Here is a 57671-nt window from a genome sequence, read left to right as displayed (position 1 = left end):
CCTCTCCGGATCTGGTCCTGATTCGAGGTTTGACCAGCCATGCGCTGCTCTTGCACCCCGTCTCGTATACTGGTCTGTATACATCACCTATACTGCCCTGTGTGGATACAGGTGTGCAAGCAAAATCTTTGACACCGGCGGCACGTGCGATCCTCGACTCCGCATCGCGCCTGTTCTACGAGCAGGGCATCAACTCAGTCGGTGTGGACACGATCTCCGCCGACGCTGGAGTCACCAAGAAGACCCTCTACGACCGGTTCGGGTCCAAGGCCGCGCTGGTGGTCGCCTATCTCGCCGAGCGCGACGCGGACTACCGGAACTGGGTGGCCGGCATGCTCGCCGCCGTCGAACGGAGCACGAGCGACGGGGTCGGCGATGCGAAGGTCCTCGCGGTGTTCGACGCGCTGCAGTCGTGGATGGACGAGCACAGCCCCCTCGGTTGCGCGTTCGTCCATGCGCACAGCGAGCTCGTCGGCACTGCGGATCACCCGGCCCACGAGGTCATCCGGAACGGGAAACTGTGGATCAAGGACCTGTTCGCGGATCTGACGCGCGAGGCGGGTCACGCCGACTCGGACAGCCTGTCGGTCCAGTTGCTGACGTTGATCGAGGGCGCGACCGTGCTGCGTTCGATCTCCGAATTCCCGGAGGCACTGCCCGAGGCTCGACGGGCGGCTGCGGTGCTGTTGCGCGCAGAGTGACTGCGACCGACCGCCTCGGGCGTCAGTCGAGCGGCTCCTTCTCGGCCTGCTCCACGACATCGTCGTCGACGACGAGTTCCGGGAAGACCCACTTGCGGAACGCCCACCAGCGGAACGCCATTGCCACGAGCGTGCCGATGATCGAACCGCTGACGAAGTCGGCAAGATGCTCGGCGAACGGCGATATCGCCGGAGCCTGGAAGTCGAACACGTAGCGGGACATCGCGAGAGGTATCTGGCTGATTCCAAGAGCGATGGCACTCACGACGAAGAAGAGTGACGCCTCGTGGCGAGCCGAGCGCCCGCCGCGTTCCGCGAACGACCATTCGCGGTTGAGGACGTACGACACGATCGTCGCTACGAGCGTCGCGATGGAGAACGCCGTCACTGGCTTCTCATCGAGAACACTGACTTTCAACCCGAAGAACAGCACCGTCGTCAGAACGAACGTGAACAGCCCTACGAGAGCGAAGCGGATGAATCCGGCATAAGCGATCACGACCGGGAGTATTCGCCCGGGGATCACACTCACGAGCCATTTCGACGGGTTCACCGTACGCAGCCTACCTGCGCGGTAGCCGCGCGGCGCGGACGAGGAGCGCAGGTTCCGCTCCTCGTTCGCGCCGAGAGCGCAGCCGGATCGGCGAAGCAGTTCCGCTCGGCACACCCCTCGATCGTCGAGCGAGTTCTTCGTCGTTCAGCACGCGTACGCACGTAGCGCCGGTTCGCGACCGACTGGCGCCGCCTGCACGATGTGCTCGACTCCTCTCGAATAGGCGTGGGAGACACCGATGGTCGCGTCACCGGTGTCGATTCGGTCTGCACACCGCCGTGCGCAGGCTTGAGGTCGGGCGAAGCGCCCGAGGAATTGCCTCCGGGTTCCGATTCCACCACCGGCAACCGCGATCACGGACAGTCTTGCTACTGCTGCCGTCATCCGGATCCGCACGAAGTGGAACCTCCTCTCGAGACACCTCGAACGTAGTTCGTATGAATGACGAGGGGAGCAGTTTCCAGTGAATTCGCACTGAACACGCAGGCTGCCCGGCCCTCGCACCCATGTCGGGAGCGTGGCCGGGTCAGCCGGCGTCGAGGAGCCGGGACAGCATGGCCTCGATCGTCGAACCCGCGCCGCGGGGCGGGCCGTGCGGGAGGAGGTCGGGGTCTTGCCCGACGTGGTGGAGCGGGTTCACTTGCCACCGGCGGTCGCTTCCCGCGGGCCGCCAGCCGACTCGACCTGCATCGGCCCCGTCGGCCAGAACGATCGTCTCCCACTTGCCGGGTCCGGAGCCCTCGGCCCGGTTGTGCTTGCCGCACGCGGCTCCCAGATTGGTGATGTCAGTGCAGCCGCCGTCCTCCCACCGCGCCACGTGATGAGCCTCGGTCCGGGCGAACGGCACATCGCAGCCCGGGCCGGTGCACCCGCGGTCGCGGGCGAACATGGCCAGCCGCTGCGCCTTGCTCGCAAACCGCTTGCCCCGTCCGAGGTACAGGACCTCGGACGTGTTGTTCTTGAACACCGCAAGGTGCGGGGAGGCGTGAGCCGCGAGCTCGACCAGCTCGGAGACCGGAATTCGCGCACCGGTCGCGGTGAGCGCGACGCCGGCTTCGGCGGCCAGCTCCTGGTCGGTGACCGTCACGACCAGTTCGGCGGGGAGCCGGTCCGGGCGCCCCAGCCCACCGTGGCCGAGAACGAAGTCGGCCATCGCTGCGAGGGCGTCGTGATTGCGCTGGGCCGTGGACCGCGTGTCCCGCTCCCGCGCTGCGGCGAGCGCATCGGCGTCGAGACCGTCCTGGTCGACCGCGCCGAACGGAGATTCGGCGTCGTCCGGATTGTTCATCCCGGGCGCGGCCCATGCAGTCAACAGCACGTCGAGCTTGGCGCGCAGCGCCGGGGTGATCGACCCCTGCAGCTTCGACATCAGCCGCTGATCCTGCGGGGCCAGGGTGAACCCGCGGGTGCGACGACGGTCCGTGTCGTCAGTCAGTTCCCCGTCGGGGTCGAGGTGACCCAACAGCCGGGCGCCTGCCTGCCGGACCGCTTCGGGCGACAGGCCGCGGGCGACGTCCGCCAGCTGCGCCTCGGCAGCGGCGACCGTCTCGGCGTCGACCCGAGCTGGGACCTTGTCCATCACCGCATCGATCTCGGCGACGTGCCCGCGGTTGATCGCGCCCTCGCGCAGCGCCTGCGCCGTCTCCGGATTGCGGGCAGGCAGCCGGTCGCCACCGATCGCCCGGAACTCGCCCGTCGCGAACATGAGCTTCATTCGCGTGTTGGCTTCACGCACTCCCAGGCGCAGGCCGTTCGTCAGGTACTTCTGGACGGTCATGTAACCCTGGGCCTGGAACGCGAACTGGTCCGACAGTTCGATCATCAGACTCGTCGTCGCCGCTTCGGTGCGCGCCCGCATCCGCTCGTTGGTCTCGGCCGCAGCGAGCAGGTCCGCACCGGACAGCGCTGCGAACGACACCTCGTTGAGCTTCGCCACCGCCGCGTCGGCGAGGGCAATCAGGTCGGCGGGCGACTCCGGGAGCCCGGCGCCGTCGTAGCTGGAACCGTTCACCGGAATCACCTCCTTGCCGCTGGTCAGGGCTTGTTCTCAACTTCTGACCAGACACTAGCAAGAGGGTCCGACAATTCTGGTTAGTCGGTATTGGACGATTCCGAAACGGGCCGGGTCAGCCGCCGAAACTCACCCCGGTCAGCTCCTCCGACAGGTCCCACAGCTTGGCGCACATCGTCAGGTCGCTGGCGCGTGCCGTCCGACCGGCCAGCGCCGGGTACCCGCGCGTCTCGTTGAGCTTGTCGGGACCGACATAAGAACCGCCGGGCAGATCCTGACTCGCCGCGAAGAGCATCGGCCACGCGCCGGCCTCTGCCGACTGCGCGATCACCTTGTTGCCGATACGTCCGCCCAAGTCGAAGACCGGATTGCCGGTCCGGGTCTGCAAGTTGGTCGATGCGTATCCGGGGTGTGCCGCCAACGACCGCACCGTCGACCCGGCAGCCGCCAGGCGACGTTGCAGTTCGAGCGAGAACATCAGGTTGGCGAGCTTCGACTGCCCGTACGCGGCGACCCGGTTGTAACTGCGGTGCTCCCAGTTGAGGTCGGCGAGATCGATGCGACCGCCGCGGTGCATCATCGACGACATCGTGACGACTCGGTCCGTGATATGCGGCAACAACAGGGTTGTCAGCGCGAAATGGCCGAGGTGGTTGGTGCCGATCTGCATCTCGAAGCCGTCAGCAGTCCGTGCCTCCGGGACGTTCATCACGCCCGCGTTGTTGGCGAGCACCGCGATGTCGCCCGTCCACTCCTCGGCGAACGTGCGGATCGACGCCAGGTCGGCGAGATCGAGCCGTCGTACCTCAGTGTCGCCGTCGATCGACGCGGCAGCCTTCTCACCTTTCGCTGTGTCTCGCACGGCGAGAACGACTTTCGCGCCCACTCGCGCCAGCTGGGTGGCTTCCGCCAGACCCAACCCGCTGTTGGCCCCGGTCACCACGACCGTTCGGCCGGTGAAGGACGGGAGGTCGCTCGAGGTCCATGCCATTGCGTCGTTTGTCATGTCACCGTTCGTACCACTTATCGGTCCTCAGGGTCGGACGCTACGGGGTCATCCGATCCACACCGTCTTCACATTGCAGAACTCGCGGATTCCGTGTGCGGCAAGTTCACGCCCGACGCCCGACCGCCGAGTGCCGCCGAACGGCAGTTCCGGATACGACACGGTCATGCCGTTGATGAACACCTGGCCGGCGTCGAGGTCGGCGATGAATCGATCGATCTCGGCGTCGTCGGTGGTCCATGCGTTGGAGCCGAGTCCGAAGGTGGTGGCATTCGCGATCTCGAGGGCTTCGTCGATGTCGACCGCTCGGTAGAGCGCGGCGACGGGCCCGAACACCTCGTCGGTGTACATCTGCGCGTCCGGAGTCACTCCGGCGACGACTGTCGGCGGGTAGTACCACCCCGGACGATCGGGACGCGTACCACCGCAGAGGATCTCGGCACCGTGAGCGACAGCGTCGACGACGAGGTCTTCGACGCCGACCCGCCCCTGCTCGGTGGCGAGCGGTCCGACGTCGGTGTCCGGATCAGTCGGGTCGCCGACTGTCAGCGCCTTCATCTGTTCGACGAACTTCGCCGCGAAATCGTCGTACACGTCGGTGTGCACGATGAACCGCTTCGCGGCGATGCACGACTGTCCGTTGTTCTGCACGCGTGCCGTCACTGCGGTCTTCACCGCGGCGTCGATGTCGGCCGACGGCATCACGACGTACGGGTCGCTTCCGCCGAGTTCGAGGACCGTGTGCTTGACCTCGTCGCCTGCGATCGCTGCGACGGACCGGCCTGCGGGTTCACTTCCAGTCAGTGTGACGGCTGCGACGCGCGGGTCCCGTAGCACGGCTTCGACCGCGCCCGAACCGATCAGGAGTGTCTGGAAGCAGCCTTCGGGAAAGCCGCCGCGTCGAATCACGTCGGCGAGGTAGAGCGCCGACTGCGGGACGTTCGACGCATGCTTGAGCAACCCGACGTTGCCTGCCATGAGCGCCGGCGCGGCGAAACGCACTGCCTGCCAGAGGGGGAAGTTCCACGGCATGACCGCCAGGACCGCCCCGAGTGGCTGGTAGCGCGCATACGCCGTTCTGGCGTTGACCGCCTCGGCATCGGCGAGCTCGTCGGCGAGCATCGCCTCGGCGTTGTCTGCGTAATAGCGGAAACCTTTGGCGCACTTGAGAGCCTCGGCTTTGGCCGACGCCAGAGTCTTGCCCATTTCGAGGGTCATCATCGCGGCCACGTCGTCGGCTTCGGCCTCGAGCAGGTCCGCGGTGGCGCGCATCCATTCGGCGCGTTGGGCGAAGGTCGTCGAACGGTACGTCTTCGCCGTATCGGCGGCGAGGTCGATAGCGCGCTCGACGTCGTCGAACGAGGTGTCGTCGAACGTCTTGACCGTCTCACCGGTTGCGGGATTGATGGTTGCGATCACTCTGGAACACCTCTTACTCGCGTGCGGTCTGGACTCTGCCGAGTCTGCCACGCGAACCAGACGCGCGTCAGGGACCGCTCAGACCTCGACCGGCTGCCACAGGGCCGGAAGATGCAGCGAGACACCGTCTGTCTCGGCCAGTCGAGCGAGGGTCGTCATCGACACATCGAGGTCGTCACCTGCATACGGCAACGCGCGCAACGGCCGGTCGAGGGTTCGGAAGAAGTCGTCCCAGTGGGTGCACACGACGCGGCGTGCGCCGACGGCCCGGACCGTCTCCTGCCAGAACGTCTCGATGTAGCTCTCCGACTGCAGCCCGAGCTGTCCGATCCCCAGGTAGACGACGTCGGCCTGCTGCCCGGCGAGCGCACCTTCCACATACCCGGCGCTCCCGACGATCAGCGCACGCCGACCCGATTGTCGATGCGCCGCAACGATCGACCACGCCTCCCCGCAGCGATAGGCGGAGACCCGAGCGGGCTGCACCACCGGCGCGGTGATGTCGCCCGGGTAGCGGTCCGGCGGGCAGTGGTGGCCGCGGATCATGGTCACGTCGAAGGCTCCGACCGCGACCGTCGACCCCGGGTCGACGACACGGACGCGATCATCCGGGATCCCGTGTCCGAGGTGCGCTACGGACGTCCCGCCTACCAGTTCCGCGCCGGTCCGGGCGGCGACAGCGGCGGAGTCGAGCGCGTGATCGAAATGCGTGTGCACCGGGATCACCGCGTCGAGTCGGTCGACGCCCAGGCGCGTGAGTGCGGCGTCGATCCGGTCGTCCGACGAGGCAAGTCTGCGGACGCCGACCGACACGAGCGGCGGCCGGGTGAAGAATCCGTCGGTCATGATCGACGACGTCCCGTCGGTTACGAACAGGGTGGTGACGCCCGCCCAGGTGATGGTCAACGGTGCGTCGTCGGGAGCGGCCGGCAGATCGAAATACCGTGCGTAGTCGTCGAGACGAGGCCTGCCGGGTCGGATGCGCATGTGCTCGATCGTAAGGCGTGAACGGGCGGCTGCGGGTGCGTTCATTCCGTCGCCGACTCTCCGGAGGGTCAAGCGTCCTTTCCGTGACTCCTCACGCACTCTCGTGTCGCGTTTCGCGAACTTATTCGTGTTTCGGATTTCTTGATGAACCCGGGGCAACGGGCAAGCCCGATCCAATATCACTATCGGTGCGGCTTGCCCTGAATCAGAGACGCGCGGAAGACTCTGAGGCACCGTGATCAACTGGCCCGGTCGCCACCGACATAGGCTTGCAAGTGCAGACCTATGGCCGCGGCGTACGGTTCAATAGTGAAGGCTCCTCGTGGCAGACGACTCTCTCCTGACGCGCGGCGTGCACAGATCCTTGAGGTTGCGTGCAGGCTGTTCGGCGAGCGGCAGTTCGGTGACGTGTGGATCGACGATCTCGCGCGTGAATCAGGAATCTCGCGCGGTCTGCTCTATCACTACTTCGGCGGCAAGCAAGAGTTGCTCCGTGTCGTTTTCGCGCGCGAGTCGGAGACCTTCAACGAGTCGACCCGTGCAGATCCGACTCTGCCGCTGCTCGAGCAACTGCTCGACGGGCTCGACAAGTACCTGACTTACGTGAAGCAGCACCCGGCCGGCTACCGCACACTGCAACAGCAAGCAACCATGTCCGACCCTGCGATCCAAGAGATCAGGCGCACCAACGCCTTACTCCAGATCGAACGGATCCTGGAAGGACTGCACACGGCTGACCTTATCGACGCTGGCGACCGTGCTGCGGTCGAGGCCGCGCTCACCGGCTGGATTTCACTGGTGACCGCAAGCTGCCTCTCGTGGATGGATTCGGGTCAGCTGTCGGAAGAGGTCCTCAAACGGATCTGGGTCAACGCGGGCATCGGCGCAGTCGAAGGCGCGACTGGGCGACCACTGCCAGTCCGCTCTCCTATCTCCGAGCGTTTGACAACTCCCGACGCAGACTGTTGAATCGGAGTTCAACAACGGCTGGGTGCGATTCTCGAGAACGTAGCCATGGGAAGGTGCAGCGATGGCGGTGTTCGAGTACGACGGCGAGACGATCTGCTATTCCCGACACGGAACCGGCTCGCGTGTGGTGATCTTCCTCCACAATTTGGGGTCCAGTAGGTTGATCTGGGAGCCGACCATCACGGCCCTCGACCCGACTTACAGCGCATACGCATTGGACTTTCCCGGCTACGGAGATTCAGAGCTCACCGCAGTGCGAAGTGTCGAGTGGCTCGTGGACATGGTCGAGGCGTTCGTCGCCGAGATCGGCGCCACCCGCCTTGACCTGGTAGGAAACTGTGTTGGTAGCGCAGTCTCACTGCTCCTGGCCGAACGTCGGCCTGAGCTGATCGATTCGATGGTGGTGTTCAATCCAGCAACCGCAGCGACCTTGAGGCCCACGCCGCTCGGATTGCTCAGCCGCCTGGCGGCACGGAGTCTCTTTCCCCGAGCGATACTCGGCTCAGTCTCGCTGCCCAAGACCGTTGCGAAAGCGATCATCTGGTTCCAGACAGGCTCAGGAAGCGTGACACCCGGTAACACGAGACTTAAGAATCGACTTCAGGAGCTCTGGACCGACAAGGGGCGAATGTTCCCAATGGCGTCGGTTGCGCCGACCCTCTCGAGGCCATTCACCCATATCGATCGGATGGTTTCGGACACCTTCGCCGGGATAGATGTCCAGATGGTGTGGGGCGAGAAGAATCGGATTCTGTCCGCAAAGGAAGGCCGCAAGCTTGCCGAGCGCCTTGGGGTTCCCTATCTCGGTCTGTCCGCTGCTGGGCACCTGGCAATGCTAGAGGTATCTCCCGATCTGGTCCCGCAGATGCTCGAACGGGCGCACACCGCTCGATGAGGACGACCATCGGTCTCGTTTCCCATCGCCGTCCGCGCTGATCGGCGACATCGTAAATATATAGACAGCTGCTCGACGGGCAGATCCCGCCGCGAGCCACCTCGCACGGAACTGATCGGAGCCGCAGCGTGTCCGGGCACCCGCCGCGCAGGTGTCGTCAGGTGCCGCTCTCAAGAAGTACCCACGCCGTTGCTTCACCTACGGATATGGAAACATCCCGATCTACATGGCGTGCGCGGCGGTCGGCGCGGGCCTGCATGTTGTGACGCTGTCACTCGAACGTGAGTCGATCCTGCCGGAGACAGCGACGCTCGTGACCTTCACGGTGCCTGACGGTATTCACCTACGGACTCACGTTTATGAACGCATCGGTGGCGGGACGGATCGTCGTGCAATCGTCCTCGGTGCCGTCACGGCCGTCGCCGGAACTCTGAGGTCGATCGCTGGAGCGCCCCTGGTGGCCCGCGTGTGCGTCGTTGGACTGATGCCGGTCGCGGCAGTGGTCACGCTCGAGGTCGGTTACGGACTATGCACATCGGTCGATTAGCAAGACCTGCCGCCTCAGAGCCAGGAAGATCCCGAGGGCTCGAGCGGTATGCCTGTCTGATCTCCAGAACTCCAAGCCGGCCGACCACCGGTCAGGCTCGGACCGCCTGAATGTCGAGCGTGAGAGTCGCCGTGTTGCCAATCTGGGCGACCCCGCCGACCAGCGTGTCGTCGAAATCGATTCCCAACTCTTTGCGCCGGATCGTGCCGGTGGCCCGGAAGCCCGCACGGTGATTTCCCCACGGGTCGTCGACCTCGCCCAGGTACGTCAGCTGGAGCGAGACCGGAACCGTGGACGTCAGCATGGTCAGTTCACCGTCCAACGTCCATGTCTCATCCGTCGCCGGGATCACTCGACTCGAGCGGAATCGGGCCACGGGGTGTTGCTCGGTGTCGAAGAACGCCTTGGAGCGCAGGATGTCATCGCGCATCGAGTTGCCGGTGTCGATGCTGGCAGTCGTGATGTCCGCGACGACCGAGGACGCCTGGGGATCGTCGGCCACCGTGATGGTCCCCGAGAACTCGGTGAAACGTCCGCGAACCGACGCGATGCCGAGGTGGCGAACACTGATCTCGATCACCGAGTGTCCGCCGTCGATCTCCCACTGTCCCGCCGACGGCGTGGGGGCGGCCCCGTCCCGCACCAAGGCGATCTCACCGAGGCTCATGGTGCCTGCACCCGATCCCACAGCGACGCGGGCGGCCGGCTGATATCCGGGAGCCGTCGCGACGACGGTGTACATCCCCGGAGCGAGATCAGAGACGCTGACCTTGCCCTCGGAGTCGCTGTGCGCGATCGCGCACTGCTCACCGGTCTGCGACATCACCGTCACCACTGCGGATTCCACCGCTGCGCTGTTCGATCCGGTCACTCGAGTCTTGATAGTCGTCAACTCGTACTCCTCTCGTGTCGTGTGTCGTTGATTCTTCGACGGTTGGTGGTGTTCCGCCGTGCAGCTGGCAAGGCGGAGGAGGGAGGGATACCGGTAGGTATCGCGACCGACGACGACGCCGCCAGGTGTGCGGCGGGGCGTCGCCAACCATTAATGAATCGGCGACACGCGGCACTAGTCGACTGCGCCGAGGACGAAGTCGTGGGTGGCTACTCGGCCGGCCGCGACTGCGATCGTCTCTGCGACCGGCGCGTAGCCGTTCGCGATGACCGTGTGGTCACCGTCGCCGAGATTGGGGAACAGGTATCGGCCGTTCTGGTCGGTCGTCGTGCTCGACACGATCTGGCCTGCCGCATCGAGAAGCACTACTTGGCTCTGCACCACCGGCCGCGCGTCTGTGCCTTGACCGGAGTCCACGACGACGCCGCTCAGGTCGGCGACCGTGTGCACTTCGAGGTTCAGGACCTGACCGTTGTCGCCCGCCACGTCGATGGTCTCGGCGATCGGATCGCAACCGGCGGCGGTGATGATCACGGTGTGGACGCCGTCCACCAGCCCGCCGACGTCCCAACTGCCGTCTGCGCCGGTAGACGTGGTGGCGACCACCTGGCCTGCGCGGTCGGCGATCGCGACTGTCGCCTGGACCACCGGCTCGCCCGTCGCGGACGTGCGCACACGCCCGCTCAGGACCGCCATGGATCCGAGGATCACCTCGACTTCAGCGGGCGAGGCGCCCAACGTCACCGGTACGGCGCGCGGCTCATGGTGCGGCGCGGACACCACGAGCACGAGGCTTCCGGTCGCCGTCACGTCGGTGCTGAACCGCCCGTGATCGTCGCTGACGGTCCGGCCGACCTGGCTTCCCGCCGGATCGATGACCATCACCGTCGCACCGCTCACCACAGCGCCGTCGCCGCGAAGCACGCTCCCGGAGATCACTTCGACTCCGCAGACAGATTCTGGGCAGACAGATTCTGGGCAGACACGTTCTGGGCAGACAGGTTCTCAGCCGCTGCACCCAGTTCGATGTCGAGCGTGTTCCGCTGTCCCGCAGCGACACTCACCTGAACGGCCTTCGGTTCGTACATGTTCGCCACGAGCGTGTACTTGGCGTCGTCGAGGCCTTCGATCCGGTACCAGCCGTCGGCGTCGGAGGTCATCGACGCGACGATCGTCTGATCCGGTCCGATCGCGGAGACCGTGGCGCCCGCGAGAGGACGGCCGTCGACGGTGCGCACATAGCCCTGGACGCCACCGACCGCCGTGAGCACGAACTCGATCGCCGCGGCACTGCGGCCTTCGACGGTCACCAGTCGGCTGCTCGGCTGATATCCCGGAACCGACGCGGTGACGGCAACCGTGTCTCCGTCCGACAGTCCGTCGAGCACGAACTCGCCGTCGGATCCCGCATGGGTCTGCGTGATCACGCGTCCGCTCCGGTCGGTGACCACGAGGTTCGCCTGCAGACGCCGCACGCCGTCACCGACAGTGCCGCGCAGCATTCCGCCGCCCGTCAACGCGAAGTCGCGCCGCAGCGCCATGCCTTCGACGACCGACACCGAGATGGCCTTCGGCGCCCGATCCGGCGCCGTCGCGATCACCGTGTAGGTGCCTGCTGCGAGGTGCGCGACGGCGTACGTGCCGTCGGCGCTCACCTCGGCGCGGCCGGCCTGACGACCGCGGACATCGGTGACGGTGATGGCTGCATCTCGCAGCGGCTCGTTCGCCGGGGTGCCGATGGTGCCGACCAGCGACATGTCGTCACCGGACACCGGGCCGTCCGCCACGGGTGCAGTGACGGCCGCCGCACGAGGCGCTTCCGCCGGAACAGCGACGGGCAGAGGCACGTCGCTCCCCGCGTTCGCCGCCTCGACGCCCGGCTTCGGACGCGGAATGAGTGCGACGACGATCAGGGCCACGATCGCGGCAGCTGCCGCGATGCCCATGATCCACTGGAACGCCTCTTCCTTCGGAATCACTGCCGACCCGAGCGTCATCGTCATCTGCGCGACGATCACACCCGAGATCGCGCTGGCGAACGACGTGCCGAGCGATCGCATCAACGTGTTGAAGCTGTTCGCAGCGCCCGTCTGCGAAATCGGAACGGCGCCCATGATCAGGGCAGGCATCGCGCCGTACGCCAGGCCGGTACCAAAGCCGATGACCACGCCGACCACGATCAGCTGCCAGATCGAATGCAACGTGAATACGCCGAGGATGTATCCGGCAGCCACGACCACCGCACCGGTCATCAGCGTGAGCTTGGGACCGAAGTTGTTGGTGATCGCCGACGACAACGGTGCGGCGATCAGGAGCATGAGACCGAACGGCGCCATCACCAGGCCGGCGACGAGCATCGATTCGCCCATGCCGTAACCCGTGGCCTCCGGCATCTGAACGATCTGCGGGAAGACCATGCTCGCCGCGAACATCGCGAAGCCGAACACGATCGAGGCGATGTTGGTGAACAGCACCTGCGGCCGGACTGCGACGCGGAGGTCGACGAGCGGATGCGAGACGCGGAGTTCGAGGATCGCCCACACGATGAACAGCACGACAGCGACACCGAAGCACACCAGGGTCGTGGTCTCGCCCCATCCCCAGTCGGAGCCCTTGGAGACGCCGAGCAACAACGCGACGAGGCCACCCGACAACAGCAGGGAGCCACCGAAATCGAAGCTTCCCTCGGCCCGGTCCTTCGACTCCGGCACAACGATGACGACCGCGACCGCACTGATCGCGCCCATGATCGCCGAGACCCAGAAGAGCATGTGCCAGTCGGCGTACTCCGCGAGCGCAGCAGCGATCGGGAGTCCGAGGGCGCCGCCGACGCCGAGGGAGGCGCTCATCGTCGCCACCGCTCCGGCCAGCTTCTCCTTCGGGAGGACGTCGCGCATGACGCTGATCCCGAGTGGGATCACACCGGATGCCAACCCTTGCAGGGTTCGGCCGATGACCACCGGGATGAGTGTGGAACTGAGCGCACCGATCACCGATCCGACGATCATGATCGCGATACTGATCAGCAGCATGCGTCGCTTACCGAACATGTCACCGAGCCGACCCATCGTCGGGGTCGCGACTGCGGCTGCCAGCAGAGTCGCCGTGATCACCCAAGCGGTGTCGCCGGCGTCCGCGTCCAAGTATTCGGGCAGGTGCGGGATGATCGGGATCACCAGCGTCTGCATCAGCGCGACGACGATGCCCGCCAGGGCCAGAACCGCGACGACCGCGCCGGTCACCGGCTCCTTCTCGTCTGAGACGGGCCTCCCTAGGACGGCGTCGTCCACTGTCTTGTCAAGCATCAACTACACCTCATATGCGACGTCGCTACGTTCGGCTCGATGGACGTCTGCCACCGCTGACCGAATTCCACACTCCCCCGACTCGCCTCGCATCCCGAGACCGTCAAGCACAAGAGCACGATCGGTACCCTATGTGGAGGATCCTCCGGATTGCAACGGGCGTGTCCGTATTAGGGTGGTATAGCGACACATATGGAGGTGCACGTCACAATGGGTTCGACACCCGAGCCGGAAGCCAGGCTCCGGTCCGACGCGCAGGCCAACTACGCCCGGATCCTCTCCGCCGCGACACGGGTCATCGATCGCGAAGGACCCGACGCTCCGCTGACGACGATCGCCACCGAGGCATCAGTCGGGATCGCCACGCTGTACCGGCGATTCCCGACCCGCGGCCATTTGATCGAAGCGGTGTATCGACATCGGATCACGACGCTGTGCGACAGCACTGCGGAGATTCTCGCCGTCGAACCGACACCACAGGCCGCGCTGCACACCTGGATGGCTCGCTACATCGACCTCCTGATCACGAACCAGGCCGTTCCCGATGCCATCAGACATGTTCTCCTGGCCGATCAGAGGTTTCGGAACGAGAGCAAGGAGAACCTGACCCGCGCTCTCGAGACACTCCTAGATGCGGGACGACGCACCCACGAGATTCGCCGCGACATCGAGCCCGGCGCTGTACTCCGCACTCTCACCGGAATCGGATTCGTCAGCCAGACAGCCGAGCACGCCACGCAACCTCTCGAGTTGATCATGAGCGGCCTACGCGCGTAGTTCTGCGGTGCCAATGGCCCGCCGTTCGATTCCGGGCCGTAGTATTTGTCGCTCGATCACCGCGACGACGTCGCGGGAGGCTGCCCGTCTGCGGCTCTGCTCGACGAGATCGCTCGGCAAGGCGCAGAGGTGGCGACGGCTTACCAGAGCGGCGTCGCCGTCATCATCGACGAGATCGCACTCAGACTGACCAGCGACTGGTCCTTCGATTCCTCGGTGTCGACGACTCGTGCAGTAGGGCTGATGACGGTCCTCATGTCTAGCCTCCAACTGGCTCGAGCCGTCGCAGACGAGAAGGTGGTTCAGCAGGTTCTCACCGCAGGCATCGAGAACGCTCGGGTGCTGATGACTAACGTTGGCCACCGCGATGTCGTGCGCGGAGGCCTTCGGCCAGTCCCGAAGCCGACGACGTGACCGACGATTTCGCCCAGCTCGGAACCACCTTGACTACCACCTTCCCCTTATCCTCACCAGCTAGGAGGTGGCGATGGTGGAACTACCGGCGGCCAAGGTGGTGGCGATGGTGGACAGACTGCGGACCCTGTTCTGCTTCCGGCGATTATCGGTGGGGCCATCCGGATTCTGCCCAGAGTGATCCCGAAACTGATTCCGAAGAAGATCCCCGTCCCGCCACTGGATCTACCCGGTCCGGACAAGTCCAATCCAGACTCAGACACCGAAAACGATGCCGAGCTCGAGAAGGACCTCCGCGAACTGCAAGATCTCCTCGATCGCATCGAGCAGCAGATGCGGGAGGGACAACCCTGGTGGCCCAACCACCTGAGCCCCCGCGACCTGGAAGACGAGATCGGTCGCCAACACGGCTACGCGACCGACCTGGAAGACAGACTCGATTCCATTGACGACGAGAACCTCAAACAGTGGGGCAAAAAAGAGGTACTCGACCGGTACCGGCAGTACCTCGAAGAACTATGGGACCACGAGCACCAGCAACCAGGAGACCGCGGCTCACCCGGCGGCCAGCATTGCCACCGTCACCGTACTACCGGCCGTCCGGGCGACTAACCGTCACAGTGACGTTAACTTTGTGGTCGTTTTGGTCGGTCGGGGATATTCTAAGGGCTAATGGAATTCGATATGGCATTCGAATTACTGCCACGATTCGCCGGAGTCTGTCACTGCCACGGGTTGGAAAACCACTGGTAGAGCGTTTGGATACTGCCAAGCCCCAGCGGAACCTACATGTCAGTGGATTCGGCAGTAAATGGGGTGTTTTCCGGGGTGGATGTCAGTAGAACTGGGCGGTTTCCGGCTACCCCCTGAGTTTCCGGGCTATTTGTCAGTTCACATTCCCTGCGGGGCAGGGCGTGGGCCTCTGAGTCCTTTTGCCTTTCAGATAACGCTCCAACCTGGCCTAACGACGGGCGTCCCATCCTCTCTCAATTGACGTGAATATATCGCAATCTCAGGGTCCCGGTCGACCATCAGGTCGTACACTCTCTGAGAAGCAATTAGATCACCGTTCTTTTCCGCAAAATCGTCCTCCATGAACAGACCTTCTACTACGATTCGACGTAGTTCGGGAAGGACTATTTCCATCTCGGGATCAGCGTAGCTCGAAATTGGCGAAACTGCCCCTCGAAACGGCAGCCAGAAAATCCGTGCTCAACGACTGACTCTGCAAGCGGTTCAGTGAGCGCATATATTCCGTGCCTCCCGATTACCTCCCGGTGAGGCGTGTAATCGAGCTAGAATTCAGTAATAGAACCATCGACGATCCCTGGCCCGTCTAAATATTCGACATGAGTATTTGCGGCGTAGGCTAATCTATAGAAAGTCACTTCATATCCTTCTATAGTTCTGTGGACTATAGATACTGAATAGCCTGTACTTCGCTCATCCAACTGTCGATTATGGATTTCAGAAATTCCAGAATATCTTCTGGGGCGACACCTTGTGCAATCTGTTCAATAGTCGATTCAGGAACTCCTAGTGACCTAAGAATATCATCACCGAGGCTACTTCCTGACATAGGCGGAGGAGGCACCATCCACTCCCCAGCGAGGATGTCTAATAATAGCACCCCGATTCGATCCCCCGAATCACTTCAGGGAGACGCTCAGCTGGAATAGATCCACCGTCTTTCCCGGGTGTAATACCAAGTCTCTTATATATGTAGTCCCAGGCTTGCCGAAACAAGGAAAGATGAATCCTTGGATTGTCCCTCATCCGGAATGCACGAAGATTCCCCGGGGAGTCTCGAATATTGCTGTCGAATATCTCAGGAAAGTAGTCGAATACGGCTTGTTCGATGGCGTGATGGAGGACTTTTCCAATTGGGCTGTGACCCGTCGATTCCCAGTATATTCGACGGTATATCGCGAGCATCTGTACGAGATAGTATCGCGGGTCGTCGGGGCCGGGGATAGGAACTTCGCCTGTTGGCAGCTTTTCTGGATAGTCGGGGTTGCTGTTGCCGTCGTCTCCCTGGTCGTCGCCCTCTTCGTTTGGTGCTATCGATACGATGATTCGGTCGATGAGGTCGCGGAGGATGTCGTCGGCTTCGGGTGGTGCGTCGTCTCCTTCACTGCGGCCGGGGCCGTGTGGGGTCTGTGGGACGCCGAATGGGGGTTCCTCGTTGGGCATCTTCGGGTGTACGGGTGGGTTCGACGGGTCGGGGGTGGGTGTTTTGGGTAGATCAGGGGCGGTGGTGCCTCGACCGTCGGTCGACGGTGATGGCCGCGTACGTCAGTGCGGTGATCACCGCGAGGGTCCTCTGTCGGATTTAACTGTTCTATGCGTTTGCTGGATCCTGTTGTATGTTTGCCCCACCAGTCGTGGCTGTGTCGGTTCATTGGGGGCCGGCGGGTACGCACTGCATAACTAGAAGGGGGCCGATCGTGGGGTCAGTCAAGAAAGTCATCGCCGGAGTGTGTACTGCGGCAGCCATCGGAACACTCGGGGCTACCGCTACTATCTCGACTGCGGGAGAAGCCAATGCAGTTCAGATAGTCCAGAGTAGAAGCCACGTCATGGTCTGGCTCACCGTCAGTGAGACCAAACAAGCCGCCCGCATGGGACTGGCCAACTTCCTGAACCAGCCCGCCGTCCGCCAGCACAGCATGGTCTCGGTCAATCCCGACTCGGTGTACCAGCCAGTCACGGTTCCCGGCAGGGGTAAGAAGATGATTTACACGACCCCGCAACGACTGGTCAACGAGGCGGCATCACACCGGGGCGGGCGCGCCGGAATCGGCATCCACACCAGCCGACCAGACAAGCCGATCAGCATCGCCCAGTACTGGCCGTAGCCAGCACCAGACGGTTCACTCGAATCGTTTCAACCACAGTGCCCCGCACCTCACATCGAGATGCGGGGCACTTGCACGTCCACGCCCACCCCGCACCGCGAACGACGAGACCGATGCACGCATACCACTCGTCAACACACGCCCCTCGCCCACGAGCACCAGCACCGGAACCAGGTCACCACCAGATGTGACATGCGCCATACTATTTGCCCGGCAGTTGCCTGTTCCTGTTACCGGCTGTAGCGTCTGTCTCATCTGTTGGGGCGATTCGGGGGGAATCGTCCGGGTTCTCCGGCGGGATCCGGTCTCGTAGATATACGAGCTCTGGATGCAGGACCGGCCGGGGCCGCGGGCATGTTTCCTGGTGTGGTTGCCGTCTGAAATGTGGGGGAAATCGTGAACAAGTCAATCGGCATCATGTGCGCGGCCGTAATCGCATTTATCAGTGTTGCTGGGTTCGGTGCGGCGGGTGATGCGTCGGCTGGTCCGACGCGGTCGTTCGCTGACAAATCGGTGACGCGCCATTCTGATGACGGCTGGACGGTGACACTGTCCAAGTCCGGCGAGAAGATCCGCAGCGTGCCCGCTCTGAGTCGTGGTCACGGTTCGTACGAAGCGTTCCTATCGTTGCGCGGAGCCGCAGCACTGTCCGGTACCGGAACCGTCCCCGTCGACGCCGCGGTCGTCTCGACCGGCTTTCAGGTCTCGTGCCAGTGGCAGATGGACGGGGTCAACGTCGGAGTCACCGGCGGTCCGACGGCGCAGATGTCGATCTCGTATCCGCCCGCTGTGGTGTTGGGTGCGCAGGTGATGCCCAATATTTCCACCACGTTGAAGAACGGTGTGTCGGTGGATGTCCCGTTCGGGCAGAAGCCCTTGCAAGGCCCGTCGGCCGGTGTCCGATTGGACGGAGTCCGCGTGGAGATCGCCGGATGCGTCGGTGCACGCCCTGCCGTGCGGGCTTATGTGCGGGTGGCGATGACCAGCAAGGCCAACGACAACACGTTCAACCTGTACGGCACACCCCACCTGCTCTAACCCTGCCTTAGCCAGGTGTGCGCGTCTACCGAGCCCGTGCCCGCGCCCGCTAACCCACTCAATCGGAAACATCTGACCGCTCGGCACCAGCCACACACTCCGGGGGACGTGAAATGACCACCAACACCAGCAGGCAACCATTGACCACACCTTATGGGCCCAAGCATTCACGCCAAGCTCAAGACCAACAGACCGGTGGCGCTACGCCTCCGGTAACCAGTCCAACGCCCCCTCCGCCCGGTAGTACCGATCAGCAATCGCCAGGTGTGGATCGGTCGGTGTCGGTGTGGACGATGCTGGCGTTCATTGCCGGGTGCACGATTCTGGTGGTCGCTGCATGGAATCTGCCGAACCTGGCCCGGTGGGGCGATGAGCACGGAACCGTCCTGGTCTTCCTCGCGTTCTTTATGGTGATGTCGATCGGTGGCCGCTGGTTCTGGACCGGTATCGACGCCATCTGGAGCGCTGTGCGCGGCAAGGGCCAGTCATGAGCAGCACGAACAAGACCGCTCGCATGCCTAGCGGGGCGAGACGTCGTGGGGCAGCGCTCGCTGCCGGTATCGGAACACTCGGCTTCACTGGTGCGATCCTTACTGCCGGGTTCACCGGCGGTGCTGGTGATGCTGGCGCGGATGCGTTGTGTGATCAGATGCGCGCCCAGTACGGGCCGAGCTGGCCATGCATTAGCGTGCCCACGTACACGCCGCCGCCGACGATGCCGACCCAGCCGAACACCCCGAATGCTCCGGGAGCCCCGTCAGGGAACGGCCCAGTCATCGGCGGCGATGCTGGACCGGGACCGGGGCAGGGTAACGGCACACCCATCATCGGCGGAACCACCCCAGCACCCCGCCCGCCAGGAAACACACAAGCACCCGCGAACAGGCAGCCACCTGGAGTACCGACCAGACAGGCACCCGGCACGATCACGGTTACCCCGGCTCCCGGACAGCGTGAGGAGCCCGGCCAGTCCGGCCAGCGAGATGCCGGGTCGCCCGGCCACACGACGGCCCCGGCGGATGTGCCGGTCGGTGAGCCTCACTCCGGATCGAGCGATGAAGCGCTTCTAAGTCCGTCGACGGACGATGAGCCGACGATCCCGCTACCGATATGGGTTATCGCCGGGGCTGCGGCCGTCGCTGCGGCCAGCCCACGCGGACGATCACTGCTCAAGCGTGGTGGATCCACCCGAGCGACGGTCGGTCCGTCGCGGATGGTGTTGATGCACGACGAATCCTCGCCCACCACCTATAGGTTCGCGATGAACGTCCCACCCGGCGGGCACACCAAGGTCAACCCCGACGGGTCCGCGATCATCTATGACAAGGACGGCAACGCGATCCGTCAGGTCGCGCGTCCGTGGGCCTTCGATGCCGCCGGACGGCCACAAAAGACCTGGTACACGGTCGATGAGAACGGTGACCTCATCCAGCATCTCGAACCGGCCGACAACGCGATATTCCCGATCCTGGCCGACCCGTGGGTTTACAACGGAGAGGGTGAACGGGTGTGGGTCGATCAAGACACTCTGGATTTGATGCCAGGGATTACCCCGAACCTCGACACCGCGAATACCCAAGATGCTCCACCAGCGGACATACCGCCTGGCGGTGGAGTCACCGCACAAGATATCCCTGACGTCCTGGCCGACCCACCATCGCCCGGCAATCCCACGATCACCTCATCAGGCAACACGTGGAGCCACGAACAAGGCTGGAACACCAACCCCGACGGCTCGGTCACCGGAAGCAACATCTATGCGGTTACCCCGCGATACGGCGATCCCGTCGTCACCGAAACGCCCTTAACTGCTGAGCAGCAGGGGATGCTCACGACGTTGGTTCCGAACAGTCGGGTCGAGACACGCCCGGACGGGCAGACGGTCTTCGTTCCAACCACCAGTGCCGATGGCCTCACTGCGCAGGACATCACCAATCTGACGGTCGACATGCCTGAGCCTGGCGAAGCGCTTGCCCTACAAAACGGTGGGACCGCAACGGTCACGCGCACCGCTGACGGAGGACTCGTCTACGACACCCTCCACGTCAATATCGAGAACGGGCAAACCCTGGAATCGACCACGCTTAACAAGTCACTGTCGATCGACCGAGTCGAACAGGGCACGAGCCCGGCCAACACCCCGTCAGTCATCACAACAATGAAGGACGGTTCCAGCGAAACCCGATACACCGAGACCCTGCCCGAACTTGGGAACAGGACTCTGGAATACCTTGAAGTGCGAGACACCCAGGGAAAGCTGATCTACACGCTCGTCACCTGGGAAGAACTCGGCCAAGAGTTCGGTGTTATCAAATACGGGGACGGATCGCATCCCGAGTGGACGCAAGACCTCAGACCCGAGGAGATAGCCACCCTATCCGATCCAACACCTGAGGAATCCCTCCGACTTCGCGAGACGATCGGCGAGCACGTCCGATCCCTCGAGAACTCGCCCGATGACACCGAACCCACCGATCCTGGCGCAGCAGCAGAACTCGCAGGAGTACTCGTAGCCACAGGCAGCGGACTGTCAACCCGCAGTATAGGCACAGGACCAGCAACCCCCTGGATCCTCGGCGGAGGACTCCTAATCTGGGCTGCCGGCGCCGCAATATCGACGGCAATCGACAACACCAGCTCAGACGACCGCGGGGATGGCCGCAACGAGCTGGGACAGTTCGCCGGACCGAACGGCGCACAAAACGGAAAAGCAGCCGAGCAACAAGGACTCGATGAACTGCAGGTTGAAAACCCAGGACTCATCCGAGACCAAAAGCGCGCAACAGTCCCCGGCGTCAACCACGGACGATACTACGACGGACTCATCCCTAACAGGGATGGCACCTACACTGGAGTTGAAATAAAAAGCGGAAACGGAACAAAGAGCGCCAACCAACGGGCATTCGACGACGCCGTATCCCCAGAAAATCCAGCTAAGGTAAAATTGTCAGATGGAAGGGAAGTAGACGTAGTAAGAGTCCGGGATGTCGATGTTCCGGCAGTAAAATCAGAAGGTAAGTGAGAGTATCCCATGGCAGTTCCCACACATATCATCGATAATGGCAAATACGCTTCTTGGGTGGGCCCCAATGAGGATCTCTATAGTTTTCTAACTCCGTTACAAGTGATGGATGGCGAGAATCGCTATATGGGGGTTATGTTCCAGCTGATACGACCGGGGTGGAACGGTGACCTTTCTCAGGAGGAGTTGGACCACAGTCGGGAGAACTTTGTTCAGGCTGCCGGTAGTTCTGAGGCGATGACGGTCGAGGTCCGTTCCGGCCATGGCGAGTCTGCCTGCCTTTACACGGTGGGTCGCCTACCTGCAGATTCTAGAGATAAGTCCGGTTCTCCTAGCGTGGAGGTACGCCGGGCAGACAATACTACCCTCATTTTCTCAGATGAAGTGTTCAATGCCGAAGAAGCCGCTGACATCTTCTACCATTACTATAAAAATGATTCGATTCCAGAACCGTATTTTCTGAGGAAAACAATCTGGTAAAGAGTTGTCGCGTCAACGATCGATAATTCATCGGGTACCCCGATCGCTGATCAATTCGTATAGGTTGTCGCGCAACGTTAATCGAGTCCGCAACAATGTTGCGATATCACCCATTTGCGATACGGTACGGCGGACGAAGCGCCGCCCAATGAGTCCGTCAGCGGAATCCCAGGCCCGCAATCCCAGCTACCCAGGCGGCTACCAGCCCGCGGCATGTACAACTTCCGCTGCGAAAAAGGTCATCACCCGAAGATCTCACCGATCAGCTGGCTCGAGCGCGGCTGCCCACCTGTCGCGCCAACGCCACACGCAAGGCCGCCGCCGAGGTAGACGTCTCCAGGCTCAATACCGAGATCGCCGCTCAATGGCACCCGACTCGTAACGGGGCTGGACCGCGGCGCAGGCCAGCCCTGAGTCGCGCCGCATGGCCTGGTGGTTCGACCCGAACTGGCGGCCAAGAGTGGCAGCAGACACCGCGCGAGCGCGACAAGCACACCCGTCGGCGCTGTCCTGAGTGCGACACCGTCTTGGACAGCCTCGGCTACCACTATCCCGAGGTTGCCGCCGAGCGGAACCCACACAACGAGCTCTCGCCCTGGCACATCCGGCCGAACGACGGTCGGCACGTCGAGTGGATCTGCCCTGGAAATCCGACGCATCGCTGGTCGGCTACTCCGGTCTCACGGGTGTCTGGATCGACGTGCCCGGAGTGTCAGGTCACCGGCAGTCTCACGTCGAGCTGATGCATCTCGACGCATGCCGCGTCGTGCTCGGAGAGGCATTCTCCGGACGTCGCGTACGCAGCGACGCCTTCGCCCGAGCCTCATCCTGGACAGTCGACCTTATGGTCAGCATCGATGGCCGCCAGGTCGCGATCGAGTACGACGGAAGCTACTGGCACGCCGACAAGGCTGACCTCCACACCGAGACAAGACCAGCGGTTTCCTCTGCCGGACCCCCGAGGTTCGGGTGCCCCGGAGGAGACCACTCACCGACGGCAGGAGAGGCGAAGTCGGCCACTGTTGTTCCCCGCCCGGAATAGCGGCCGCCTATCGTCTCTCCTGCCGTCTCAGAACTGCGCTCGCTATACATCGCGGTGCAGCTTCAAGAGCATGACCTCGCGGAGGATGGGAACAAGCGCGTCCTTGACCGGGCATCAGCACACCGGTTCCTCGTGTGGTCGATGCAGCTTGGAGGACAATCAGGCTCAAGCCAGTAGCAAACATAACTTACAAGTGATATTATCGCGTGTGTCTCGGGCATGGGAGGTAAGTACCGATCTCATCGACGGCTGGCTCGGAAGTCTAGAAGACGATGAATTCGAGCGGGTGCTGGCCGCGTTGGAGTATCTGGCAGAGCGAGGGCCGACGCTGGGTCGGCCGTTCGTGGACACCGTGGAGGGTTCTGCTCACGCGAACATGAAGGAACTACGACCCCAGGGCGATTCGGGTCGAAGCGCACTACGGCTACTTTTCGCGTTCGATCTCGATTCGAAGGCGGTCATTTTGGTCGCGGGCGACAAAGCCGGAAACTGGAAGAAGTGGTACTCGAAAAACACTCCCATCGCTGATGACCTACTCACAGATCATCAAGATGGACTGCGGCGACAGAACGCAGAGGCCAAGGCGGCGAAGAAGACTGCCGCGAGAAAAGGGAAGCAGGGGAGGCGACGATGAACCTGAACGAACTGCGGGCTAGCCGTCCGCACAACCGAGAGCGCGTCGAGCGGATTAAGGCCGAGATGGCAGCCACGGAGCGCAACTACCGGTTGCGTGAGATCCGTGAATCTCTTGGGGAGACGCAGACAGATCTCGCGGACCGAATCGGGGTCAAGCAAGCCCGAATCTCGAACCTCGAGCGCGGGCGGCTGAGTGCTGCGAAAGTCGAAACTGTGCAACGGTACGTTGAAGCCCTCGGCCTCGATCTCGTCATTGCCGCGCGCCTTCCCGACGGAACCAGCTTTCCTATCGGCGCGTACGAAGTCGAGAGCGATCGGCCTATCGGGGCCGAAAAGCACGGCAGTCGCGAGCAGGCTGGCACCGAGTATTCACAGCCGGTCTAACTTCGATGAAGCCGCGAGGCCACCGCTAGGTCTCGTACGAGCTGACCGTTGACCGCCCCTTCATACCGCCTGCCCATCTTGCTACGCCCGCGCATAAGCCACCGGGACCCCGCGTAGCCGGAGCTACTCAGATGGCGGTCCTGCCGACCGGGTTGCGTTCCCCTGGATGGCAGCAACGAGCGCGGCGACGAGGGCTATCACCATCAGCCTGTCGCCGGTCTCCACTCCTGTGCCGGCAGTCAGTAGAGCGATGATTACAGCAACTGCGAGAGCTGCCCACGGCAGGAAGACCACTCGTCCGGTCATTTGACCCACACCTATCTATCCGACCGAGAAGTCGGACGGGCCGGTCCCCTTCTTCGATGTACTCGGGGAGCCATCGTAGCTAACGCTCAGCCCGCCCCAGCCTGCGCTGAATCCGATCGCATTCCCGCCGTCTTGGTTGTGTTCGTACTGGAATTGCGCACCGATGGTGCCCGTCCAGTTTCGACCACACGCAAGGCGGTTCATAGTCGTTGTCATGTGTCCGTGGTCGAAAAGCAGCTCCAACGGCGAGGAGACCGTCCCACGTTCATTTGGGCCACTCGGTATCGAGGTCCAGCATCCGGTTTCTGCTCGTCGAAGGAGCCGCTTTCGCTCACTTCTGAGTCCGCTCCCTTCTGGAAGTCCATGGACCTTCCACTGCGGTCACGCCATCGCGGCGCGCGCAAGCGCGTCGTCTTGCTCTGGCGTTCCGCCTGACGCACCCAGCCCGCCGATCAGATTCCCGTCGTTGTCGAACAGCGGGACACCTCCGCCCACCAGTAGCAGGCCGGGAGAGTGAATGTGGTCGAAGTGTAACGCGGGCTTGCCGAGCTCGACGGGAGCGGCGAGCGCGGCCGTGGGTGCCTGCAACATCACCGACGTTCGTGCTTTCGCTATGGCGAGTTCGTTCGATGCGAGCCATGCACCATCCATGCGCACGAAGGCGACGAGGTGTGCACCCTTATCGAGCACCGCGAAGACAGCGTTCATGCCCTCGGCCTCAGCTGCTGTGATTCCCTGGATGATCAGGCGATTGGCATGCTCCAGTGTGATCTCAGGCATTCTGGGTCCATTCGGTGTCTTGCCACTGCTTCGCGGCGTCGATCGTGGCAAGGGGGCGCATGGTGCGGTACAGGTGCTCGTCGGCGGGGATGATCTCGACCATCGCATCGATCATTTCTTGAGGATCGGCCTGATCGTCGAGGCTGCCGCTGAAATCGGGCATGGGCACGGTTGCGGTGTCGGCATCGTACCACTGGACGTAGCTCTCAGCACCGGTATCGTTGAAGCCCGTCCCGAAAACGCCGGGGTTTACCGTGGCGACCTTCACTCCGTGTGGCTCGAGTTCAGCCTTCATCGAACCAGCGATGGCTTCAATAGCGTGCTTGGTTGCGCAGTAGGCCCCCAGGAACGGCACCACGAGGATTCCCCCCATCGAAGAGGTCCAGACGACCTTGCCGGACTTTCGGGCCACCATTTTGGGGACGATCGCCTGGACCAGCGCCAGATGTCCAACGACATTGATCTCGAACGACTGCCGTACCCGTTCGAGCGGGATATCGACAACAGAACCGCCCTCCATCACGCCTGCGTTGAGGACGAGGACGTCCGGATCGCACTTTCCCGCATGAACGATATCGATCTCATCGAGGAGATTGAGTTTGATCGCCTCCAGTTCGACTCCTGCTGCCGTAGCTGCGGCGCGCAGGCTGCGGACCTGTGGCCACGTCTCGGCGGCTGCCACGACAGTATGGCCTACACGGGCGAGCTCGATAGCGGTACCGAGACCAAACCCGGAGCTAGCGCCGGTGATCAGGATCTTCTTGGACATGAGATTCCTTTCGCAGTGTTGTGTTGCACCTCGAGAATGCCGGTCAAAAGCAACTATGTCAATAACTAGTTAGTTACGTATGTGTCGGGGTATTCTGCGGCTGTGCCACCTGATTCAACAGAGACCAAGCGGCGGATCCTGATCGCAGCGCAGCGCGAGTTCGCCGACTTCGGGTTGGCAGGTGCCAGAATCGACCGGATCGCGGAGAGTGCCCGGGCGAACAAGCGATCGATCTACATGCACTTCGGCCCGAAGGAAACGCTCTTCGACATGATCGTCAGCGGCGTACTGGCAGCCATGGCCGAAGCGGTGCAATTCACACCTGACGACCTCACGGGGTATGCGACCAGACTGTTCGACTATTTGCAGGCAGAACCGGATGCGCTACGGCTGACTGCGTGGGCCAACCTCGAACGGCCCACGGCCACCGCGGATGAAGCCGATACCTACAGTCGAAAGGTCGACGCACTGTCACTGCGCTTCGGTGACCACGCAACAGACGTTCTTGCTCTGATTCTGGGGCTCGTCACTGCGTGGGCGAGCGCGTCACCAGCGTTGCTCTCCACATCCAAGGTCAAAAGTGATGAAATCCGGCGCACCATGCTCGCGCACGCCGCTGCATCTTTGGAGTCGACGTTCGCCGCTCCACGATGATATGAAGCAATAGGGACAATGGTCAGAGCATTGATAGTTCGGCAGACTTGGGTTCAACTACTGGTAAGCGATCGGCCCCGCCACAAGTGGTGATCTAGCGGCATAGTTCGAGCGAGTCCAGATTCTAAAGCGCGCGCGGCATGAAGCCAGCTGACAGTTGGATCACATGTGGCGGCCCTGTTCGTGGTGCAGGCCGGTTGGCGGCATCTGGTGCATCCGATCGCGCTGCTCGAATCCTGTCGTGGTCGTCGTCTTTCCCGACCAGCCATCACCAGTGGAACAGCCGACCAGATCCTTGACGAGCTCACGGCCACGATCACCTCCAGCTGTGCCCTCGAGCAGGCTGATGACGTGTTTCCTGTTCGAGTCCTGTCGTCCTTCGGTGCGTGCGGAGCGGAACTGATCGACTACGACGACTGGGACACGATCATCAACTGGACGGGCTGGCACGGTCAGACAGTGATCGTCCCAGCGTGGGAGCACCCCGACACGGGCGATATCATCAACCGTTGGGTACCGCAACCTCGGGCGTCAACCCTCGCGCCGAATCGCATCCCTACCGTCCTGATTGCGACATCCCTCGAGTACACCGACCGCTCGGTGATCGACAGGCTGGACCCGACCGTGGTTAGCGTGCACTGGTGGTGGGGTGTATTCGACCGGCTCGACACCGAACTACGGTTGTCTACCGCAACTGTTTCGCAGCCGTTGGATGACATCGTTGCAGCGGCGGTCACTGTTGAGCTATCGGGCTGGGACTTGCCGTTTCTGGGTCATCTCGTCGACAACTGGGACCGGCGAACCGACAGCGCAATGGCCATGGTCGGGCAATGGCAGCGATCGCGGGACTCGATCGACTCAGCGGTGGCTGGCCAGTGGGTTCACGCTTCTGGGGAGCGCCTGCCATCATCGCCGCCCCCACCCGTACAAAATTCCTGGCGAACGGGCCAGATTGACCGGTGGGGCCACCACATCAGGTGGGCTCCGCAAGCCATCGACGAAGCCGAAGTTCACCGGCGACTATGGCTCGCACACAACCGCGCCCTCATCAGTCACGTCGACGAAGAGCGCGCCCACTTCGAGAAGACGATCCGCGACATGATCTCTGCCGCCGATCTAGCGACACTCGATGACCCATGCTGCCAGATCATCGAGATCGGATCGCTGTGCTGGCTCAGCCACAAGGCGTCGGTGAGGCTCTCGCGCGAGTAGCAGCGACGGCTCGGACACTTCCGCGACGTACGCAACGCCTTGGCGCACCAGACTCCGCTCAACGACGTGCAACTGGGAGCGACGAGAACGTACCTTGCCTTCTAGGCCCACCCGTCAGGCCAGCCAGACCAGAGTGTCACCTATCCATGCAGCAGTCCCTGGTCCGGGTTGCCCGAGACCGTGAGAGCGGAGTGACGATCGAGCAGATCGCGAAGGACTTCGGGGTGCACCCGATGACCTTGCAGAAGTGGATGCGTCGCGCCGACGTCGACGACGGCAACAAGCCCGGCATGACGAGCGGGCAGTCCGCGGAGCTGCGGGAGGCGAACAAGCGAATCCGATTGTTAGAGCAGGAAAATGAGGTCCTGCGGCGGGCGGCGGCGTATCTGTCGCAGGCGAACCTGCCGGGAAGTCGACTTCTGTGGTCAGCCGGAACGGTTGGGCGGCGATCCCTCGAACGTCGGCGTCGAAGTCAGCGAGGAGCAGGTTTGCAAGCTCAAGGCGTGATTCGTAGATCACCAGGCGTTGCACGGTGGACGCCCAGTACCACCCTGAGTAGTGCTTCTGGCCGTAGTACCAGCGAAAGGTCCGCCAAGAATCGGCGCCGTTTAGTTCGACGCTGGACGCAGTCGCGAAGTCGGTCGTTCGCTCGCAGCCATCTGCCCCGCGACGGTAGGTGACTTCCACCGCGGGCCCCGAGTTGTCTCCGGGAGGCACAGTCCTGAAACTGCCACTTCTGGTCGGACTTCGTGGGACGTCATCCGGCGTGTCTCAGGTAGTTGGCACAGATGCCGCGGTGATGCCAGGTCTGGTGAGACAGCGCCACGAAATCTGAGACCCTGCAGGAACCTACAGAAAAGCTGAGGCGATCGCTGTCGAGATGCAGCGAAGATTAACAAAGTGACCTACCTTGTTAAACAAGCTTGGGTGCCAAGCATGAGCGCTGACCTGGTCTGATTCGCGTGAACGATTACCGCCGTCTCGAATCCTTGATAGATTTGCTGCTAGTTCCCGCGCGGGATGAGGAGGGACCAATTGGCTGAGCAGTCCGACTCGATCGCTCCGATGTGGCGGTTCCGGTTCGCGGACGATGTGGCGCCCCGTGAGTGGAATTGGAAGAGAGACGGCCCGCCTGATGCCGAACGCGTCGTCCCATTCCGTCGGCCCCGATCCTCAGAGCGGCAGCGTCACATACCTGTCAGTGCCTACTCAGTCACGATGTGCGACCACGTTGAGCTCGAATCGGGCCTCGAACACGACTTGTTGCGAAGTCTTGACCGGATCCCACAGGTAGTTGCGCTCGTGCCACAACCTTGTGAGGTGGGCAGAACGCGTCCCAGTAAGGTGCGCAACGTTCCGGATCTCCTCAGTCTTGACGACAGCGGCAATGTGACGCTGTGGAACGCGCGGCCTGAGCACAGGATCGACGACCGTTCAGGTCCAAAGTCGCGGTGGTCGACGCAGCATGCGAGGCGGTGGGATGGCGGCACGAGGTATTCACCGGGCTTGGACGGACAGAACGCCTGAATCTGCTCTGGCTGCATGGCTATCGGCGTAAGCCTTCCTGGTACGAGGAAGTGTCAGGCCGGATCGCGACCGTCGCAGCTCAGGAGGGAGCGACCCTCGGATCGGTATTTCGCCTGGACTCCGGTAACGGAGAAGTCGTCGCAACGGTCTGGCATATGGTTTGGTCGACCGAACTGGTCGCCAACCTGTCTCAGCGCCTAACAGTCGAAACACCGATTCGATCAGGATCGACACACTGATGGATACCAGTCGCACAGTGGTCGAGGTCGGTAGCCGACTCTTGACCGAGTGGGGCACAGGTTTGGTGACAACGGTATCGGCGGCTGGCGTAGACCTCCGCACCAGCGTCGGCGATTCATTACACGTCGATTGGCCCGAGCTCGCAGAGGTGCGTGTTGTCGTCGATGGCGAAGTAACGCCGATCAGGCCTGCGCTCCGCCCGTACTGGGATGGTCTGTCCGAGGAAACGCGTCGAGCCGCACTCGACAAACTAGAGATCGTGCAAGAGATACTGACCGGCTTCCGGGACGGTCACGCCGAACTTGCGCGCGACGGTGAGCCGCGGCCACCTTTCGGCGAAGGCTTCGGTGTCTCAGAGGCGGCGCGCTGCCGAGCTATGGCGGTCGCATTACAGCAGGAAGCTGTGGGAGATCGTGCACTGCAACGTCGCATCGCGAACGGTGAGATCACGCGGTCGGCTCCGGGCGACAGCACAATCCGTAACTGGGTGCGTGCGTGGAAGCGTGATGGGCTACTCGGACTCGTTGATGCGAGATCGCTGCGTCGCGTACAGACATGGGAGCGAATTGATGAGCGCTATCGGACTGTTGCTGAATTGGTCTTCGCCACGCTCGACGGAGATCGGGCAACTGTAAGTATCAATGAGCTCGATCGTCGGATCAAAGTTGAGCTCAAGCGTGCAGGCCACCTGAATGTCTCCACGCCGCAGCGGTTGACGGCGGAGTATCTCGCGCACCTCAAACGTGGCGCGGGCGCAACGACCCGCAGCCAGAGAACTCGGTCGCTACAGCGGGTATCCGGTAAAGAACACTTCCCGGCAATCAGACCCGGGCAGATAGTCGCCATCGACGCCACCAGGGCTGACAACCTCGTATACGACCCTCTTCTTGGGCGACCCTTCAGCGTCGAAATCCTCACTGCGATCGACGTCGCCACGCGAGTAATCCTCGCGCTGCGCGTGGTGCCGAAGAGTGCTGATGGAATCGATGCCGGGCTATTGTTTTACGACATCTGCCGCCCGTTCTCGATGACAGTGGATGGCACCTCGATCAGCGACTGGCGCTGGGCCGGGTTGCCCCAAGTCGTTGACGCTTCTGATGTCGCGGTCAAGGTCGGGCGTAGAACGGTTGCACCCGACTTCACGACGCTTCAAGGTGACCACCAGATCCCAGGGGTCATGCCGGATGCGATCCGCGCCGACCACGGTTCGATCTTCGTGTCAGATCACTTCCGAGCGATCCTGCGCGACTTCGGGATTGACCTGCTTCTTAGTCGCGGAAAGAAACCAACGGACAACCCGCACGTGGAACGCTGGCACGAGACACTCCAGCGGGCCGTCCAACAGCTCTCTGGCTACAAGGGTCGCAACACCTCGGAGCGCGGTCGACTGGTCGCCGAAGAGGCCTTGGTCACGGCAGCGGAATTGGAGGAACACCTACGGCGATTCGTCGCACTGGACTACCACCGGTCGTGGCACACAGGCCTAGTTATCGGCGATGAGCCGACCGCTCGCACCAGTCCATTGGAAGTCTGGGACATCATGCTCGACGTAACCGGCCGTATCGACGTACCGCAGCGTGCAGATCTGATTTACCAGATGCTTCCGGTCAAGTGGGGCACGGTCGGAGTCGCAGGTGTCGAATTTGCCGATATGGTCTACGACGACAAGATACTCGACGGCTTCCGGAACGTTGCACGGGGGAGGTTCAGGAACGACAGCAAGGTTCCCTTTCTCGTCGACCCACATGACCTCTCGAGGATTTGGTTCCGGCACCCCGAGACCGGTCGAGTGCACCCCATAACGTGGCGAGGATCGTTCTTCACGGACGCGCCGATGACTGAGACGATCGTTCAGGCAGTCAGACGGCGCGTCCGTGACCGCGGCGGCAACCGTATTCTGAGTCGGGGCTCGGCGCAGAGGCAGGTCCTTGACGAGCTCACCGAGCTTACTTCTGGACCCGTTCCGGTCGACTGGACTGCAAAATTGTCAGCCGGGCATCGCAGGGTAGAGCAGTCCCGCAAGGACCACGAAGAAGCTCAGAGTGCTCAACGTGCTACTGGCGTAGAAGCCGTTCAGAAAAGCGGCGACTGTGCAGCCTATGCCGAGTCAACTTTGGAGGTTCCCTTGGACATCCTCGATGTTCCGTGGCCGACCATGTGGATTGAGAGTTAATGGACTCTCACACGTGGCATTTAGCCTGCACTCGACCGGAGCTGCCCGAACCGCCTCGCCATACCGCAGCATGTTGGGCCCGGATGACATCAGATGGGCACGTGCAGGCGATCGGCGTCCTGCGCCGATGGCTCAATGCGCTCTACATCGAGACCGCTGAGACACGTGTTGTGGCCGACCGACTTAACGAGATCGTTGACGAGAACGCTGAAACGGGTCCGGGAGCAAAGGGAATTGCATCAGTTGCAGGTGCCAACACGCTCGGGAAGAGCACGGCGGTCCGCCGCTGGGCCATGCAGAAGTACGTGGAATGGACCGCAGACTCCCCAACGGGGCCTGACGAGTTGCCTACATGGAACCCCCAGCCAACGATCGACGCTGACCTATGCCCTGTCGTATGGCTCAACCTGCAATCTGGGGCGATGGTCAAGGGGTTCAACTCCCAAGTCCTCGACTTCTTCCGATTACCGGCTAGTGGTGCCGCCCACCAGACGTCAACGGCCGCGGTCAGGGCATTGGCGCGTCATGGCGCGCGCGCCCTGGTCATCGACGACTTTCATCTGCTGCGTACTAACTGGAAGGGCGGCCGCGAGGTCCTCGACCACGTGAAGTATATGAACACCGAGCTGGGCGAGTTCAACGCCAGCTTGATCCTGGTGGGGACAGACCTCAGAACGAGTCCAATGATGAGTGATGCTCAGATCGTGGGCCGTCTCCAACCGATGGATCTCGCTCCATACGGCATCGAAACATCGGCAGAGCAACATGCGTGGCAGCAACTTATGTATCGACTGGAGGGCCATCTCCTTCCTCATCTACCTCGGGCAAGCGAGGGGCTTTTCACTTCACAACTTGCGGGCCCCATCTGGAAGCGAACTCAGGGCTATGTCGGTGACGCGACACGACTCCTCCGCATTGCGACGCTCGCAGCGATCACCGACGGCACCTACACGATCTGCGCAGACCACCTGAAGGACGTCCGTCTCAGTGACCGTGCGCACACCGCAGAGGCGGAAATCGATCGTCGGCGCCGCAGCAGGCGAAGCAGGGCGTGATGGCACCGGCTGGCAAAAGAGATGGAGTGTCGACGCGAGAGATTCGTGCGGGCTACCTGCCTGCCCGGCCGATTCCGGCCGAGGATGAATCGCTGGAATCTTTTGTAATGCGTGCGGCCACAGCTAACTGCACCACCGTCACCAAGATCCTTGGCCGAAATCAATTATCCCGATCTGCGTCTGACTACGAGGCGATTCTGCACCTGGCCACGCTGACGCGCCAACCAGTCTCTCGCATTTCGATGATGACTCTTGATGACTGCCATAGTCGAGTGCGCGCGAAGGAAGGGTGGCTGGCGCGTAACTGGGGTCAGCATTGCCGCTGCGCACCAATTGGAGTGACACGGCGAGAGTGGGCGTTGGCTTTGTCCCCAGTCTGCTTTCACTGCGGGCACCTCATCGGAATGCCCGGTAGTGGCATCATCCAGCTGCCCAGAGCTCCCGACCGGATTCTGTCGGTCTGCAAGGAGGTCTCATCGGCTGCGCACAGGTCTGTGAATGACTATGACGCACTCGACCGACTTGAGTGTCTCCGCGTGGAGCTCCCCTCGGTGGCTCGTCGACTCAGCCGCGGATCTACACACTGGGACCCCTCAATTACGGAGTTGGTGACCACTGCGACGGCAGATCTTGCGATGAGTCGCGAGTCCGAGGAAGAGCTACCGCGTTCTCCTGCCGTTCGTGCACTGGCTATCACAATGGCCTGGGAAGAACAGCGGGCATGGGTAACACCACGAATAGCGCCACATCCGCGTCCCACTCCTGTCCGAGCTGCGAGTTCTGAAATACCCGATACGCAGGTCTTCACTCGACAAGTACTCCGCACTGGCGCGAAGACCGTCAAGACCATGCAGTTACCGACGAGTTCAGTCCGCCATCCACGCGGCGAGGATCTGATCCGGTTGGTGCTTGGACACACTCAACTGACGCTTGACCACATCCCAGGGATATACCGGATAGAAGGCGAACCGCTCGTGCTCGAGCCTGCCCAGTGGTTGTGGCGTTCCCGGGTAGCACTACTCCTTAGTCAGTGCGTTCGGCTGCGAGATGAGTGGAGCATTGCCGACGAGCCGACCTACCGACTGACGAAAGCTGGCAGCTACTCGATTTACACAGGGGCATGGCCGAAGTGGACTCCGATCTTCTATCGCGAGAGCGACACTGCCCACGCGATGAATTTGGCGCGAGCTTTATGTCTCGATGACCTCGTCAACTACCGTAAGCGACGCGACGTGCTAAGACCCATTGAAGCAGTCCCGCTGGCCCTGGCCGACACCCTGCCCGCAGCCGCCCGGAACTTCGATGGCTGCGCCCGGCTCGCCGCATCTTGGATGTGGTTCGATGCAACCTGCGACAGTCCGCGGGCACCGCTAGCAGCCGAACACTTGAAGGCATTTGACGCTGCACTCAACCCAGAAGGCCGTCTTGTCCTTCGCACCGCCGCGGATGCTCTGTGCGACGCCGATGAAGACCTTGTGCGCCGGGTTGGACGTCCACAGTCCAGCGGTGTGGCTCCGGACGGAGTACGCGAGGAACGCCGGACTCGCGTGGGCGCATGATATATCCAGTGCACCGACTACCGCCGCACCACCAGGTTGCGACTTGGACGGAGGGCCAGAGCCAATGTTGCCCGCTCGAATCGCGATTGATCCGCGCGAGTCCCTTGATTCGTACCTCGAGCGGATTGCACTTGTGAACGATCTGACGACCAGAAATCTTGTCCGCATGCTCAAGGAGGACCGGGACGGATCGTCGCCCTCGACGGCTTTCATGCTCGTTCGGCCCAGCGATGACCTTGTTGGTCGAATCACAAGCCTTACCGGGTTGAGTGCAGCAGCCGTCGAGAACTCGACCCTGATGCGCTACGACGGAGGCACGCCACTAACTCTCGATGGCTTCGACCCGCTTGATCGGGCGAGCTATCGTGCGATTGTTTGTCAGGGGTGGTTTCCGCGGCACGGGACGCAACTGTGCCCACTCTGCTTGTCGCACGACGGAATCTGGCAGCTGTCGTGGAAGCTGCCAGTTTCGACGGTGTGTCCCGACCACGGCGTCTACCTGGTCGCTGAGTGTTCAAGTTGTGGTAATCGCTTTCGGACGCGGCACTACAGCCCGCTGCGACCTCTCATCGACGAACACCAGCCGTGCGGGAACCCGCTCGGATTCTCCGCTGCTTGCCGACACTCCATCCTGAGAGAGAAACCGACGCCTGCATCCGGAGGTGCAATGCAGACCGCAACACGGGTTACGGCCGCGATCCAAGGCGAAGAAACAAGCGTTCTCAATGCCGTCCTCGCGCCTCCCGCGTACCTGGCAGAAGTCCGGAACCTGACCACTCTTCTGCTTCACCTCGCATCCCGGGCTCGCGCGCAGGAGTCCGTCGATTGGGCCGGAGAGCTCCAAGCCGAAGCCGCAGGCCGCACTACCGAACTTCGAGGGCCTCGGTGGGGTATTCAACCGCCGACAAGTGCGGTTGTCCGCGGGCAAGCATTGGCGGAGGCGGATGGGATTCTGGCCAGTCCAGAGATCGCGGACGCCGTGGCGCGGTTGGCCGAGTGGTTCGACCTGATCTCGGACGTCCCTGAGGGTCCGAGAGGATGGATCGTCAATCGCACGGCACCGAGTCCGGTGTTGGGCCGGCTGGTGATGCAGGTGCTTTCAGCACGCCGCCATGTCGGCCTTCAGATCGATCACCACGACGCGTTGACCAACTTGCCGCTATCCGCGATCCCTCAACTTCTCGACGAGCACACATACCGCCGTCACTTCGGTGGGATGCTGACAACGCAGGAAAGCACAGGGCGGCTGTACGCCTCCCTATGTATTGCGCGCGCACAGCGACCGGGATCAACGTGGTCCGCCGCGGCAGCGAGTATCTCACTCGACCCGGACATCGGCAGACGAACAGCGCGAGCGGCGAGCACACGGCTGACTGCGAGTCCCCGAGAGATCGCGGACGCCGCCAACATGGCAGCGAAAGAACTTTCGCATCGACGGGACTACCGGGCGCTCGAGAGACAAGTCATAAAGCTCGCCAATACACCCGACACCTGGTTTGCTGACTGGGCACGGTCGGCGAGTCCGAGGAGGCGCGCCGTCGCGCTGCCGTACGCGGTGACATGGATGTGGTGCGAAGCTGCACAAGGGGTGTTGGATACCAGTCCAGCATGGCCGCCACCGGTCACCAGGCAATCGAAGGCGGCTTATCGAGTGTTTCGTGACACGCTTCCGGAGGAGCTGGTACGCGCATTGGGGGAACTCGCAAACAAATGCTCGAATTGACTGGCGTCGAACCGCAGTTCAGGATGTAGCCGGCTTTCCCGACCTCGGACTACTACGGGCCCTCCGCCCTCGACCACCGACATCAATCGGCGACGGACCTTCCCACCCACACCGGGCTGGTTGCCCAGACCACGGCTACGCCGCAGGCCTTCACCGTGGCCTCCCGCAACGACGACATCCTTCGTCCCGGAAGTTCCCCGACCCGGTGGTCGGGTGCGATGCTGGCAGGTCCCCGATATCCGGTCCAGGTCGTTCTAGAGCCAGTTCGTACTTGTTGTTGATCAGTTGATCTCGCACCCGACGGGGTGGTGCCGGTGGGTGCACCGGGCAGCGTACTCGGCTGGTGTTTGATAGCCCAGCGCCGAGTGTCGGTGCCGGTGATTGTGGTCGTCTTTGAAGTCGGCGATGACCACCCGCGCCTCCAGGAGCGTGGGCCAGCAGTTCCGGTTGAGGCACTCGTCGCGGAGCCGGTTGTTGAACGACTCGATGAACCCGTTGTTCCACGGTGTACCGGGCGGAATGTAGGAGATGCCTACCGTTCCTGCGCAGAAGTCCCGCAGCGCCTCAGAGATGAACTCCGGGCCGTTGTCCATGCGCAGCACCATCGGCGGCCCACCCCAGATCGCGAACGCCTTCTCCAGCTCCTCGATTAGCCGGTTGGCGGTGATCGAGCGATCCACGATGTTCAGCAACGACTGCCGGGTGTGCTCATCGACCATCGAGGCGATCTTGATCTTCGTCCCATCGACGATCGAATCGAACTGAAAGTCCAACGCCCACACCACCTTCGGCGCGTCAGCGGCCACGACCGGCACTGACGACTGCCCGGCCCGTTTACGGCGCGGCCCGCGCCGGACCTGCAGCCCTTCTTCTTTCCATAGCCGATGTACCTTCTTCTTGTTCACCTCGATGCCGTCGTCGAACCGCAGGTGCGCCCACGCCCGCCGAAACCCGTGACGGGGATTCTTACGGGCGTAGGAGCGTAGCTGCTCGCGTAGACCGGCGTCGGGGTCGGCCGGTGTCTGCGCCAGCGGTACCGAACGGTACGCCGACCGGGAAAGCCCAACAACCTTGCACGCCTTGCGCTCGGACAGGTTCTTGACGTCCTTGAGCATGTCGATAGCGGCGCGTTTGGCCGTCGGGCTCAGAATTTTCCCTTCGCGATCTCCCGCAGTGCGTCCTTCTCCAACTCAGCATCGGCGAGCAGTCGCTTGAGCCGGCCGTTCTGCTCGCGCAGCTCCTTGAGTTCCTTGGCCGCGTCGCGGTCCATCCCGCCGTACTGGCGACGCCAGTTATGCAGCGTGGCCGCGGACACTTCCAGGTCCGCGGCGATCTGCTCACCAGTCCTGCCTTCGGCGGCCAGCTCGTCGGCCCGGCGCAGCTTGCGCACGATGTCCTCCGCCGAGTGACGCTTACGTCCTGCCATGATCCCTCATCGTCCCTTCTCAGCCCTCACCAGGGCAATCAGGACTCTAAAACACCATGGACCACTTCACGGGGAACATGCCATAGCGAATCGAGGTGAACTGCGACCCGGCATCGCTGTGACATCGCAGTCCGGTCAGTTGGGTGCCGCGTGACCATCGGGCCATCTCGATCGCGTCGAGGACCATCGTGGTTCGCATGTGTGAGGCGACCCGCCACCCGACGATCGTGCGTGAGTAGGCGTCGATGATGAAGCAGACGTAGGCGACGCCGGCCCAGGTCGGCACGAACGTCAGGTCGGTGACCCACAACTGATTCGGCTCCGTGGCGGTGAAGTCACGGCGCACCAAGTCGGGGTGGCGCGGCATCCCGGGGCCGGGTTTGGTGGTGCGCACCCGCTTGCTGCGCCGGACGCCCTCGATCCCGGCGGCGCGCATCAGCCGGGCGACCTGGTCCCGGCCGATGTCATGGCCAGCACGCCGGGCCGCCTTCCAGATCTTTCGTGCCCCGTAGACGCGGAAGTTGTCCTCCCACAACGCGTGGACGACTGGACCCATCACCTCATCGCGCTTCGACCGTGCCGATGGTTTCCGCTTCTTGACCTCGTAGTAGCTGCTCGGGGCCACCTGCAGAACTGCGCAGATGCGCTCGACCCCCAAACGCCGACCCGCGACGACATCATCGCAGTTGGCGTCGATGAACGCGGCTACTTCTTGTGCTGGCGGTCGAGCTCCGCCCCGAAGAAACTCGCAGCTCGCTTCAATATCTCGTTTGCCCGCTTGAGCTCGCGGTTCTCCTGCTCGAGGGCCTTCATCCTCGCCGACTCGCTCGTGCTGACCCCCGCAACGTGGCCCTCGTCGATATCGGCCTGACGCACCCACGAGCGCACAGACTCGGTGCCGTACCCGAGCTGGGTCGCCACCCGCTTCACCGTGCCGTGATCGGTGCCCAGCTCGGCCCGCAGGGTCCTGACCATCCGCACCGCGGAGGCCTTTTCTTCAGGGCTATAGCGACGCGTGGTCGGCTTGCCCGGGTTGGTGTCCTTCGGCATGAGTACATCCTCGTTTCCAAACGATGGAGACTCCAACCAACCCAGTGCAATTCAGCGAGAGCCAAGTAGGTGGCGCGGAGATCTGCCGGGTCGGTCTCGATGACGTCCTGAATGTTGGCACCAGGCGAGAGACGGATGCCCACTCGTTCCGCGCCGATCTCGTCCGCCACCGCCGCGACGGTCTCGACCACGAAGCGTGCCCGCGCCTCGGGGCCGCCGCCGTAGCAGTCGGCGCGGCGGTTGGAGCCGGACCCGAGGAACTGGTGCAGCAGATAGCCGTTGGCACCGTGGAGCTCCACGGCGTCCAGACCGGCGTCGATCGCGCGTCTGGCCGCCGTCACGAACTCATCTCGCATGAGGGAGACCTCGAGAGTGGTGAGGGCGTGCGGCTTCGGGAACGGCAGAGTGGTGTGTACGGCGTGGACCTCGCCGGCGGCAGGGATTGCGCTAGGGCGTGTCTTATAAAGGTTGAGCGGTCTGGCTGAGACTCTGGAGGGGTGTCGCGCTTCCAGCTCCTCTCCGATGATCAGTGGGCGTTGATCGCGCCGTTCCTTCCGTCCCGAACGGGCCGCCAGGGCCGCCCGTTCTCGGACGCGCGGGCGATCGTGGAGGGCATCATCTACCGATACCGGTGCGGGATTGCGTGGCGCGACCTGCCGCGAGAGTTCGGCCCATGGCAGACCGTGTGGCGGTGGCACCGCAACCTCGCCGGCGACGGCACCTGGGACCAGATCCATCAGAGGCTGCTGGCCGCCGCTGATCGGGACGGGAAGATCGGCTGGACGGTGTCGGCGGACTCGTCGATTGCCCGTGCGCATCAGCACGCGACCAATGTCACGCGCCCCACAGGGGGCTGGATTGAATTACACGGATCCGGCCGTCGAGCAGCCTGATCACGCGGTCGGACGCTCCCGCGGCGGGCTGTCGACGAAGATCCACCAGCTTGTCGACGACCATGGGCTCCCGATGGTGGTCGCCGTTGCGCCCGGCCAGTCCGGCGATGCGCCCGCGTTACTGCCACTGCTATCCAGGCTCCGTGTCGCGCGCCCACTCGGGCGTCCCCGCACGCGTCCCGACGCGGTCCGTGGAGACAAGGCGTACTCCTCCCGCGCAATCCGCGCCCACCTGCGCGATCGCGGGATCCGCGCCGTGATCCCGCAACCGCGCGATCAGCAGGCTCACCGCAAACGACGCGGGTCGCGCGGCGGGCGCCCTCTTGGCTTCGACGCAGTCGAATACAAGGGGCGTAACGTCGTGGAGCGGCGCTTCAGTGATGTGAAGCAGTGGCGTGGGCTCGCGACGCGCTACGACAAGCTCGCGATCGTGTTCCGCGCCGCCGTGGTGCTCAACGCGGTGATCGCCTGGACCCAGCGATGCTTACAAGCCATGTCCTAGAGAGCGCGATCGACCACTGAGCTTCACATTGGAACGACGACCCCCAACCGTTCATGTGGACTGAGACCGTCGAGGACATCATGATCAAGATCACACGAGCACGAGCCACCCCCAGCGATGCATCACACCACTTGAATGCTTCATGCGCGTGAACTACTATGGAGACAACTACTCGGGAGGATGACGGAAATGGATACACCTGAAGCATGCTTGGACCGCATCCGCGATGCATGGAACAACGCAGATGCCGAGGCGTACGGTGCCGAGTTCGAAGAGGATGCGACTTACGTGGCCTGGTCCGGCGAGCTGCAGCACGGCCGCCAGCGAATCGTCGAGGGCCACGCGGAGATCTTCTCGAAGTGGCTCGATGGAAAGAAGATGCGGGTGACGCCGATCCGGAAGGTGCAGCTTTCGGAGACCTCGGCAGTGTTCACCACCGTCGGCGGCTTAGGTGCCGAGGATACGCCTCACGACAAGTTTCAGACGTTCACGTTCGTACGTCGTGGACAGCGGTGGTTCTGTACCGCCTACCAGAACACCAAGATGGATGAGTCGGCAAAGGTAATGTTCAACGCTCCGCACCTATGACCGACGACGCAAATCTCGCTGCGCTGTTCGTGCAAGTCTCGGACCGGGTGCGCAGCGTTCGCCGCGGTGATCTGGCGGTCCTCGACGCAGCGTCGGTGACGGCAACCCAGGCGATCCTGCTTGATCGAGTGGCGCGCGGCGCGGCATCGACTCCCTCGACGATCGCTTTCTCGCTCGGGCTGTCACAACCTTCTGCGACGCAGATGATCGATCGTCTGGAAACTGCGGGCTACCTACGCCGTACTAAGAGTCCCGTCGACCGGCGGAGCAAGACGATCACTGTCACTGCGAAGACCAGAGCCCTGTTGGAGCGGCTCGCGCGCGCGCGCTACAACGATGCCGAGGCTGAGATGACCGCACTGTCGCCGGCGACCCGCCAGGCGTTGGCTCATGCGCTCAGCGCGGCACTCGATGAGCTCGCCTTGCGGTGAGAACCGAGAACCAGCCTTCGAACATGTTCAGTCACGACGCGAACTGAATCGCTCTGAGTTTCGTCCCTATCGGGTTCCCTATCCAGCGAGCGTTCGCTGGGCCGATTCGGTCGCGGCGCTCATACCGAGCAGGCCGAGGCGGCATGCCGCACCGCGGACATCAGGTTCGGTCGACCGCCGCTCGCGCGCGCTTCATCGAGCATCCGGAGGGCGCGCTCGCGCATCTCGGGAGAGCATCTCTGGTTCGGTTCCATCCTTGCATGAAGAACGGAACGAAACCCAGGGCGGTTCACTCCGACAAGCTCGCGATCGTGTTCCGCGCCGCGGTGGTGCTCAACGCGGTCATCGCCTGGTCCCAGCAATGTTTGTGAGACACGCCCTAGGTGCGACGATGCGTTCGGTGCCGGTGATGTCGGGGTGGGTGACGCGTCCGCCGTGCATGATCTGCATAGCTATCGTCGCGCCGGCGTCGTGTACGGCATCAGCGACACGGGCCCATCCGGCTGCTTGTTCGGAAGTGATGATGCCCGGCTGGCCCGGATAGCCGCGTGCCTCTCGGCTCGGATAGACGCCCTCCGTGATGATCAGGCCGAGGCCGGCGCGTTGCGCGTAGTACTCCGCCTGCAACTTTGTCGGTGTCCCGTCGGCATCAGCGCGCCTGCGTGTCATTGGTGCCATGACGATCCGGTTATCGAGGCGTAGATCGCCGAGCGTCAGTGGGGTGAAGAGGTCCATAGTCTTCTCTCGGGTCGTGTGGCGCATGCTCGTAGCGTTGGGCCGCGTTCAGGTTGTGTGGGTTGGTCGGGTCATGCAGGAGAGGCCGAAGTGTGCCTAGTGCGTAGCAGCTGGTATGCGGTCACCGGTTTCATCTGTCATGGCGTCGGTCCTCGGCGATCGTTTGCCGGAGTTGCGGGTGAGTAGACCGGCGATCGTCGCGGCGAGGAGGAGCGCAGCGGACACGAGGAACGCGGTTTGGTAAGCAGCGAGGGTCGGGTCCTCGGGCGGCGTCCCCGAGCCGCTCGCGAGGAGTGCGTTGGCGTAGACGGTGTTCAGCAGCGCGACGCCGAGGGCTCCACCGAGTTGCTGAGTGGTGTTGATCGTGGCGCTGGCAATCCCGGAGTCCGCGTCCATGACGCCGTTCAGTGCGGCGTTGTTGATCGCGACGTACATCACGCCGAGTCCTAGGCCCATCAGGATCTGCGAGGGCAGCACGACGGTGATCCATGACGATTCACCGATCATGGTCAGCCAGCCCATGCCCGCTGTGGCGAGAACCAAGCCGCCCACGATGAGTGGCTTAGATCCGATCCTGGGCAACAGAGATGAGGACAGGGTCGCACTCACGACTATGCCGATGCTGAATGGGAGGAAGACGAAGCCGGTCTGCAGCGGCGTGAAGCCGAGGGAGAGTTGCAGGTAGTACGTGAGGAAGAGGAACATTCCGAATACTGCCGCATTGGCGAGGAAGCCGGCGAGGAGCGCTCCAGCGCGCGTGCGGTTCGTCAGGATGCGCAAGGGAAGCATCGGGTTCTTCACCTTCATCTGTGCGATCACGAAGGCTGCGAGCAGCGCGACAGCCCCGATGAGTGAGGCGATGGTGACGGCGCTGCTCCAGCCGAACCCGGGTTTTGCGGCGTAGGTGAACCCGACGACGAGGAGCGCGGATCCCGCGGTGACCAGTACCGCGCCGAGAATGTCCAGGTGGCGCGAGTTCCCGCCTCGGCTCTCTCGAACCGCCCACAGCGTCATGGCTACGGCGACGAGCGAAATCGGCACGTTGATGAACAGCGTCCAGCGCCAGTTGATGAACTCAGTCAGTACCCCGCCGAGGAGCAGGCCGATAGCACCACCGGCCCCCTGGACTGCCCCGTAGGCGGCGAACGCTCGTGCTCGTTCACGAGGTTGGGTAAAGGTGACATTCAGTAAGGACAGGGCAGCAGGTGCGAGAGCTGCGGCGAACACACCTTGGGCGGCGCGAGCGGTGAAGAGCATCTCCGGCGTGAATGCGAGACCGCCAATGGCTGACACGATCGCGAAGCCGACGAGCGAGATGATCAGGGTCTTCTTACGTCCTACGATGTCCGCGATTCGACCGCCGAGCATCAGAAGACCGCCGAAGGTGATCGCGTACGCGGTCACGGCCCAGACACGATCGGCTTCCGAGATTCCGAGCTCCTGCTGCGCTTCAGGCAAGACGATATTGATGATGGAGGCGTCGAGTACGACCATGAGGCTGGCCAGGGTGATCGCCACGAGGGCGAACCACTTCCGTGGGTCCGTTGAGGCGGATGGTGACTGCGTGACGCCCTGTGAATCTGACACGTGGGTTATCCCTGAGTTCTGGGCAGACCGATAGGCCCGCAGTGACGGGGTGGTGAAGTAGGAAGGAAGCTTGAATTGGCGCTGGGCGACCGATTACACGCGTTGGGCGACCATGATGTTGTCCGCGACCTTGGCGCGCTGTCCGCCGGGTCCGGCGGCTTCGCGCCATGTGGTTTCTGCGCGCACGACTCTCAAACCCTCGCCGCAGCCGAACCTCGTGAGTGTTTCGTGAGCGGAAGGGAACGTCTGGTTTGGGTCTCCCCAGGACCACGGTGCTGACGATGCGTGATCGACGGCGACGAGGAAGCCGTGCGGTGCCAGGAGGCCCGCTGCGCGGCCGATGATTGCGTCTCGGTCGATCGCCACTGGTGTGTGGAAGTAGGAGGCGTAGACCAGCTCGAAGGGTCCGGAAGGAAGGCCGTTGGCGAGATCCTGCTGGATGGCGGTAACTCGCTTTCCGAGCTCGCCTCTCTGTGCCGTTTCGGTCACCCGTGCGACGGCTGTAGTGGAGACATCCACTGCTGTGACCTGCCAGTCATTCGACGCTAGCCAGAGCGCATCCCCACCGTGGCCGCATCCCAGGTCCAGAGCGCGAGCCGGAACAGTACTCAGATCGTCGATGGCGGCGGCAAGGGCCGCGTTGGGTCGAGTTCCCCAGGACTGTTCCACTTTCTGGTAGTGGGGCTCCCAGAACCGCTCACTCGACGTTGTGGTGGCGCTCATCTCGTGGCCGCCACTGCGTTACTGTCAAGTGCGAGGCGGATGTCGTCGAGGACGAGAGCGTGGTTGATCGCTCCCGCAGCGAGGGCGGCGGTGCCGATGGAGACGGGCACGTTCGCCATCGCATTGACCACGTTCCCGGCTGCCCATACGCCGTCCACGCTCGTCTTACCGTTCGGGTCGACGGTGGCGAACGATCCCCAGGGGTGTTCCGTGCGTTCGGCATTGAGCTGGCGTAGCGGTGAGTCCTGCGGGATCAGGCGCGAGACCGTGAAGATCGCATCCAGCTCGATTGTCCGCCCGTCGTCGAACTCCACGCCGGACAACTTGTCGGTGTGTGACAGCACGCGCTTGACCAGTCCGTTCTCGATGCGGATGCCGCGGGCCTCGAACGCGGACCTTTCCTCACCTGACGGGGTTTCGGTGGCGTTGGGGAGGTAGATGATCTGGTCTGACCACTGGCGGAGTAGTTGTGCCTGGAAAACGCTGCCGGGCCCGGTAGCGAGGATCCCAATCCGGCCATTTCCCACCTCATAGCCGTCGCAGTACGGGCACACTGCAACCCCGCTGCCCCAACGCTCGCTAAGGCCGTCGATCTCGGGAAGCTCATCCCTGGCACCGGTTGCCACCAGAATCGTCCGAGCCATCACGATGCGAGCGTCGGTGGTCTCGATAGCGAAACCATCGTCCTCTCGACGGGTTGTCACCGCAGTCGCATTCCGAACCACACCGCCGTGACCCTCAACCTCGTCCCGGGCGGTCGAGAGGAGTTCTATGGGCGATTTTCCGTCGTGTCCGAGGGAGCCGTGCATGTGGGCGGTGAACCTGTTCCGGGGTGCCCCCGCATCGAGCACCAGCACCCGGCGGCGCGCCCGCCCGAGCATCAGCGCCGCGCTCAGGCCGGCGCTGCCGCCACCAATCACTACAACGTCCCAGTCGATTTTCGTCATCTGGCTAATTTGCGCGATGACAGACACAACTGCAAACCGACTTGCGGGGACTGCAAACGCTTGGCAGGCTTGCTGACATGAATCATGAGGATCTTGATGCCGTGATCGACGGGGTTGGCGCGCGGATGAAGGAGCTGCGCACTAGGCGAGGCCTCCGGCTCGCGGATGTGAGCGAGAGCACGGGAGTCTCGATCAGCATCCTGTCGAGACTGGAGTCGGGGCTCCGCAATCCAAGTCTCGATGTGCTGTTGAAGATTGCCCGCGTCTTTCACGTACCTCTCGACGAGCTCGTCGGCGCTCCCGCATCGGGCGACCCGCGCGTGCATCCCAAGCCCGTCCGACGTCACGGAATGATCTTCATCCCTCTTACGACCCGGCCCATCGGAGTCCAGGCCTTCAAGGTCATACTGCCTGGACGTGAGCCGGACATCGCCATCACCCAAAGCATCCATGTTGGCTACGAGTGGCTTTTCGTTCTCACCGGGACGCTGCACTTGAAGATTGGCGCGGAGCTCACCATCCTCGGAGCGGGAGAGGTAGCCGAGTTCGACACGGCCGCGCCGCACGGCATGGCCAGCGGCTCAATGGAGCCCGTCGAGGTACTCACCCTCTTTAGCGCTCAGGGCGAGCAGATCCACATACGCGACGCTTGAGGGCTGGGGACTGGAACTGGGTCGACTGCCGATTCGTTTCTTTCACGGGTTCTCCCGTTGAGGATGATCGAAGCACAGTTGACCCACTTCGGGTACGGCATCATGTACGCCCTCGCTACCGCGGAGGAGCGCAGGTTGCGCATGACCATGGTCGCGGGCTACGCCTATAGTTCACTCTCCAGACTCTCGCGCGCGGCTTCTCGCCTCGAACGAAAAGGGCGGGTCAGACGCTCGCCTGACCCAAACAATGGTCGCTCCGCCCTCGCCACGCTCACCGACACGGGCGGGACCGTCGCGAACGCTGCGACTCCAGGCCACGCAGCGTTGGTTCACCAGCTCGTGCTCAGCAAGCTCACCACCGGGCAGAAACGCCAGCTTCGGGAGATTTGCCTGAGGATACAAAGCGGAATCCGCGAAGATAGCGGCGCATCATGAGATCAGCCGTTTCACACAGCGCGTCGGTAGACGCGATGTCGTATATTTCGCGATTGCCGAAGACCCTGCCCGCTAATCACGCGATCGCCACTGCGATCGCGGCCACGACAAGTAGCGCGAGGTAGGCCCAACTGTGCACGGCATTGCTGATTTTCGGAGGCCGTCGTCGAAGTAGGACGATGACCGGGATCGCACCCGCCAGCAGCGCCAACGCCGATGCGACGTCGACGGTTCCGATCAGACCAGGAGCCGAGGCGATGCCACGGCCGAACACCAATGCCACGACCATTGCCGGTGCCGCGATCGCGATGGTCAGCGGATTCGCCAACGACGTCGCCACTCCCATGTCCATACCGGAGCGACGCATCATCGGCACAGTCATCACGCTCCCTCCCACCCCGAGGAAGGACGCGAGTCCACCGATTGGGATTCCCCAGCCGTCTGGGAGTGCGCGATCACTGCTTTCCTTTGGCCGTCGCACCGGTCCTCGCCCGGGGAAGAACCCTGGGCGGAGCAGCAGATCGACAACAGTGATGCCGATGTATATGACGAAGCCCCACCGCGGGACGACGTCGGGAACGAATAACGCACCAACCGCGCCTGCCGCACCTCCGAGGGCGAGCAGGGAGAACAGCGTCCTCCGTCCACGGAGATGAGCAAGAACACTCCGCCGCGTCGCCGAGGTTGCGATCACCGCGTTGACGAGCATCACCAGCGCCGATGTCGCGACCGCGATCCGCAGAGCATCAGGCCCTCGCGCCGCGTCGATGAGCAGGATGATGGGGACCGTGACGAAGCCCCCGCCGAAGCCGAAAAGGACCGTCGTCACACCGACAGCTAAGCCCACGAAAATCAGCACCAACAATGTCATGGTTCCATCACACCGCGCGTCAATAGAGGCGGGCAATCGATCCTCACTCACGACCTTTCGCGTTTTAGCCACTAGAGTGGCGTCGTGCACAACCTTCGCCTCGATGACATCGATCACTTCCCGGTCGATGTTCTCCCGCTCGGGACCGACTACCCGCCCGGTCACGTACTAGCTCGTCACGCGCATCGCCGGGCGCAATTGCTCTACGGCGCGAGCGGAGTAATGCAAGTCGAGACCGACGACGGGGCATGGACCGTTCCTACTGACCGCGCTGTCGTTATCCCACCAGGTGTCGCGCACGAGGTCCTGATGGATCGCGTCACGACCTGGAGCCTGTACATCGAACCGGACGCCGCACCATGGTGGCCGACCCGCTGCATAGTCGTCGACATCGACCCCCTTTTACGCGAACTCCTTCGCACCGCGAACACCTTCAGACCGGACTACGACGTCACCGGACGCGACGGCGCGGTCGCCAACCTGATATTGCACGAACTGCGCCATCTCACGCCCATGGCCCTGTCGGTCTCGCTGCCGCGCGACGAACCTTTCCGGTCGCTGTGCCGCACGTATCTTGCAGCCCCAGACCTCGCTGTGACGAATGAAACCTGGGCACAGGCAGCGAACAGGAGCTCGCGTACATTCGATCGCCAGTTTCGCGCGCAGACTGGCACCAGTTCCGCCGCTTGGCGGTCGCGCGCTCGCCTCTTGACCAGCCTTCGCCTGCTCCCCATCTCAAGTGTCACAGAGGTCTCTGCTCGTCTTGGGTACGCCTCCCCAGCAGCGTTCACCGCCGCGTTTACGCGCGCCTTCGGCGCACCGCCATCACGATTCATCTGAAACTGCGGTGTCCCGGCAAGACTGATACAAAGCACACCGCGGCCGACTTCTCCAGGTCCCCGCCCGATTGGGCCACCGACAGGAAGAGGAAGCTCGGCGGGCTGGAGAAGCGAGCGAAGCCATCGTGATGCGCCTCGCTCGCGCGCCTCCGGCAGCGGTCGCGGCTGGGTGACGCTCGTGAGTGAGGTCCGGCTGACGCGAAGGCGTCGAGCATCGACTGCAGCGACTTCCGCCAGGATCCCATTGGGAGCGCTCCCGGCCACACCCACTCCCACTCGAACTCGTAGCTGGTGTTCGCGACGTAATCTGACCAGGGTTTCTGAATGGTGTATATGACGATCCGACGGTCGGCGGATGCGAACAGGTGACCGCCCGCCACCTCTCGGATCGCCCAGGCTGACGCACCTCTTCGTCAGGACGGGACCGCTTTGACGTCACTCACCGTCGGTCCGTCAGCATCATTCCCACCAGCGACCAATAGACCGCCGCAGCCCGTAGCGCTCCGTCGCTTGCCCGCAGCACAAGGCTTGGTCGCCGCGCATCGTCGCGGTCAACTATTGGGATACCTCCAGACGCCGCGACGATGGACGGCTCGAGCGCGCAACTGACCGCCGGAGGAATGTCGCCTGCCCAACCAATTTTTGCAACGTCCCGCGGCATCCGGCCGACCGCCGCCGATTCCTTATGCCAGTCGTAGGGCGTGCCTCAAGACGCATGCGCCGAGAGGCACGCCCAGATGCAATCCTTCTAACCGACTGCGACGCGAGCGATCTCGGCGTCCTGATCAGGCGTTCCGCCCGAGACACCGAGTGCGCCGATGAGCCGACCATCGTCATCGAAGATCGGAACGCCGCCGCCCATGAGAAGCAGACCGCCGTTGGTGTGGTCGAAGTGCGGAACCGGCTCGCCGATCTGCAGCGGAGCGTTCAAAGCCTCACTGGGGGCCTCGAACATGACCGAGGTCCGCGATTTCGCCAGGGCCAGATCATTGGAGGCCAGCCATGCACCGTCCATTCGCTCGAAGGCGACGAGGTTCGCTCCGGCGTCGAGGACGGCGAAGACTGCTCGCAGCTCGAGATCGCGAGCTTTGGACTGTCCTGCGGCGATGATCCGACTAGCCGTCTCGAGCGTGATCGTGGGGTGTGACATCTGGTTGCTCTCCTTGGTTCTGTTTGGGTCTCAGGCCTTCTGCGTCCATTCCGTTTCCTGCCACTGCTTGGCGGCGTCGATGGTCGCCAGGGGCCGCATGGTCCGGTAGTCGGGGTCGTCGGCGACGATGGCTTCGACCATCGCGTCTACCATTTCCTGCGGATCGGCCTGGTCGGCCAGCGAAGGACCAAAGTCCGGCATGGGAACCTGCGCGGAGTCCGCGTCGTACCACTGCACGTAGCTCTCAGCGCCGGTGTCATTGAAACCGGTTCCGAAGACCCCCGGGTTGATGGTGGCCACCTTGATTCCGAACCGCTCCAGTTCGGCCTTCATCGAGCCGGCAACCGCCTCGATCGCGTGCTTGGTCGCACAGTAGGCACCGAGGAACGGCACCACGAGGATCCCACCCATCGAGGAGGTCCAGATGATCCTCCCACTACTGCGTGCGATCATCTTCGGTGCGATGGCTTGAACGAGCTCAAGGTGCCCGAACAGGTTGATATCGAACGACTCCCGCACCCGCTGCAACGGGATGTCGACCATTGCTCCGCCCTCCATGACACCGGCGTTCAGCACAAGCACGTCGACGTCGAAGGAACCGGCGTGAGCAATGTCGATGCTGTCGAGCAGATTGAGCTTGATGACAGCGAGCTCGACGCCAGCGGCCTTGGCATCAGCACGGAGACTCCGGACCTGTGGCCACGTCTCGGCTGCGGCGATCACGTCGTGGCCCTGGCGAGCGAGCTCGAGCGCAGCGCCCTGCCCGAATCCACCACTGGCACCGGTGATCATGATCCTCTGAGGCATACCTACTCCTAAGGTAACTATCTGGATACTTACCCACGGGATCCTGCCACACCATGGCAGCACCGTCAATAACTAGATGGTTACCTATAGGCTTGGTTCATGCCACCAGACGCCACCGACACCAAGCGAAGGATCCTCGTCGCGGCGCGCGCCGAGTTCGCGCAGTACGGGCTCGCTGGTGCACGAGTGGACCGGATCGCTGAGATTGGGCGGGTCAACAAGCGATCGATCTATGTCCACTTCGGACCGAAGGGGGATCTGTTCGACCTGGTTGTGGCAACGGCGCTGACTGAGATGGCAGACGAGGTGCCGTTCACTGCAGAAGACCTGCCCGCTTACGCGGGGACCCTGTTCGACTATCTAACAGCGCGACCTGACGTGCTACGGCTGACGTCCTGGGCTGGCCTTGAGCGGACCGAGGCATCGTCAAATGAGGTACAGGCTTACGAGCCCAAGGTACGCGCACTGACCGAAGTGTTCGATGGGAGAGCCGTCGATGTGCTTGCTCTTCTGCTTGGCCAGATTACCGCGTGGCCGTACGCGTCCGCTGCGCTTCAGTCCCACGCTACAGATGACCCCTGGTCGGTCACACGTCTTCAGCAGCACCGAGCCCTGCTGGTCGCTTCAGTCGAGGCCCTCGTCAGGACAGCGGAAACCCATCCCCTGCCTGGCGACTAAGCGTGGAGTTCCGCCACTACCGGGAGAGAGCGGCTCCAGTCGCTCACCCAAGTGCAGATGGCCGGTACCCGATAGTCGGTCCACCCCGTGCTGGAGTCCAGGGGGTTTGAAGTCTGTTCAGTCGATCTCGCAGGCCACCGGGGTGTGGGTGTGCCTGCACTGCGCAGCGTACTCGTCGGGGGTGAGGTAGCCCAGTGAGGAGTGCCGGTGCCGGGTGTTGTGCTCCTGCTTGTAGTCGCCGATCCCGACCTGCGCCTCGAGCAGGCTCGTCCAGTGGTTCCGATTGAGCAGCTCTCGGCGCATCCGACTGTTGAACGACTCCGCGGTCCCGTTGTTCCACGGCGTGCCGGGTGGGATGTAGTCCAGGCCCACCCTCCCCGCGCAGAAGCCCCTCAGTGCCTCGGAGATGAACTCCGGCCCGTTGTCCATCCGCAATACCATCGGCGGCCCATCCGCGGCCGTGAACGCCCGCTCGAGCTCACCCACCAGCCGTGGGGCGTCAATGGAACGATCCACAATGTTGAGCACGGACTGCTTGGTGTGCTCATCGACTGCGGAAGCGATCTTGATCGCCTTCCCATCGACCGTCGAATCCCATTGGAAGTCGATGGCCCACACCACCTTCGGAGCATCAGCCTCGATGAAGGCGGGCGCCGACGACTGGCCGGAGCGTTTGCGGGCCGAACGGACCGTGCGTTGCAGGCCCTCCTCAGTCCATAGCCGGTGAACCTTCTTGACATTGATCTGACGCTTCTGATCGTGCCGCAGTGCTGCCCAAGCGCGACGGAACCCATGACACGGATTGCGGACCGCGTAGTCGCGTAGCCAGCCCCGCAGCTCCGCATCCGGATCCTGCGGTGTGTCAGCGACCTTCGTGCGACGGAAAGTGGAACGGGCGAGCCCGACCGCCTTGCACGCCAACCGTTCTGACATGCCCAAGGTGGTCTCGAGCATGTCGACGGCGGTGCGTTTGGCGTCCGGGCTCAGAATTTTCCCTTCGCGACCTCCCGCAAAGCGTCCTTCTCCAACTCCGCCTCCGCCAGCAGCCGCTTGAGGCGGCCGTTCTGCTCCCGCAGGTCCTTGAGCTCCTTGGCCGCGTCCAGGTCCATCCCGCCGTAGCTGCGCCGCCAGTTGTAGAGTGTCGCCGCCGAGACCTCCAACTCCGCAGCGATCTGCTCACCCGTCGATCCCGCCGCCGCGAGCTCATCCGCCCGCCGCAACTTACGGACGATCTCCTCCGCCGAATGCCGCTTCCGTCCAGCCATACCAATCATTGTCCTATCCCGCACTCCAGGGCGATCACGGACTCCAATACGAGATGGACCTATCTACAGGGAACACGCCAATGCAGCCCAGCCCAGATCTGCCAGATTCGAGCTGGTGGGTTCTCTTGAGAGGCGTTCATCCGCTGGTTCCTCACGTATACCTATCCGCCTTGCTAGCCGAGCCCGCCCCATCTGGCAGTACTGGAACGACTCGTCGTTGTCAGGGCTGCTTCCCGCGCTCGTCTCCGTCCCGAGACTCACACTGCCCTCAGCTTCATCGTGCTGCTGCGACAGCAGAACGGTGCAGGTCTTCCACCTCCACTCGATCCCACAGCGCCTCGTGGCGCACGATGTCCGCGACCCACAGCTGGTTCGGGGCTGTCGCGGTGAAGTCCCGTTCCACAAGGTCAGGACGGGTATCGGGCCCCTTGCCCTGGATCGTGGTGCGCGGCCCCTTCGTCCGACTGACACCGCGCAGGCCCCGAGCGCATGAGCCGCTCGATGGTGCGGCGCGCCACCAAGGTACCTTCCCGGCGCAGCTGGGAGCGTCTTCGCGCCGTAGACGCCGAAGTTCTCCGCGTGAACACGCCGGATGTGCACGAGCGCTCCTCGTCCCGGATCGTGCGCCTCGAGGGCGGGCGGGTCTTGAACGGCGTAGTAGGTGCTCGGTGCGATCTGCGTGCCCGCCGCGGTCAGCGGGATCCATCCGGAGACGTTGCAGAATTGGGCCCGGCAGGCCGAGATCGACGAGGCCCACCGGCCCGGGACCACGACCAGCGACGCCCAGTGACTGCTCGATCTGGAGAACGAGAACCGTGAGGTGCGGCGAGCAAACGCGGATCCTGAAGTCGGCGTCGGCTTTCTTCGCAGCGGAGCTCGACCGCCCACCGCGTTGATCGTGAAGTTCATCGATCAGCACAAGCACGAGTTCGGCGTCGAACCGATCTGCCGCACGCGAGCTGCTCGCCCACGCGACGGAACGCACCCGCCCTTGTCGATGGATCCAGTCGCGCTTCCACAGCCATCCTCGTGGCCCTCTCCCGAAGCGCATCCGGGTACTTCCTCGGTGCTGATATGCTCCTCATCCTCCCGTGGATCAGAGTCTCCACCAGACTCGGGGCGATTCAGCTCGATTTAACTAGCGGGCGTGCTGAAGCGGCTTGAGCGCATCAGGATTCCCTCGAGGGATCTGACCACAGTTCGATGGCACGCGCTTGCCGGACATTCGATCGAGAAGCCAGACCACTGTCTCTATGCCCCAGAGGTTCGGGCCGGTGGTATGACTGAGCGGGTACTGGTGGTACTCCACAGACGTCCCGGCACGGCAATAGCGTCGCGCAAGCGCACGAACGTCGCCAGTGATCATCACACCGTCACCCAAGCCGATTCCAGGAGGCCCCGGCAACGTACCCTCCAAGACGCCGTTGTCAGACTGCGCGATGAACATTGGGGCCGTGGGTACCGGCGCGGTTCCCATATTCAGTTTGTTGACCGCTTCGACGAACGGTGGGACAGACGCCGGATTGAAGTATTGCGGCTTCACCAGCTTCCGCCACGTCAGCCCCGGATACCAGAAGTTGAGGATCGAGGCGTCAGACAACTGACGCAACACCTGTTTTCCGTACGGCGTTGTGTACTTGTCGAAATCGATGCCGTATGCGCGGCCAACGCCGTTGATCGCCATCCCGATCACGCCGCCCCATCCGTAGCTGCCCGATACGTAACGGAGGTTGCGATACGGATTGACCAGGAGACCGCCCTGCGACACACCAGCGATGCGTCGATTGATCTCCGGAGCGTATTTCGGCGCCAGAATCGCGGCCCAGTTCGACGCAATCGCGCCACCGGAATATCCGACCAAACCGATCTTCGATTTGTGGCCAACTCCGGTTGATCGAACAGAACTGATAGCGCGCAGCGAATCTAGCGTGTTCGTGCCGTACTCGGGTCCCGCGGCAAAGTGCGCTTCTTGTCCTTCGGTATCAGGAATATTCACTGCATAGCCGAGTGCGAGCACGGCGGGCATGATCGCATCCTCCATGTTGGCCATGACATTGCCGACGTGGATGTTGCGGCCCTGCGGAGTCAGCCCAAACATCCGGAAGTCCCCGGCGACCGCCCGCGACGGACTGTCCTGCGGATTCAACGAGTCGTACGCCGATTGGTACGACACCACTCCGCGAATCCGCTTACCCGGATGCTTCAACACCGAGGTTACGTTCGCCGACGGCCGACCCTGCGCATCCGTCGTGCGATACAGCACCTGCACTGCTTGCAATGGTGTCGGTACCCCGAGAAGGTGGTACTGACGCGTCCGGGTCTTCAACACCTCGCCCGGCGTGTATGCCGACAGCGGCTTGGACCCTGCGTACCGGAAGAACGAGTCGACATCCGCCTTCGCGACAACCGGCACAAGCCCAACCACAAGAACGGCAGCAAACAATGCCAGTGCAGTGCTTCTAACCCTGTTCATAGACTCCCCACCCCACATGTGAAACATGCTTGTTTCACCCTAGGCGTGTGACTCTACGCACACTTAGTCCGTCAATGCAACGACTATGACTGCGGGCCGAGCAGCTACCGGACGTGATTCGCCAGGAAGTCGCACTCCGGAGTGACCCGAACCCCGCAGCTTTGGATCACTCCATGATTCCGGTCGACATCAATCGGAAGAGGGATGCGGTCACCGCGTCCAGGGTAATGTCGGGACGCGTCGCGTACTCGACGGCCGCTGTATTGACCGCACCAAGAAAGATCGTCCAGTCGAACGTCCGGTCACGGTGAGTAATGAGGCCTCGATCCGACGCGGATCGGGTGATCGCCTCCAGCGTCAGACTCCACTGCTCACGGGTCTGCCGACGAAGCTCTTCGAATTCCGGACTCACGCCCACGACTTCGACGAAGCACAGACGTACTCGCCGCGGGTCTTCCCGGAAGTAGTCAAAGTAGGCCCGAACGCCGACGCGCATCCACTCGCTGACCTCTAGCGTTTCTAGCTCACCGACCGCGCCGATGACCGCAGCCAATCCACCTCGTTGAAGGTCCTCATAGATGCTGGTCAACAGTGCTTCACGGTTGGCGAACTCGTCATAGAACTGCCTCGAGGACAAACCCGCTCTCCGACACACTGTGGGAATGCTCGAGACCGCGTAGCCGCCGTCGGCGAAGACCGCCAGCCCAGCTTCCATCAGGCGCCTGCGTCGGTCGGCACGCCGAACCTCCAGCAGCTCGCCGCGGTACTGTCCGGTTCTTGCCACAGGCCCTACTGTACTGAGCGGCACTACCCGTCGCTTCTTCATTCCACACCGCCGCACAGATGATCGAGCAGCTCACCAGCGGTGAGTGGTCGGTGGGTAGCAAGCTGCCCGGGGAAGTCACTCTCTCCCATCAGATGAATGTCTCGCGCACCGTTGTGCGCGAAGCGATTCGGGGCTTAGCCCACTTGGGCATGCTTGAACCGGTTCACGGGTCAGGTATCTACGTCCGCACCACGCAGAGCCCCGCGGCGATGCTCGAGGGCCTCGATCACGCTGGCGTCGCAGAGATCTTCGAGGTCCAGATGGCCTACGACGTTTAGGCAGCGGGTCTGGCCGCCGCACGACACACAGGCGAGGACCTGCAGGACTTCCGGACATTGCTCGATCAGCGCGACAGGTCTGAGTCCGACAGTTCCGATCCCCTACAGTTCGCCGTGGACGACTCCGAGTTCCACATGCAGATCGCCCTTATCTCAGGCAATGCCCTGTTGTACGAGACCTACAAGTATTTCGTCGGCCGCCTGCGAGATGGTCTGTACCTCGCGCATTCGGATACTGCTGTCCCCTCGTGCGGATACGACTCGCACGCCGCCATCGTCGAGGCCATCGCCTCGCGTGACGTGGCTGCAGCCCGCAAGGCTGACTACGACGTCGTCTCGATGTCCATCGCTGCGATTGCCACCAGTGACCGCGGGGCGTGGGCGGACGAGTGATGGAGACGGCGACCGACTGTGCGTGAAGGGAGGTTGAGGGGGTGGGTCGATGCCGGTGCCTCGGTGTTCCACGGGGTGCCCGATGGCCAGGCCGAGCGGTTCCGAGCGCCCTGCTTCCAACGCGCCCTGTGGGCACACTTGTTGTTCAACCAGCAATATTGTGAGAGCCTGATCGTTAGATGGCTCTGAGCGAAGAGGCAGCGACTCATGGGCCGGGTAGCACAGCTATTGCCGAGTCCAGCGAGGTTCCTGCCGCTCCGGACTGGTTTAGATCAGCGCCATCGTCCACGTATTAACGACAGATTTGAACACTTCGTGAAAGGGACTCATTATGCCACTTGTGCTGCAGATTCGTAACTCTGGTAAGACGCGCTCTCGAGGAATACGCGGGGCGGCTGTGGCACTGCTCCTAGCGGTGTTCCTGCCGGGAAGTGTCGCCAACGCGGATCCAGCGATGGTTCCCAACGACGGCGGGGTCAATACGTGTAAGCCATCGGGCCCGCCGCTTGATATCGGCAACGGGACCCAGCAGTCGGCGCGGTCGTTTTCGGACGACTTCAGGAAGCCCAGGCCCGACCTTTGGTGCTCGTACCGGACCGGCACGTCTCAGTTAAACTATGGCTCGGACGGTGCGACCCTCAAGGTACCGCCGACGTCTGCAAGCCGACCGCAGGACCAATCTCTGCCGTTGTTCGGAGACAACGCGGAGTTCCTCAGCTATCCGGCGTTCGAAACTGGCATGACGATGTCTACTACTGTCAACGGCGCGCCGGATCTCCTAAATCTGAACGGGACCGCTGGATGGGGCATCACAAACCGGACACTCGACGTTCTCAATCTTGACATGTCATGGTTCGCATGGTGGGGGGCGGACGGGCCAGCGAAGCGTGCCACCGACCCTGTGGTTAACCTCGTCATGCCGCTCTTGGTCGACACCCCAAACCCGCGCCGACTTGTCGTGATGAACAAGCGTGCCGGGTCGATGAAGATCGACGTACGCCAACTTGACCAGAAGCTGTTTGCCGGCACCCACGATTATTCGATTGCACTCGGAAAGGACAGCGTTAACTTCCGTGTCGATGGGAAGTCGGTCGCCCGTTTTGATAATCAATCGAAGAGGAGTGGTGCCGGCACAGGACAGCCACGTGTATTCCAGATATGGATGGATCACAAAGACTGGCCAATTGTTCCGCTACCCGATTATAACAAAACCGGTCATGAGCTGACGATTAGCTCATACTCGCAGGCTCCGTCGAAGTAGCGTCACGGCCCCACCGACGTCGAGGACGAACACAGCAGCCAATCGACCCCGTCGACATCGCCGTCACGTAGTTCCAGAGCTGGGACCGAAGAATTCGCCATATCCCGCGCTCTCAACCCAACAACCATTACTACATCGACGAGAGTCGATACTATTCCCGCTCGGCTATTTGGCAGAGTGCAAATGGTCCCTCACGATCCGTTTGGAGAGTGTGGAAATGCATTGGAGGTCAATGGCTTCCGGGTCGACAAGGTGCTGGATCAGCACTCCACGGAGTAGGCCTTCGATAACGGTGGCAACGCTGTCTGGGTCGCCGTTAAACGTGATCTCTCCGTCGTCGACAGCTTCGCGGATCCAATTCGATACTAACCGCCTGAACATTGCATTGTTCTGAACGACTGCTCCCTGCAGGCCTGGGCTCGAAGTGAAGGACTCGACGATGATGACGTACATTGCCCTAATGGAGCGAGCTGTCTCGCTGTCGCCGAGCAGATACGAGTCGATCATTAGGTCAAGCGCGGACATCCCCCGTATCTTCCCGCTGGCAGCTAGATGATCGGACAGCGCCTTCCTGGTTGATTCGACAACCGCGACCATTATCTGCTCTTTCGACCCGAAATGAAACGTCGCGAGACTACGGCTCAACCCGGAAACGCGGCCGATCTCCGCTAGCGTCGTGCCGCTGTATCCGTTGGTACTTAGAAGGCTAATTGCAGCCTGGATCAGTTTGTTGCGGGATTCGGCCGTCCGATCGGACTGCCTGCGCCGTTCCGACCTCGCATGAATTCCTTTGTCGCCTAGTAGTGCCCCATAGAGTGGTGTAACTCGGTGACCAGGACTGTCGCCGGCAGCGTGTGGCTGCCAGCACGAGAGCGGTCACCGTGTGATCCTTCGAGTGAACCTCTCACAGCACTCTCGAATGGAGT

General features: G+C 62.7%; 54 protein-coding genes and 6 pseudogenes. 32 read left to right on the top strand and 28 right to left on the bottom strand.

All coding sequences use genetic code 11. The features are described 5' to 3' along the window. The first annotated feature begins 113 nt into the window (after positions 1-113). On the top strand, positions 114-701 hold the full coding sequence (locus L5G32_RS18050; protein WP_237012461.1) for a TetR/AcrR family transcriptional regulator: 588 nt from the start codon (positions 114-116) through the stop codon (positions 699-701). Positions 702-723: 22 nt separating this feature from the next. Here L5G32_RS18050 and L5G32_RS18045 read toward each other — a convergent pair whose 3' ends face one another. The 5 genes from L5G32_RS18045 to L5G32_RS18025 all read right to left on the bottom strand — a co-directional run bounded on the left by L5G32_RS18045 (position 724) and on the right by L5G32_RS18025 (position 6677). Further along, the gene (locus tag L5G32_RS18045; RefSeq protein ID WP_237012460.1) at positions 724-1254 is read right to left on the bottom strand and encodes a GtrA family protein; all 531 of its coding nucleotides are present in this window, start codon (positions 1252-1254) and stop codon (positions 724-726) included. A gap of 526 nt (positions 1255-1780) precedes the next feature. Then, positions 1781-3265 carry an HNH endonuclease signature motif containing protein gene (locus L5G32_RS18040; RefSeq protein ID WP_237012459.1) on the bottom strand — a complete coding sequence of 495 codons (1485 nt, stop codon included), beginning with the start codon at positions 3263-3265 and terminating at the stop codon, positions 1781-1783. A 115-nt stretch (positions 3266-3380) separates the two neighbouring features. Then, on the bottom strand, positions 3381-4271 hold the full coding sequence (locus tag L5G32_RS18035) for an oxidoreductase (RefSeq protein ID WP_237012458.1): 891 nt from the start codon (positions 4269-4271) through the stop codon (positions 3381-3383). 48 nt (positions 4272-4319) lie between these two features. After that, positions 4320-5690 (bottom strand): NADP-dependent succinic semialdehyde dehydrogenase, encoded by a 1371-nt coding sequence (locus L5G32_RS18030; RefSeq protein WP_237012457.1) that lies wholly within the window; start codon positions 5688-5690, stop codon positions 4320-4322. A 78-nt stretch (positions 5691-5768) separates the two neighbouring features. Continuing rightward, positions 5769-6677 (bottom strand): MBL fold metallo-hydrolase, encoded by a 909-nt coding sequence (locus L5G32_RS18025; RefSeq protein WP_237012456.1) that lies wholly within the window; start codon positions 6675-6677, stop codon positions 5769-5771. A gap of 309 nt (positions 6678-6986) precedes the next feature. On the opposite strand from L5G32_RS18025, the gene L5G32_RS18020 reads away from it, so the two are divergent. Together L5G32_RS18020 and L5G32_RS18015 are read left to right on the top strand one after the other, a co-directional pair. Next, a complete protein-coding gene (locus tag L5G32_RS18020; RefSeq protein WP_237012455.1) occupies positions 6987-7646 on the top strand; it encodes a TetR/AcrR family transcriptional regulator in 660 nt (219 codons plus the stop codon). A 61-nt stretch (positions 7647-7707) separates the two neighbouring features. Beyond that, a complete protein-coding gene (locus L5G32_RS18015) occupies positions 7708-8541 on the top strand; it encodes an alpha/beta fold hydrolase (RefSeq protein WP_237012454.1) in 834 nt (277 codons plus the stop codon). Between the two features lie 638 nt (positions 8542-9179). Here the strand turns inward: L5G32_RS18015 and L5G32_RS18010 are convergent. The 4 genes and pseudogenes from L5G32_RS18010 to L5G32_RS19510 form a co-directional block, all read right to left on the bottom strand. Further along, positions 9180-9980, bottom strand: a complete 801-nt coding sequence (locus L5G32_RS18010) for a YceI family protein (RefSeq protein ID WP_265739186.1) — start codon at positions 9978-9980, stop codon at positions 9180-9182. Positions 9981-10154: 174 nt separating this feature from the next. After that, entirely contained in the window at positions 10155-10919 is a 765-nt protein-coding gene (locus L5G32_RS18005; RefSeq protein WP_237012452.1) for an MSCRAMM family protein, read from the bottom strand. After that, positions 10916-11737, bottom strand: a complete 822-nt coding sequence (locus L5G32_RS19515; RefSeq protein WP_237012481.1) for an MSCRAMM family protein — start codon at positions 11735-11737, stop codon at positions 10916-10918. Before L5G32_RS19515 ends, L5G32_RS18005 begins: the two co-directional genes overlap by 4 nt. A gap of 129 nt (positions 11738-11866) precedes the next feature. Then, a pseudogene (locus L5G32_RS19510) lies at positions 11867-13168 on the bottom strand (MFS transporter); the annotation flags it as partial. A 327-nt stretch (positions 13169-13495) separates the two neighbouring features. Here L5G32_RS19510 and L5G32_RS17990 point away from each other — a divergent pair. The 3 genes from L5G32_RS17990 to L5G32_RS17980 all read left to right on the top strand — a co-directional run bounded on the left by L5G32_RS17990 (position 13496) and on the right by L5G32_RS17980 (position 15088). Next, complete coding sequence (locus L5G32_RS17990) at positions 13496-14062, top strand: TetR/AcrR family transcriptional regulator (protein ID WP_237012451.1); 567 nt, start codon at positions 13496-13498, stop codon at positions 14060-14062. A gap of 45 nt (positions 14063-14107) precedes the next feature. After that, on the top strand, positions 14108-14476 hold the full coding sequence (locus L5G32_RS17985; protein ID WP_237012450.1) for a hypothetical protein: 369 nt from the start codon (positions 14108-14110) through the stop codon (positions 14474-14476). A gap of 177 nt (positions 14477-14653) precedes the next feature. Next, positions 14654-15088, top strand: a complete 435-nt coding sequence (locus tag L5G32_RS17980) for a hypothetical protein (protein WP_237012449.1) — start codon at positions 14654-14656, stop codon at positions 15086-15088. A gap of 1005 nt (positions 15089-16093) precedes the next feature. Here the strand turns inward: L5G32_RS17980 and L5G32_RS17975 are convergent. Further along, entirely contained in the window at positions 16094-16669 is a 576-nt protein-coding gene (locus L5G32_RS17975) for a hypothetical protein (RefSeq protein WP_237012448.1), read from the bottom strand. 386 nt (positions 16670-17055) lie between these two features. Between L5G32_RS17975 and L5G32_RS17970 the strand changes: the two genes are divergently transcribed. From L5G32_RS17970 to L5G32_RS17960, 3 genes are all read left to right on the top strand, one after another. Beyond that, positions 17056-17334 carry a hypothetical protein gene (locus L5G32_RS17970; RefSeq protein ID WP_237012447.1) on the top strand — a complete coding sequence of 93 codons (279 nt, stop codon included), beginning with the start codon at positions 17056-17058 and terminating at the stop codon, positions 17332-17334. 396 nt (positions 17335-17730) lie between these two features. After that, positions 17731-18372, top strand: a complete 642-nt coding sequence (locus tag L5G32_RS17965; RefSeq protein WP_237012446.1) for an MspA family porin — start codon at positions 17731-17733, stop codon at positions 18370-18372. Positions 18373-18665: 293 nt separating this feature from the next. Continuing rightward, positions 18666-18863, top strand: coding sequence for a hypothetical protein (locus L5G32_RS17960; RefSeq protein ID WP_237012445.1), 198 nt, complete (start codon positions 18666-18668; stop codon positions 18861-18863). A 154-nt stretch (positions 18864-19017) separates the two neighbouring features. Here L5G32_RS17960 and L5G32_RS19290 read toward each other — a convergent pair whose 3' ends face one another. Beyond that, positions 19018-19149 carry a hypothetical protein gene (locus L5G32_RS19290; RefSeq protein ID WP_265739185.1) on the bottom strand — a complete coding sequence of 44 codons (132 nt, stop codon included), beginning with the start codon at positions 19147-19149 and terminating at the stop codon, positions 19018-19020. 445 nt (positions 19150-19594) lie between these two features. Between L5G32_RS19290 and L5G32_RS17955 the strand changes: the two genes are divergently transcribed. The 5 genes from L5G32_RS17955 (at position 19595) to L5G32_RS17940 (ending at position 23936) form a co-directional block, all read left to right on the top strand. Then, entirely contained in the window at positions 19595-21394 is a 1800-nt protein-coding gene (locus L5G32_RS17955; protein ID WP_237012444.1) for a hypothetical protein, read from the top strand. Between the two features lie 9 nt (positions 21395-21403). Then, complete coding sequence (locus tag L5G32_RS17950; RefSeq protein ID WP_237012443.1) at positions 21404-21874, top strand: hypothetical protein; 471 nt, start codon at positions 21404-21406, stop codon at positions 21872-21874. 527 nt (positions 21875-22401) lie between these two features. Next, positions 22402-22617, top strand: coding sequence for a zinc-ribbon domain-containing protein (locus L5G32_RS19505; protein WP_372491723.1), 216 nt, complete (start codon positions 22402-22404; stop codon positions 22615-22617). A gap of 507 nt (positions 22618-23124) precedes the next feature. After that, complete coding sequence (locus L5G32_RS17945) at positions 23125-23550, top strand: type II toxin-antitoxin system RelE/ParE family toxin (RefSeq protein ID WP_237012442.1); 426 nt, start codon at positions 23125-23127, stop codon at positions 23548-23550. Continuing rightward, entirely contained in the window at positions 23547-23936 is a 390-nt protein-coding gene (locus L5G32_RS17940; RefSeq protein WP_237012441.1) for a helix-turn-helix domain-containing protein, read from the top strand. Before L5G32_RS17945 ends, L5G32_RS17940 begins: the two co-directional genes overlap by 4 nt. 687 nt (positions 23937-24623) lie before the next feature. Here the strand turns inward: L5G32_RS17940 and L5G32_RS17935 are convergent. Together L5G32_RS17935 and L5G32_RS17930 are read right to left on the bottom strand one after the other, a co-directional pair. Beyond that, the gene (locus tag L5G32_RS17935) at positions 24624-25022 is read right to left on the bottom strand and encodes a GlcG/HbpS family heme-binding protein (protein ID WP_237012440.1); all 399 of its coding nucleotides are present in this window, start codon (positions 25020-25022) and stop codon (positions 24624-24626) included. After that, the gene (locus L5G32_RS17930) at positions 25015-25791 is read right to left on the bottom strand and encodes an SDR family oxidoreductase (protein WP_237012439.1); all 777 of its coding nucleotides are present in this window, start codon (positions 25789-25791) and stop codon (positions 25015-25017) included. The genes L5G32_RS17935 and L5G32_RS17930 overlap by 8 nt, the downstream gene beginning before the upstream one ends. Positions 25792-25872: 81 nt before the next feature. Between L5G32_RS17930 and L5G32_RS17925 the strand changes: the two genes are divergently transcribed. The 7 genes and pseudogenes from L5G32_RS17925 to L5G32_RS17895 all read left to right on the top strand — a co-directional run bounded on the left by L5G32_RS17925 (position 25873) and on the right by L5G32_RS17895 (position 35934). Then, on the top strand, positions 25873-26445 hold the full coding sequence (locus L5G32_RS17925) for a TetR/AcrR family transcriptional regulator (protein ID WP_237012438.1): 573 nt from the start codon (positions 25873-25875) through the stop codon (positions 26443-26445). Positions 26446-26613: 168 nt separating this feature from the next. After that, positions 26614-27657: a hypothetical protein gene (locus tag L5G32_RS17920; protein ID WP_237012437.1), complete on the top strand. Its 1044-nt coding sequence runs from the start codon at positions 26614-26616 to the stop codon at positions 27655-27657. Then, positions 27582-28052: pseudogene (locus L5G32_RS19500) on the top strand (transposase); the annotation flags it as partial. The gene L5G32_RS17920 and the pseudogene L5G32_RS19500, both read left to right, overlap by 76 nt. Before the next feature lie 1370 nt (positions 28053-29422). Next, positions 29423-31597: a transposase gene (locus L5G32_RS17910; protein WP_372491722.1), complete on the top strand. Its 2175-nt coding sequence runs from the start codon at positions 29423-29425 to the stop codon at positions 31595-31597. Positions 31598-31698: 101 nt separating this feature from the next. Further along, positions 31699-32652, top strand: coding sequence for a TniB family NTP-binding protein (locus L5G32_RS17905; protein ID WP_237012436.1), 954 nt, complete (start codon positions 31699-31701; stop codon positions 32650-32652). Next, positions 32652-34211 (top strand): TniQ family protein, encoded by a 1560-nt coding sequence (locus L5G32_RS17900; protein WP_265739182.1) that lies wholly within the window; start codon positions 32652-32654, stop codon positions 34209-34211. Before L5G32_RS17905 ends, L5G32_RS17900 begins: the two co-directional genes overlap by 1 nt. After that, the gene (locus tag L5G32_RS17895; protein ID WP_308192063.1) at positions 34099-35934 is read left to right on the top strand and encodes a TniQ family protein; all 1836 of its coding nucleotides are present in this window, start codon (positions 34099-34101) and stop codon (positions 35932-35934) included. The genes L5G32_RS17900 and L5G32_RS17895 overlap by 113 nt, the downstream gene beginning before the upstream one ends. Before the next feature lie 281 nt (positions 35935-36215). Here L5G32_RS17895 and L5G32_RS17890 read toward each other — a convergent pair. The 3 genes and pseudogenes from L5G32_RS17890 to L5G32_RS19495 all read right to left on the bottom strand — a co-directional run. Continuing rightward, positions 36216-37360, bottom strand: a protein-coding gene (locus L5G32_RS17890) for an IS3 family transposase (RefSeq protein WP_237012434.1) whose coding sequence is annotated in 2 segments (ribosomal slippage) — positions 36216-37093 and positions 37093-37360 — 1146 coding nt in all. Because the reading frame shifts where the segments join, the coding sequence is not laid out codon by codon here. Positions 37361-37439: 79 nt separating this feature from the next. Continuing rightward, positions 37440-38410 (bottom strand): annotated as a pseudogene (locus L5G32_RS17885) (IS3 family transposase); the annotation flags it as partial. 146 nt (positions 38411-38556) lie between these two features. Continuing rightward, positions 38557-38766 (bottom strand): annotated as a pseudogene (locus L5G32_RS19495) (oxidoreductase); the annotation flags it as partial. A 141-nt stretch (positions 38767-38907) separates the two neighbouring features. Here L5G32_RS19495 and L5G32_RS19490 point away from each other — a divergent pair. The 4 genes from L5G32_RS19490 (at position 38908) to L5G32_RS17865 (ending at position 40824) form a co-directional block, all read left to right on the top strand. Beyond that, on the top strand, positions 38908-39303 hold the full coding sequence (locus L5G32_RS19490) for an IS5 family transposase (RefSeq protein WP_372491721.1): 396 nt from the start codon (positions 38908-38910) through the stop codon (positions 39301-39303). Beyond that, the gene (locus tag L5G32_RS19485) at positions 39269-39805 is read left to right on the top strand and encodes an IS5 family transposase (protein ID WP_372491720.1); all 537 of its coding nucleotides are present in this window, start codon (positions 39269-39271) and stop codon (positions 39803-39805) included. Before L5G32_RS19490 ends, L5G32_RS19485 begins: the two co-directional genes overlap by 35 nt. Before the next feature lie 189 nt (positions 39806-39994). After that, a complete protein-coding gene (locus L5G32_RS17870) occupies positions 39995-40393 on the top strand; it encodes an SgcJ/EcaC family oxidoreductase (RefSeq protein ID WP_181148610.1) in 399 nt (132 codons plus the stop codon). Continuing rightward, positions 40390-40824 (top strand): MarR family transcriptional regulator, encoded by a 435-nt coding sequence (locus L5G32_RS17865; protein WP_105554486.1) that lies wholly within the window; start codon positions 40390-40392, stop codon positions 40822-40824. The genes L5G32_RS17870 and L5G32_RS17865 overlap by 4 nt, the downstream gene beginning before the upstream one ends. 342 nt (positions 40825-41166) lie before the next feature. Here the strand turns inward: L5G32_RS17865 and L5G32_RS17860 are convergent, their stop codons facing one another. From L5G32_RS17860 to L5G32_RS17845, 4 genes are all read right to left on the bottom strand, one after another. After that, a complete protein-coding gene (locus L5G32_RS17860; protein ID WP_265739181.1) occupies positions 41167-41559 on the bottom strand; it encodes an oxidoreductase in 393 nt (130 codons plus the stop codon). A 96-nt stretch (positions 41560-41655) separates the two neighbouring features. Next, complete coding sequence (locus L5G32_RS17855; RefSeq protein WP_237012432.1) at positions 41656-43077, bottom strand: MFS transporter; 1422 nt, start codon at positions 43075-43077, stop codon at positions 41656-41658. Between the two features lie 162 nt (positions 43078-43239). Continuing rightward, the gene (locus tag L5G32_RS17850) at positions 43240-43869 is read right to left on the bottom strand and encodes a class I SAM-dependent methyltransferase (RefSeq protein WP_237012431.1); all 630 of its coding nucleotides are present in this window, start codon (positions 43867-43869) and stop codon (positions 43240-43242) included. Further along, positions 43866-44816, bottom strand: a complete 951-nt coding sequence (locus tag L5G32_RS17845) for an NAD(P)/FAD-dependent oxidoreductase (RefSeq protein WP_237012430.1) — start codon at positions 44814-44816, stop codon at positions 43866-43868. Before L5G32_RS17845 ends, L5G32_RS17850 begins: the two co-directional genes overlap by 4 nt. Before the next feature lie 77 nt (positions 44817-44893). On the opposite strand from L5G32_RS17845, the gene L5G32_RS17840 reads away from it, so the two are divergent. Beyond that, complete coding sequence (locus L5G32_RS17840) at positions 44894-45469, top strand: helix-turn-helix domain-containing protein (protein ID WP_237012429.1); 576 nt, start codon at positions 44894-44896, stop codon at positions 45467-45469. Between the two features lie 511 nt (positions 45470-45980). Here L5G32_RS17840 and L5G32_RS17835 read toward each other — a convergent pair. Further along, the gene (locus tag L5G32_RS17835) at positions 45981-46769 is read right to left on the bottom strand and encodes a sulfite exporter TauE/SafE family protein (protein WP_237012478.1); all 789 of its coding nucleotides are present in this window, start codon (positions 46767-46769) and stop codon (positions 45981-45983) included. Between the two features lie 90 nt (positions 46770-46859). On the opposite strand from L5G32_RS17835, the gene L5G32_RS17830 reads away from it, so the two are divergent. Beyond that, positions 46860-47615 carry an AraC family transcriptional regulator gene (locus L5G32_RS17830; protein WP_237012428.1) on the top strand — a complete coding sequence of 252 codons (756 nt, stop codon included), beginning with the start codon at positions 46860-46862 and terminating at the stop codon, positions 47613-47615. Between the two features lie 747 nt (positions 47616-48362). On the opposite strand, the gene L5G32_RS17825 is transcribed toward L5G32_RS17830, so the two are convergent. Continuing rightward, complete coding sequence (locus L5G32_RS17825) at positions 48363-48764, bottom strand: GlcG/HbpS family heme-binding protein (protein ID WP_237012427.1); 402 nt, start codon at positions 48762-48764, stop codon at positions 48363-48365. A 30-nt stretch (positions 48765-48794) separates the two neighbouring features. Continuing rightward, a complete protein-coding gene (locus tag L5G32_RS17820) occupies positions 48795-49571 on the bottom strand; it encodes an SDR family oxidoreductase (protein ID WP_237012426.1) in 777 nt (258 codons plus the stop codon). A gap of 99 nt (positions 49572-49670) precedes the next feature. Here L5G32_RS17820 and L5G32_RS17815 point away from each other — a divergent pair, with 99 nt between their 5' ends. After that, positions 49671-50249, top strand: coding sequence for a TetR/AcrR family transcriptional regulator (locus tag L5G32_RS17815; protein WP_237012425.1), 579 nt, complete (start codon positions 49671-49673; stop codon positions 50247-50249). Positions 50250-50366: 117 nt separating this feature from the next. Here the strand turns inward: L5G32_RS17815 and L5G32_RS17810 are convergent. Then, positions 50367-51514 (bottom strand): IS3 family transposase gene (locus L5G32_RS17810; RefSeq protein ID WP_237012424.1). Its coding sequence is split into 2 segments (ribosomal slippage): positions 50367-51247 and positions 51247-51514, totalling 1149 coding nucleotides; the frame shifts between segments, so codons are not numbered across the junction. Positions 51515-52223: 709 nt separating this feature from the next. Between L5G32_RS17810 and L5G32_RS19530 the strand changes: the two are divergent. Continuing rightward, positions 52224-52401: pseudogene (locus L5G32_RS19530) on the top strand (transposase); the annotation flags it as partial. 251 nt (positions 52402-52652) lie between these two features. Here the strand turns inward: L5G32_RS19530 and L5G32_RS17795 are convergent. After that, entirely contained in the window at positions 52653-53987 is a 1335-nt protein-coding gene (locus L5G32_RS17795) for a lipase family protein (protein WP_237012423.1), read from the bottom strand. Between the two features lie 166 nt (positions 53988-54153). Next, positions 54154-54813 (bottom strand): TetR/AcrR family transcriptional regulator, encoded by a 660-nt coding sequence (locus tag L5G32_RS17790; protein ID WP_237012422.1) that lies wholly within the window; start codon positions 54811-54813, stop codon positions 54154-54156. 17 nt (positions 54814-54830) lie between these two features. On the opposite strand from L5G32_RS17790, the gene L5G32_RS17785 reads away from it, so the two are divergent. The 3 genes from L5G32_RS17785 to L5G32_RS17775 all read left to right on the top strand — a co-directional run bounded on the left by L5G32_RS17785 (position 54831) and on the right by L5G32_RS17775 (position 56745). Continuing rightward, positions 54831-55091 carry a FadR/GntR family transcriptional regulator gene (locus L5G32_RS17785; protein ID WP_237012421.1) on the top strand — a complete coding sequence of 87 codons (261 nt, stop codon included), beginning with the start codon at positions 54831-54833 and terminating at the stop codon, positions 55089-55091. A 9-nt stretch (positions 55092-55100) separates the two neighbouring features. Continuing rightward, positions 55101-55484, top strand: coding sequence for a FadR/GntR family transcriptional regulator (locus tag L5G32_RS17780; protein ID WP_265739189.1), 384 nt, complete (start codon positions 55101-55103; stop codon positions 55482-55484). A 331-nt stretch (positions 55485-55815) separates the two neighbouring features. Next, a complete protein-coding gene (locus L5G32_RS17775) occupies positions 55816-56745 on the top strand; it encodes a hypothetical protein (protein WP_237012419.1) in 930 nt (309 codons plus the stop codon). A 165-nt stretch (positions 56746-56910) separates the two neighbouring features. On the opposite strand, the gene L5G32_RS17770 is transcribed toward L5G32_RS17775, so the two are convergent. After that, positions 56911-57342 (bottom strand): TetR family transcriptional regulator C-terminal domain-containing protein, encoded by a 432-nt coding sequence (locus tag L5G32_RS17770; protein WP_237012418.1) that lies wholly within the window; start codon positions 57340-57342, stop codon positions 56911-56913. Then, positions 57343-57468: pseudogene (locus L5G32_RS19475) on the bottom strand (TetR/AcrR family transcriptional regulator); the annotation flags it as partial. Positions 57469-57671: the final 203 nt, after the last annotated feature.

Source organism: Gordonia zhenghanii, from assembly GCF_021738965.1.
Classification (GTDB): domain Bacteria; phylum Actinomycetota; class Actinomycetes; order Mycobacteriales; family Mycobacteriaceae; genus Gordonia; species Gordonia zhenghanii.
Note: the sequence above shows the minus strand (reverse complement) of the source record. Positions and strands in the feature narration are given on the sequence as shown.

What these genes read in the sequence shown, in the direction of transcription:
- L5G32_RS18035 (WP_237012458.1), bottom strand. Translation starts at nt 4,271, where the DNA reads ATGACAAACGACGCAATGGCATGGACCTCGAGCGACCTCCCGTCCTTC.
- L5G32_RS18025 (WP_237012456.1), bottom strand. Translation starts at nt 6,677, where the DNA reads ATGCGCATCCGACCCGGCAGGCCTCGTCTCGACGACTACGCACGGTAT.
- L5G32_RS18015 (WP_237012454.1), top strand. Translation starts at nt 7,708, where the DNA reads ATGGCGGTGTTCGAGTACGACGGCGAGACGATCTGCTATTCCCGACAC.
- L5G32_RS19515 (WP_237012481.1), bottom strand. Translation starts at nt 11,737, where the DNA reads ATGTCGCTGGTCGGCACCATCGGCACCCCGGCGAACGAGCCGCTGCGA.
- L5G32_RS17990 (WP_237012451.1), top strand. Translation starts at nt 13,496, where the DNA reads ATGGGTTCGACACCCGAGCCGGAAGCCAGGCTCCGGTCCGACGCGCAG.
- L5G32_RS17975 (WP_237012448.1), bottom strand. Translation starts at nt 16,669, where the DNA reads ATGCCCAACGAGGAACCCCCATTCGGCGTCCCACAGACCCCACACGGC.
- L5G32_RS17970 (WP_237012447.1), top strand. Translation starts at nt 17,056, where the DNA reads ATGGTCTGGCTCACCGTCAGTGAGACCAAACAAGCCGCCCGCATGGGA.
- L5G32_RS17960 (WP_237012445.1), top strand. Translation starts at nt 18,666, where the DNA reads ATGCTGGCGTTCATTGCCGGGTGCACGATTCTGGTGGTCGCTGCATGG.
- L5G32_RS19290 (WP_265739185.1), bottom strand. Translation starts at nt 19,149, where the DNA reads ATGACTGGGCCGTTCCCTGACGGGGCTCCCGGAGCATTCGGGGTGTTC.
- L5G32_RS17955 (WP_237012444.1), top strand. Translation starts at nt 19,595, where the DNA reads ATGCACGACGAATCCTCGCCCACCACCTATAGGTTCGCGATGAACGTC.
- L5G32_RS17950 (WP_237012443.1), top strand. Translation starts at nt 21,404, where the DNA reads ATGGCAGTTCCCACACATATCATCGATAATGGCAAATACGCTTCTTGG.
- L5G32_RS17940 (WP_237012441.1), top strand. Translation starts at nt 23,547, where the DNA reads ATGAACCTGAACGAACTGCGGGCTAGCCGTCCGCACAACCGAGAGCGC.
- L5G32_RS17935 (WP_237012440.1), bottom strand. Translation starts at nt 25,022, where the DNA reads ATGCCTGAGATCACACTGGAGCATGCCAATCGCCTGATCATCCAGGGA.
- L5G32_RS17930 (WP_237012439.1), bottom strand. Translation starts at nt 25,791, where the DNA reads ATGTCCAAGAAGATCCTGATCACCGGCGCTAGCTCCGGGTTTGGTCTC.
- L5G32_RS17910 (WP_372491722.1), top strand. Translation starts at nt 29,423, where the DNA reads ATGGATACCAGTCGCACAGTGGTCGAGGTCGGTAGCCGACTCTTGACC.
- L5G32_RS17900 (WP_265739182.1), top strand. Translation starts at nt 32,652, where the DNA reads ATGGCACCGGCTGGCAAAAGAGATGGAGTGTCGACGCGAGAGATTCGT.
- L5G32_RS17895 (WP_308192063.1), top strand. Translation starts at nt 34,099, where the DNA reads ATGCTCTGTGCGACGCCGATGAAGACCTTGTGCGCCGGGTTGGACGTC.
- L5G32_RS17870 (WP_181148610.1), top strand. Translation starts at nt 39,995, where the DNA reads ATGGATACACCTGAAGCATGCTTGGACCGCATCCGCGATGCATGGAAC.
- L5G32_RS17865 (WP_105554486.1), top strand. Translation starts at nt 40,390, where the DNA reads ATGACCGACGACGCAAATCTCGCTGCGCTGTTCGTGCAAGTCTCGGAC.
- L5G32_RS17860 (WP_265739181.1), bottom strand. Translation starts at nt 41,559, where the DNA reads ATGGACCTCTTCACCCCACTGACGCTCGGCGATCTACGCCTCGATAAC.
- L5G32_RS17850 (WP_237012431.1), bottom strand. Translation starts at nt 43,869, where the DNA reads ATGAGCGCCACCACAACGTCGAGTGAGCGGTTCTGGGAGCCCCACTAC.
- L5G32_RS17845 (WP_237012430.1), bottom strand. Translation starts at nt 44,816, where the DNA reads ATGACGAAAATCGACTGGGACGTTGTAGTGATTGGTGGCGGCAGCGCC.
- L5G32_RS17840 (WP_237012429.1), top strand. Translation starts at nt 44,894, where the DNA reads ATGAATCATGAGGATCTTGATGCCGTGATCGACGGGGTTGGCGCGCGG.
- L5G32_RS17825 (WP_237012427.1), bottom strand. Translation starts at nt 48,764, where the DNA reads ATGTCACACCCCACGATCACGCTCGAGACGGCTAGTCGGATCATCGCC.
- L5G32_RS17820 (WP_237012426.1), bottom strand. Translation starts at nt 49,571, where the DNA reads ATGCCTCAGAGGATCATGATCACCGGTGCCAGTGGTGGATTCGGGCAG.
- L5G32_RS17815 (WP_237012425.1), top strand. Translation starts at nt 49,671, where the DNA reads ATGCCACCAGACGCCACCGACACCAAGCGAAGGATCCTCGTCGCGGCG.
- L5G32_RS17795 (WP_237012423.1), bottom strand. Translation starts at nt 53,987, where the DNA reads ATGAACAGGGTTAGAAGCACTGCACTGGCATTGTTTGCTGCCGTTCTT.
- L5G32_RS17790 (WP_237012422.1), bottom strand. Translation starts at nt 54,813, where the DNA reads ATGAAGAAGCGACGGGTAGTGCCGCTCAGTACAGTAGGGCCTGTGGCA.
- L5G32_RS17785 (WP_237012421.1), top strand. Translation starts at nt 54,831, where the DNA reads ATGATCGAGCAGCTCACCAGCGGTGAGTGGTCGGTGGGTAGCAAGCTG.
- L5G32_RS17775 (WP_237012419.1), top strand. Translation starts at nt 55,816, where the DNA reads ATGCCACTTGTGCTGCAGATTCGTAACTCTGGTAAGACGCGCTCTCGA.
- L5G32_RS17770 (WP_237012418.1), bottom strand. Translation starts at nt 57,342, where the DNA reads ATGGTCGCGGTTGTCGAATCAACCAGGAAGGCGCTGTCCGATCATCTA.